Source organism: Pseudochryseolinea flava (assembly GCF_003286915.1).
In the GTDB taxonomy this organism is placed as follows: Bacteria; Bacteroidota; Bacteroidia; order Cytophagales; family Cyclobacteriaceae; genus Ohtaekwangia; species Ohtaekwangia flava.
This window is the reverse complement of the sequence record NZ_QMFY01000017.1, coordinates 1-57671: the sequence shown is the minus strand read 5'-3', so window position 1 is coordinate 57671 and position 57671 is coordinate 1. Positions and strand designations below refer to the sequence as shown.

General features: G+C 43.6%; 43 protein-coding genes and 1 tRNA gene (1 of these 44 running past the window's edge). 12 read left to right on the top strand and 32 right to left on the bottom strand.

Annotation, left to right across the window (positions count from 1 at the left end):
* Positions 1-978 carry the 3' portion of a malate:quinone oxidoreductase gene (locus tag DQQ10_RS23505; protein ID WP_112749388.1) on the top strand. Its footprint begins 534 nt before the window's first position, so 978 of the gene's 1512 nt are visible here — the last part of the coding sequence; its start codon lies beyond the left edge, outside the window; its stop codon occupies positions 976-978.
* A gap of 212 nt (positions 979-1190) precedes the next feature.
* Here DQQ10_RS23505 and DQQ10_RS23500 read toward each other — a convergent pair whose 3' ends face one another.
* Genes DQQ10_RS23500 through DQQ10_RS23485 form a run of 4 tightly spaced genes read right to left on the bottom strand, consistent with a single transcriptional unit; the run spans position 1191 to position 7555 of the window.
* The gene (locus DQQ10_RS23500; RefSeq protein WP_112749387.1) at positions 1191-4349 is read right to left on the bottom strand and encodes an efflux RND transporter permease subunit; all 3159 of its coding nucleotides are present in this window, start codon (positions 4347-4349) and stop codon (positions 1191-1193) included.
* Positions 4350-4377: 28 nt separating this feature from the next.
* Positions 4378-5520 (bottom strand): efflux RND transporter periplasmic adaptor subunit, encoded by a 1143-nt coding sequence (locus DQQ10_RS23495; RefSeq protein ID WP_112749386.1) that lies wholly within the window; start codon positions 5518-5520, stop codon positions 4378-4380.
* 23 nt (positions 5521-5543) lie between these two features.
* A complete protein-coding gene (locus DQQ10_RS23490; protein WP_112749385.1) occupies positions 5544-6884 on the bottom strand; it encodes a TolC family protein in 1341 nt (446 codons plus the stop codon).
* 38 nt (positions 6885-6922) lie between these two features.
* Positions 6923-7555: a TetR/AcrR family transcriptional regulator gene (locus tag DQQ10_RS23485; RefSeq protein ID WP_112749384.1), complete on the bottom strand. Its 633-nt coding sequence runs from the start codon at positions 7553-7555 to the stop codon at positions 6923-6925.
* A 306-nt stretch (positions 7556-7861) separates the two neighbouring features.
* Here DQQ10_RS23485 and DQQ10_RS23480 point away from each other — a divergent pair, with 306 nt between their 5' ends.
* Positions 7862-9874 carry a sensor histidine kinase gene (locus DQQ10_RS23480; RefSeq protein ID WP_112749383.1) on the top strand — a complete coding sequence of 671 codons (2013 nt, stop codon included), beginning with the start codon at positions 7862-7864 and terminating at the stop codon, positions 9872-9874.
* 69 nt (positions 9875-9943) lie between these two features.
* Positions 9944-12580 carry a glycoside hydrolase family 78 protein gene (locus tag DQQ10_RS23475; RefSeq protein ID WP_221409780.1) on the top strand — a complete coding sequence of 879 codons (2637 nt, stop codon included), beginning with the start codon at positions 9944-9946 and terminating at the stop codon, positions 12578-12580.
* A 4-nt stretch (positions 12581-12584) separates the two neighbouring features.
* On the opposite strand, the gene DQQ10_RS23470 is transcribed toward DQQ10_RS23475, so the two are convergent.
* Genes DQQ10_RS23470 through DQQ10_RS23460 form a run of 3 tightly spaced genes read right to left on the bottom strand, consistent with a single transcriptional unit; the run spans position 12585 to position 14644 of the window.
* Positions 12585-13592 carry a bestrophin family protein gene (locus DQQ10_RS23470; protein ID WP_112749382.1) on the bottom strand — a complete coding sequence of 336 codons (1008 nt, stop codon included), beginning with the start codon at positions 13590-13592 and terminating at the stop codon, positions 12585-12587.
* 42 nt (positions 13593-13634) lie between these two features.
* Positions 13635-14264 (bottom strand): class I SAM-dependent methyltransferase, encoded by a 630-nt coding sequence (locus DQQ10_RS23465; protein WP_112749381.1) that lies wholly within the window; start codon positions 14262-14264, stop codon positions 13635-13637.
* Positions 14265-14284: 20 nt separating this feature from the next.
* On the bottom strand, positions 14285-14644 hold the full coding sequence (locus DQQ10_RS23460; protein WP_112749380.1) for a winged helix-turn-helix transcriptional regulator: 360 nt from the start codon (positions 14642-14644) through the stop codon (positions 14285-14287).
* 118 nt (positions 14645-14762) lie between these two features.
* On the opposite strand from DQQ10_RS23460, the gene DQQ10_RS23455 reads away from it, so the two are divergent.
* Positions 14763-15647 (top strand): NmrA family NAD(P)-binding protein, encoded by an 885-nt coding sequence (locus tag DQQ10_RS23455; protein ID WP_112749379.1) that lies wholly within the window; start codon positions 14763-14765, stop codon positions 15645-15647.
* 96 nt (positions 15648-15743) lie between these two features.
* On the opposite strand, the gene DQQ10_RS23450 is transcribed toward DQQ10_RS23455, so the two are convergent.
* The 3 genes from DQQ10_RS23450 to DQQ10_RS23440 all read right to left on the bottom strand — a co-directional run bounded on the left by DQQ10_RS23450 (position 15744) and on the right by DQQ10_RS23440 (position 19488).
* A complete protein-coding gene (locus DQQ10_RS23450) occupies positions 15744-16871 on the bottom strand; it encodes a lactonase family protein (protein ID WP_245970521.1) in 1128 nt (375 codons plus the stop codon).
* Between the two features lie 197 nt (positions 16872-17068).
* Positions 17069-17749 carry a hypothetical protein gene (locus DQQ10_RS23445; RefSeq protein ID WP_133259744.1) on the bottom strand — a complete coding sequence of 227 codons (681 nt, stop codon included), beginning with the start codon at positions 17747-17749 and terminating at the stop codon, positions 17069-17071.
* 179 nt (positions 17750-17928) lie between these two features.
* A complete protein-coding gene (locus tag DQQ10_RS23440; RefSeq protein WP_112749376.1) occupies positions 17929-19488 on the bottom strand; it encodes an FAD-binding oxidoreductase in 1560 nt (519 codons plus the stop codon).
* 105 nt (positions 19489-19593) lie between these two features.
* On the opposite strand from DQQ10_RS23440, the gene DQQ10_RS23435 reads away from it, so the two are divergent.
* On the top strand, positions 19594-21492 hold the full coding sequence (locus DQQ10_RS23435; RefSeq protein WP_112749375.1) for a sensor histidine kinase: 1899 nt from the start codon (positions 19594-19596) through the stop codon (positions 21490-21492).
* Positions 21493-21542: 50 nt separating this feature from the next.
* Here the strand turns inward: DQQ10_RS23435 and DQQ10_RS23430 are convergent, their stop codons facing one another.
* From DQQ10_RS23430 to DQQ10_RS23405, 6 genes are all read right to left on the bottom strand, one after another.
* The gene (locus tag DQQ10_RS23430; protein ID WP_165824081.1) at positions 21543-22706 is read right to left on the bottom strand and encodes a NosD domain-containing protein; all 1164 of its coding nucleotides are present in this window, start codon (positions 22704-22706) and stop codon (positions 21543-21545) included.
* Between the two features lie 192 nt (positions 22707-22898).
* Positions 22899-24656: an exo-alpha-sialidase gene (locus tag DQQ10_RS23425; RefSeq protein ID WP_165824079.1), complete on the bottom strand. Its 1758-nt coding sequence runs from the start codon at positions 24654-24656 to the stop codon at positions 22899-22901.
* A gap of 84 nt (positions 24657-24740) precedes the next feature.
* A complete protein-coding gene (locus DQQ10_RS23420; protein WP_112749373.1) occupies positions 24741-26273 on the bottom strand; it encodes a RagB/SusD family nutrient uptake outer membrane protein in 1533 nt (510 codons plus the stop codon).
* Between the two features lie 18 nt (positions 26274-26291).
* Entirely contained in the window at positions 26292-29660 is a 3369-nt protein-coding gene (locus DQQ10_RS23415) for a TonB-dependent receptor (protein ID WP_112749372.1), read from the bottom strand.
* 149 nt (positions 29661-29809) lie between these two features.
* Positions 29810-30877 carry a FecR family protein gene (locus tag DQQ10_RS23410; protein ID WP_112749371.1) on the bottom strand — a complete coding sequence of 356 codons (1068 nt, stop codon included), beginning with the start codon at positions 30875-30877 and terminating at the stop codon, positions 29810-29812.
* Positions 30878-30972: 95 nt separating this feature from the next.
* On the bottom strand, positions 30973-31611 hold the full coding sequence (locus DQQ10_RS23405) for an RNA polymerase sigma factor (protein ID WP_165824077.1): 639 nt from the start codon (positions 31609-31611) through the stop codon (positions 30973-30975).
* A gap of 248 nt (positions 31612-31859) precedes the next feature.
* On the opposite strand from DQQ10_RS23405, the gene DQQ10_RS23400 reads away from it, so the two are divergent.
* The gene (locus DQQ10_RS23400) at positions 31860-34736 is read left to right on the top strand and encodes a CARDB domain-containing protein (RefSeq protein ID WP_165824075.1); all 2877 of its coding nucleotides are present in this window, start codon (positions 31860-31862) and stop codon (positions 34734-34736) included.
* Positions 34737-34790: 54 nt separating this feature from the next.
* Here DQQ10_RS23400 and DQQ10_RS23395 read toward each other — a convergent pair whose 3' ends face one another.
* The 4 genes from DQQ10_RS23395 to DQQ10_RS23380 are packed head-to-tail and all read right to left on the bottom strand — an operon-like array spanning position 34791 to position 40957.
* A complete protein-coding gene (locus DQQ10_RS23395) occupies positions 34791-37829 on the bottom strand; it encodes an efflux RND transporter permease subunit (RefSeq protein WP_112749368.1) in 3039 nt (1012 codons plus the stop codon).
* Between the two features lie 6 nt (positions 37830-37835).
* A complete protein-coding gene (locus tag DQQ10_RS23390; protein ID WP_112749367.1) occupies positions 37836-38903 on the bottom strand; it encodes an efflux RND transporter periplasmic adaptor subunit in 1068 nt (355 codons plus the stop codon).
* A gap of 17 nt (positions 38904-38920) precedes the next feature.
* Positions 38921-40285 (bottom strand): TolC family protein, encoded by a 1365-nt coding sequence (locus DQQ10_RS23385; protein WP_112749366.1) that lies wholly within the window; start codon positions 40283-40285, stop codon positions 38921-38923.
* Positions 40286-40327: 42 nt separating this feature from the next.
* Positions 40328-40957, bottom strand: coding sequence for a TetR/AcrR family transcriptional regulator (locus DQQ10_RS23380; protein WP_112749365.1), 630 nt, complete (start codon positions 40955-40957; stop codon positions 40328-40330).
* 111 nt (positions 40958-41068) lie between these two features.
* On the opposite strand from DQQ10_RS23380, the gene DQQ10_RS23375 reads away from it, so the two are divergent.
* Positions 41069-41857, top strand: coding sequence for a rhamnogalacturonan acetylesterase (locus tag DQQ10_RS23375; protein WP_245970519.1), 789 nt, complete (start codon positions 41069-41071; stop codon positions 41855-41857).
* 2 nt (positions 41858-41859) lie between these two features.
* On the opposite strand, the gene DQQ10_RS23370 is transcribed toward DQQ10_RS23375, so the two are convergent.
* Entirely contained in the window at positions 41860-42894 is a 1035-nt protein-coding gene (locus DQQ10_RS23370) for a ferredoxin--NADP reductase (RefSeq protein WP_112749364.1), read from the bottom strand.
* Between the two features lie 104 nt (positions 42895-42998).
* Here DQQ10_RS23370 and DQQ10_RS23365 point away from each other — a divergent pair, with 104 nt between their 5' ends.
* Entirely contained in the window at positions 42999-43532 is a 534-nt protein-coding gene (locus DQQ10_RS23365) for an OmpH family outer membrane protein (RefSeq protein WP_112749363.1), read from the top strand.
* A gap of 228 nt (positions 43533-43760) precedes the next feature.
* Here DQQ10_RS23365 and DQQ10_RS23360 read toward each other — a convergent pair whose 3' ends face one another.
* From DQQ10_RS23360 to DQQ10_RS23335, 6 genes are all read right to left on the bottom strand, one after another.
* On the bottom strand, positions 43761-44408 hold the full coding sequence (locus tag DQQ10_RS23360; protein WP_112749362.1) for a response regulator: 648 nt from the start codon (positions 44406-44408) through the stop codon (positions 43761-43763).
* The gene (locus DQQ10_RS23355) at positions 44398-45192 is read right to left on the bottom strand and encodes a sensor histidine kinase (RefSeq protein ID WP_112749361.1); all 795 of its coding nucleotides are present in this window, start codon (positions 45190-45192) and stop codon (positions 44398-44400) included. Before DQQ10_RS23355 ends, DQQ10_RS23360 begins: the two co-directional genes overlap by 11 nt.
* A 15-nt stretch (positions 45193-45207) precedes the next feature.
* The gene (locus DQQ10_RS23350) at positions 45208-45765 is read right to left on the bottom strand and encodes a hypothetical protein (protein WP_133259743.1); all 558 of its coding nucleotides are present in this window, start codon (positions 45763-45765) and stop codon (positions 45208-45210) included.
* Positions 45766-45889: 124 nt separating this feature from the next.
* The gene (locus DQQ10_RS23345; protein ID WP_133259742.1) at positions 45890-46477 is read right to left on the bottom strand and encodes a hypothetical protein; all 588 of its coding nucleotides are present in this window, start codon (positions 46475-46477) and stop codon (positions 45890-45892) included.
* A gap of 218 nt (positions 46478-46695) precedes the next feature.
* Entirely contained in the window at positions 46696-47181 is a 486-nt protein-coding gene (locus DQQ10_RS23340) for a DUF937 domain-containing protein (RefSeq protein WP_112749358.1), read from the bottom strand.
* A gap of 27 nt (positions 47182-47208) precedes the next feature.
* Entirely contained in the window at positions 47209-47568 is a 360-nt protein-coding gene (locus DQQ10_RS23335) for a response regulator (protein ID WP_133259741.1), read from the bottom strand.
* Between the two features lie 209 nt (positions 47569-47777).
* On the opposite strand from DQQ10_RS23335, the gene DQQ10_RS23330 reads away from it, so the two are divergent.
* Positions 47778-48716 carry an RHS repeat domain-containing protein gene (locus tag DQQ10_RS23330; RefSeq protein WP_112749356.1) on the top strand — a complete coding sequence of 313 codons (939 nt, stop codon included), beginning with the start codon at positions 47778-47780 and terminating at the stop codon, positions 48714-48716.
* 5 nt (positions 48717-48721) lie between these two features.
* On the opposite strand, the gene DQQ10_RS23325 is transcribed toward DQQ10_RS23330, so the two are convergent.
* The 4 genes from DQQ10_RS23325 to DQQ10_RS23310 all read right to left on the bottom strand — a co-directional run bounded on the left by DQQ10_RS23325 (position 48722) and on the right by DQQ10_RS23310 (position 53278).
* The gene (locus DQQ10_RS23325) at positions 48722-49936 is read right to left on the bottom strand and encodes a glycosyl hydrolase family 18 protein (RefSeq protein WP_112749355.1); all 1215 of its coding nucleotides are present in this window, start codon (positions 49934-49936) and stop codon (positions 48722-48724) included.
* 226 nt (positions 49937-50162) lie between these two features.
* Positions 50163-50930, bottom strand: coding sequence for a TIGR03915 family putative DNA repair protein (locus tag DQQ10_RS23320; protein WP_112749354.1), 768 nt, complete (start codon positions 50928-50930; stop codon positions 50163-50165).
* On the bottom strand, positions 50927-52180 hold the full coding sequence (locus tag DQQ10_RS23315) for a putative DNA modification/repair radical SAM protein (RefSeq protein ID WP_112749353.1): 1254 nt from the start codon (positions 52178-52180) through the stop codon (positions 50927-50929). Before DQQ10_RS23315 ends, DQQ10_RS23320 begins: the two co-directional genes overlap by 4 nt.
* A 75-nt stretch (positions 52181-52255) precedes the next feature.
* On the bottom strand, positions 52256-53278 hold the full coding sequence (locus DQQ10_RS23310) for an LLM class flavin-dependent oxidoreductase (protein ID WP_112749352.1): 1023 nt from the start codon (positions 53276-53278) through the stop codon (positions 52256-52258).
* Between the two features lie 165 nt (positions 53279-53443).
* On the opposite strand from DQQ10_RS23310, the gene map reads away from it, so the two are divergent.
* The 3 genes from map (at position 53444) to DQQ10_RS23295 (ending at position 56067) form a co-directional block, all read left to right on the top strand.
* Positions 53444-54205, top strand: a complete 762-nt coding sequence (map, locus tag DQQ10_RS23305; RefSeq protein WP_112749351.1) for a type I methionyl aminopeptidase — start codon at positions 53444-53446, stop codon at positions 54203-54205.
* Positions 54206-54295: 90 nt separating this feature from the next.
* Positions 54296-55840: a M61 family metallopeptidase gene (locus DQQ10_RS23300; protein WP_112749350.1), complete on the top strand. Its 1545-nt coding sequence runs from the start codon at positions 54296-54298 to the stop codon at positions 55838-55840.
* Between the two features lie 154 nt (positions 55841-55994).
* Positions 55995-56067: transfer RNA gene (locus tag DQQ10_RS23295), tRNA-Thr, on the top strand.
* A 256-nt stretch (positions 56068-56323) separates the two neighbouring features.
* On the opposite strand, the gene bla is transcribed toward DQQ10_RS23295, so the two are convergent.
* Positions 56324-57238, bottom strand: coding sequence for a class A beta-lactamase, subclass A2 (bla, locus tag DQQ10_RS23290; protein WP_112749349.1), 915 nt, complete (start codon positions 57236-57238; stop codon positions 56324-56326).
* Positions 57239-57671 lie beyond the last annotated feature (433 nt).

The window sequence follows — 57671 nt, the reverse complement described above, 5'->3', positions numbered from 1 at the left end:
ATTGGTACAGATGTTAATTTCGGATCGCTCACGCAAAGCATGTTTAGTAGCTTACAAAAGAAAAGCGACGTTCAACTTCACTTCAATCACGAAGTGAGAAAATTGAAACAGAACGAGGACGGATCCTGGATCGTGAAAGTGAAGAACCGCGCGACAGGAGATAAACGAAAAATAAAAGCCAAGTTTGTATTTGTCGGTGCGGGAGGTGGTTCTCTTCGACTGCTCGAAAAATCTGGTATCCCAGAAGGGCGCGGCTACGGTGGATTCCCGGTAAGCGGTCAGTGGTTGAAGTGCGTTAATCCCGAAGTGATTAAGCGTCATCACGCGAAAGTCTATGGCAAGGCATCTGTTGGTGCACCGCCGATGTCTGTGCCGCATTTGGACACCCGTATTATCAACAACGAGCAAGAATTGCTTTTCGGACCTTATGCAGGTTTTTCAACGAAATTCTTGAAGGAAGGATCGTACCTCGATCTTTTCAAGTCTATTAAATATGACAATCTGGTACCCATGATCGCTGCGGGTTTGGATAATATTCCATTGACACGTTATCTGATTAATCAGGTTAGACAATCCCCTGAGGATCGTTTGGAAGCACTGCGCGACTTTATACCGGATGCAAAACTCGAAGACTGGAAATTAGAAATTGCAGGACAGCGCGTTCAAGTAATCAAAAAAGATAAAGAGCACGTGGGCGTATTGGAATTTGGTACAGAGGTAATCGCAGCCAAAGACGGGTCGATAGCGGCGTTGCTTGGCGCTTCCCCTGGAGCATCAACTGCTGTATCAATCATGTTAACGCTTCTTGAGAAATGCTTCAGCAAAGACTTGGCTTCTCCCGAATGGCAATCGAAACTTAAAAAGATGATTCCCTCATTCGGTCAGTCGTTATCGAAGAATGAGGACTTGCTGGACCAAGTCAGAACAACGACAAACGAAGTGTTGGGATTACAAACTCCAACGCTGACACATCATTAATTTCAGTTGATCAGAGAATCCAGAAGCACCTGTCTTGAGGTGCTTTTTTTATGTCAATGCTCCTCCTACCTACACCTGGTGTGAAAGCCACAAATTGTATTTCTTTCATTTGCTGACCAACACGTGAAGTAAACTCCCATTCAAAATGCTGTTCATAAAAAAGCCCCATCAAAAATTGACGGGGCTTTAACCTGTAAACCTAAAAACTATCTTTATGATTCTTCTGGATAAGCTGGCTCTACAGTCTTTGGCTTATTGCGATATGCTATTTTCGTGATCAATACAAACAGTACCGGTACCACGAAGATGGCAAGCGAACTTGCTGCGACCATGCCTCCGGCTACAGTCCAGCCGATTGTCTTACGAGCCTCAGCACCAGCACCAACAGAGAATGCCAACGGCATTACACCGAGAATGAATGCCAGCGAAGTCATGATGATTGGACGCAAACGAAGTTGAACAGCTTCCAATGTAGCCGGAACAATTTCCATCCCTTTGTCCACACGCTCTTTCGCAAACTCGACAATCAAAATCGCGTTCTTTGCTGCGAGACCAATTAACGTGATCAACCCGATCTGTGCGTAAATATTGTTCGTCAGATTCGGTAATAAAGTCAATGTCAAGATTGAACCGAAGGCACCGATCGGTACGGCAAACAATACGGAGAACGGTACCGACCAGCTCTCATACAACGCAGCGAGGAACAAGAACACGAAGACGACAGAGACGGCAAATATCAACCCAGTACTGTTACCGGCTTTGATCTCTTCACGGCTCATACCGCCGAACTCGTAGCCATAACCTACTGGTAAGGTCTGAGCAGCCACTTCTTTCAACGCTTCAATGGCTTGCCCGCTACTATACCCTGGTTTTGCTTCGCCGATGATTTCAGCAGAACGATAGATATTATAGTGAGAAACAACAGCGGGTGTTTCGATTAGTTTCGATGTTACCAAAGCACTCAACGGAACCATGTTGCCCGTACTGTTACGAACGAAGTATCGACCAATATCATTGATATCTTTTCTGAACGCAGTATCCGCTTGAGAAACCACGCGGAAATTTCGTCCGTAGATATTAAAATCGTTGATGTAGCTACTACCTAAATAGGTCGACAAGGTACTGTAAGCATCAGACACCGATACACCGAGCTTCTTCGCTTTCTCTTTATCGAGTTCAACTTGATAACTTGGGGTTGTTGCCGAGAAGAACGAAAACGCCATAGCAATTTCGGGACGTTGATTTGCCGCTCCCAAAAACTTACGCATGACACCTTCAAACTGCTTAATGTTATCTGTGCTCGTTGTTTGCTGCAGTTCAAATGTAAATCCGGATGATTGTCCTAAGCCAGGAATAGCAGGGGGAGCGATCGCACGAATGCGGGCTTCCTTAATATCCGCTGTACGCATTTGAATCTCCTTCATTACGGCGGTTACGCTTTCTGTTTCAAGATCGCGGTCATTCCAGTGCTTGAGATTAACGAACACAGTGCCAACGTTCGATTTATTTGAGAATGTAAGAATATTCAACCCAGCAAGTCCCCCAACAACACCAACAGCAGGAATTGACTGAATACGTTTTTGAATCTCAAGTTGCATTTCAATATTACGCTTGATCGAAGTGCCTTCGGGCATTTCATAAGAGACATACATGCGCTTCTCGTCTTCTGTCGGAATAAAACCAGTGGGTTTCGTCTTAAACATATATCCCAAACCAACAAAGAGACACACCATCATCACCAATACGTAAGGTGTAGCTTTAATCCATCCTGCAACGCCTTTGGTATATGAATTTGTCACTTTGCCAAACCAGCCGTTGAACTTATCGAAGAACTTATCGAGGAAATTTTTCTTACGGTTTTCGTCATGCGGTTTCAGCAAGAGCATACTCAATGCAGGTGTTAACGACAATGCAACGAACGCCGAAATCATTACTGACACGGCGATTGTGATCGCGAATTGTTGATAAAGTTTGCCAACGATACCAGGCACAAAACCTACAGGAACGAACACCGCCGCAAGAATCAATGCGATTGCAATTACTGGCGCAGAAATTTCTTTCATCGCTCTGATTGTCGCTTCTTTCGCGGAAAGCTTGTAGTGATCCATGTTGTGTTGAATGGCCTCCACTACCACAATCGCATCATCCACCACTATACCAATCGCCAATACGAACGCAAATAGCGTTAATGTGTTAATGGTGAATCCGAACGGTATGAAGAATATGAATGTACCGATCAACGATACCGGAATGGCCAACACAGGGATCAATGTAGCACGCCAGTTTTGAAGGAATAAAAATACTACCAATACCACAAGTGCAAGAGCTTCAACCAATGTGTGAATCACTTCTTCGATAGAAATTTCCACTACGGATGTTGTCTCCAGCGGCACGAGATAATCTAAATCCTTTGGAAAACTTTGCTTTAATTCGCCAAGCGCTTTCGTTACACCTTGGTTTGTCTCCAAGGCATTGGCGCCAGGAGCAAGATACAAGAGCATAAAAGCAGAGGGCTTGCCCATAACAAATGGGTTGTTACCATAATTAAACTTCGCTAATTCAACGCGTGCAATATCTTTCAGATAAACCATGTTGCCTTGTGCTGGATTTGTACGCACAACAATGTTCTCGAAATCTGCGACTTGGTTAATGCGGCTATTCGTCAGTACGTTATATTCAAACGCTTGTAAACGAGGTTGCGGACTTCCACCGACGGAACCCGCGGCAATCTGCAAGTTCTGTTCCGCTAAAGCCGCATTCACTTCTTGCGTCGAGATACCCATACTCGCCATCTTCTCCGGATTCAACCAGATCCGCATACCGAAATCATCACCTACCGTCACAATATCACCTACACCCTTCACGCGGAGTAGCGCATCTTTCAAGTAGATGTTGGCATAGTTTCCGAGGAAAGTTGCATCGTGCGTTCCATTGGGTGAGTACAATGCGAGCGCAAGAAAGATACTTGGATTCCGCTTTCTCACCGTTAACCCCAACCGCTTTACGATTTCAGGAAGCGATGGTTCTGCAACACTCACACGGTTTTGTACATCGAGCGTGGCGATGTTGATATCCGTTCCAATATCGAATGTCACGGTAATGCTACTCACACCACTGGCGGTACTGTTACTTGACATGTACGACATCCCTGGCGTTCCGTTGACTTGTGCTTCAATCGCCGTCGTCGTTGTTTGTTCAACGGTTTGCGCATCCGCACCAATGTATGTTCCTTGCACGCTCACCGTTGGCGGTGTGATGTCGGGATACTGTGAGATCGGCAGTGTGCTCATGGCGATCACTCCGACCAACACAATCACAATCGACACAACGATAGACGTGACAGGTCTTCTTATAAAAACATCTGCAATCATTGCTTTCTATTAAATATGGAATTGTTCACTATTTTTTGTTCGCTACAGGAGCTGGAGCACTTGCATTTGGAGCCGCAATATTGATGGGCGTTCCCTCACGAAGATTTTGAATTCCCTCTGTAATGATTACATCACCTTCTGAGAGTCCTTCTTTGATGATGATATTCTTACCGACAGCTTTTCCTAACTTCACTTTCACTTGCGTTGCTTTCGCGCTATCGGCAACGTATACAAAGAACTCTCCAAGCTGCTCGTTAATGGCTTTATACGGAATCACAACCGATTTGCTCACCTTCGATTCCACGATCAAGGTTCCACTCATACCGGACCGTAACACGCGGTCAGGATTTGAGAATGTAAGTCTTACCTTGATTGTACCTGTCTGTGGATCGACAGCACGATCAATGATGCTGATCTTGCCAGGGTGCGGATACACCGATTCGCCGAAAGAGACTTTGAACGTTGAATCATTCTTTACCGTCATGTTTTTCGCCTGAAGATCTGAGAAACGGTAAAGCTCTTTTTGATCGATCACGATATCAACCGCGATTGGGTCGTCGGAAGAAATTGTATTTAATAAGGTTTGCCCTGGAGAAACAGATGCCCCGAGACGCACCGCAGAAATGCCAATCGTACCATCGAATGGTGCAACGATAGTGGTATACCGCACATTGGTTTGTACAGCGCGCACGGATGCTTTTGCCGCCTCAACCTGTTTTACCGCCGCCGCATAAGTTGCTTCTGCGTTGTCAACTTGCTGTTTCGCGATCGCATCTTTCTTATCGAGCTCACGATAACGCTCTACGTCGCGTTTTGCACGCTCAAGGTTTGCCTCTTGAACCGCCAACCCTGCAACGGCCTGGCTATACGATGCTTCAGACTGCTGTGGATCTATAGAATAGAGCTTCTGCCCTTTCTTTACTTGTGATCCTTCTGTAAAATGAATTCCTGTAATGTATCCAGATACTTGCGGGCGAAGTTCTACTTCTTGTACACCGCGCACGATAGCAGGATACTCGTCATAATAAGCAGCATCGGCTGTTGATACAGTTTGTACGCTCACGTTTACCGGTGGCGGTGCTTGCATCCCTTGTTGCTTTCCTCCACAAGCGCCCAAGGCAATCGCTACAGCCACAGCTAAAAAAACGGATGGGATATATTTCAATGACATAAATGTGTATTGTTTCTAAATAATTAATAATTGATTTGTCCAAGCGCACGAAGCACATCCATCTTGCTTGTCAGCACTAAGTTCAGCGCATTGAAATAATTGATACGCGCTGTACGAAGATCTGTTTCCGCAACAGTTACATCTAAGTAGGTTCTCACACCATTGCGATATTGAAGATTGATCACATCGTAAACCTCTTGTGCGAGCACGACATTTTCTTTTTGGACGACATAGGTTTTCAAATTGCTTTTGTAATCTGTTAAAGCCTTCGTGTAGGTTGCATCGAGCGTGTTCTGTAGATTTTCAAGTCCCACGTCTACCCTTCTTAACGTGAGCTTTTGCTCTTTGATCTTCGCGACTCGTTTGCCACCTTGAAAAATTGGCAACGTCAATTTCGCTCCTACAAATGAGTTGGGGTAACTTGTATTATAAAGTTCTCCTAAGTTATCATTGAGATAGTTCAAATTGTAGGCACCGAATGCGCTAGCCGATGGTAGGAAAGCCCATTGACTATAGCGCACATTAGCTTTCTGAAGCTCGCGTTGTGTAAACATGATCTTGTAATCAATATGCTGCGCGTAGTTCAACTGCTGAAGCGTATCAATATTGATCTCACTTTCCATTTGCGCAGTATCATATTGCAGCGTGAACGTCTTATCTGCAGGGTAGCCAATTAAGGCTTTGAGATACTGCTGCTCATACACCAGTCGTTCTTGTGTTGTCTTGAGTGAAGCTTCAGAATTATGAAGTAGGATTGTCGCGCGTTTGTAATCCGTTTTATCGGCAACGCCGGTTTGGTAACGCGAATAGGCATCCTTTAAACTTTGCTTAAGACGTACAATCGACTCTTCATTCACTTTGATTTGCTGCGCGGTGGCCAACAATCCATAGAATGCTTTCGTCACTGATACGACTACTTCTATTTTGGTGCTCACTACACTTTGCTCTGCTTGAATTCTCACTTTCGAAGCAGTTTTACTTGCGAGTAAGACATCGCGGTTGAAAATAGTTTGCGTCGCTTCTACCTGCGCCAGGGAGGTATTAAACAAACCGACCGTAATCACATTGTCACCGAAAGCAGTTACGGGACGATCGATTGTTCTTTGATACTGATAATTGAAGTTGATTTGCGGATACCAATCCGCAAGCTTCCCTTTGATCACTTTTTCAGTGATCTCTTGATCGAGCTGTGATTGTCTTACCGAAGGACGATGCTGAAGGGCGTAGGTCACTACATCATTCAACGTCGCCGACTGCAGCGTGCTGTCATTTCCTGTTGCTTGTGCAAAACTTATTGCCGGAATCGCGAGCAATAACAAAAGCATCAAGAACGATGTTTCTCTTTTGATTAAAGTCAATTGCATTGGTTAGAGTAAAAAAGTTAATGAGTTAAAATGCTAAACTAGTTTCCGTTCTTCTCGTAGATCTTCGGCATGTCTTCATTAAAGATGGATGCATAAATCACATTCTTCCTTTCGTGTAAGAACTTCTGGTACGCGGCATCGGTCATTCCATGAATGGTTTGCAAAACAGATTTTGCCAACAACGGGTAGTTACACATCGCCACGAGGTTAACCATGAAGTGCTCGGCAGAAATAGGCGCGATCGCACCCTTTTTAATTTCTGCTTCTAGTCCTTCGCGAATAAGATCACTAGACTTTACATTGTCCTTCGCACAAAATGATTTGATTTTGTCAGGATTGCGTGCGGTTTCACTGATAATGAAATTATCGAGGTATGGATAATTTAACCCCCAATCCACAACGGCGTCAATAAACCGCGCAATCTTCTCACGAAAGGAAAGATCTGATACTAAAAATGCTCTCGTTCTCGCCTTTTTCTCTTGCAGCGTTTCCTCCAATAACAAATCCAGCATGAGATCACGTGAGCGGAAATAATAATGAATAAGCGCACGGTTCACCCCGGCTTCATCCGCGATCTGTTGCGTCGTAGCATTCAATAATCCTTTTTGAAAAAACAGGATTTTAGCCTTTTCCTTGATCAAAAGCTCGGTTTGGACGCCGTCGTTACCCATTATCTTTTTTGTTTAACAATTTTGTTAACGCAAAGTAACAGCGGAAAGATTCAACTTTCCTAGCCAAATCCTCCAAATAATTGCCGCGTGCTTACTGCAATCGTTGTAATCGTAAAGAAGTAAACTCTCCCGTGCCTCGTGCGTGGCCCGAAGCACTCCCTCCATCACAATTTCCAACTGGTTTCCCCCCCCGGCAAAATCACTTTCACAATCTGACAGTCAAAACTTTAGGAGCCAAATTAATTGCACACAGTCAACCTCCAATTGCGTCAAAAAAGCTATTTTTAAGATTCCCTGACACTCCGGATGATGCGTCAAATCCTAAACCTGCCAATCGCTGTTGTAACAGTGCTGACGCTATTGATCAGTACGGAACGGGTTTCTGGGCAAGCACAATGCGCGCTAACGGATTCAGCCAAAATCTACAGGCTGGATGCTTTCGCAACCGTATTTATAGATTCTACCAATACACTATCGATTGACGACGTATCATCGCCGTCTTTCCAACAAAAATTTACACCGAGCCGAAACGACTTAACGTTCGGGTACACGAAAGCAAACATTTGGTTGAAGGTCACGACTGTCGCCACACACCCTGAGCGGGACTGGTATCTTGAAATTCCTGCACCTTTTCTTGAGTACGTTGATTTCTATCAACACGAAAACAAGGTTCTTAAACATCACGCCGCTGGATACTATCGTCCCCAGGCTATTCGCATCGTTCCGCATACGGGCCATGTCATTCCCTTACAATTCGGCACGGACTCACTGAGCGTGGTGTACATCAAGATTGGTGGACTTAGTCCAAAAACGTTTCCGCTTTACGCGATGGAGAAGGAAGTATTCATTCAGAAGACACGGTGGGAAGACATTGGCTATGGCGTATTCTTTGGAATATTGGTCGTCATGTTTTTCTACAACCTCTTACTCTACCTAACCTTAAAGCAACAGAATTATTTACTCTACATCTGCACAATAGTTTGTACGTTCCTCATTTTCGCAGCCGCCTCGGGATATGGCGGAAAATTCCTCTGGCCAGAAAACCCAAACGTTAACTTCTATGCAGGAAGAATGAGCATGGGGCTACTGATAAGTTTCCTTGCAATCTTCACCATCCGTTTCCTTGAAGTGCGACAATATTCGAGAGTGATGTACTATGTGTTAGTATCCTTAGTTCCGCTCGCGATCATCGCCACGGTGTTGGTAGCAACTCGTATCATGCCGTCCGCAGGAAACAACCTCATTTCTCTCGCAACCATATGCTTCATGACGACAGGTACAGTGTGTCGCATAAAAGGGAATCGCATTGCAACGTATTTTATCGCAGCATGGACCATTTACTTTTTTGGTGGCCTCTTACTCACTTTGCGAAATAGCGGTGTACTGGAATTCAATTTTTGGACGACGCACTTCGTCGAGATTGGCGCCGCCATGGAAACAATGATCATCGCGTTTGCACTCGGTGATCGCTATCGTCGCTACAAACAAGAGAAAGAAGAAGCACAAGCGCTAGCCTTAAAACTTCAACAGCAGACCACAGAAATGCTGGAAGCAAAAGTTAAAGAACGCACGGCCCAGCTTTCTAATGCGTACGAAGAACTACACTCTACACTTGAGACGAATAAGCAACAAACAAAAATCATTGAGAACAAAAACGCAGAGCTGGATGCATTCTTCTACCGTATCTCGCACGATCTAAAGGGACCGATTTCGTCTTTGCTCGGACTAGCATTTCTTGCAAAAAGAGAAGTCAAGGATGAACAAGCGTTGGAATATATCGAGCGACAGCATCACCAAGTGGAGCGCCTCAGCCACATCATCACCGGCCTGATAAATCTCACAAAATTAAGTCACGCGGATTTGCAGCGCGAAAAAATCGATTTCCATAAAATGATCGATGAGTGTATCGCCTCATTCAATGCACTTGAAAACTTTGAAGGTTTGAGTTTTAAGAAGGATGTTCAAGAAGGCATTGAATTTCATTCCGAGTGGGCGCTGTTGAATGCCATTTTGCAGAACCTTATTGAGAACGCGATTAAGTACGCAAGTAAAAACGCACCATATGTTAATATCGTGGTTCGCTATGAATATGATTGGCTAAAGATCCAAGTTGAAGATAATGGCCAGGGAATTCCCCATGAACATCAACACAAGATTTTTGAGATGTTCTATCGTGCTACGCAAAATGCAAATGGTACAGGCCTTGGCTTATATATCATGAAACGCTCCGTCGACAGACTTAAAGGTACGATCGATATCAAGAGCGAAGTAGGTGTGGGATCTACGTTCACCGTAATGCTCCCCGCCATCCGCATTTAACCACCGCTCACAATTGCAGTTGCATTCAATGACTGGAAGCTGTATTATTAAAACACAGCCAGAAAATCTATGATGCTAAAATCTATCTTCGTTGCTTTATTTTGTTTCATCAACATCGTTGCTCAATCGCAAGTAGTCGCACTTCGCTGCGAACATCTTGAACGTCCCATAGGCATTGACAATCCTTCGCCACGCCTTTCATGGAAACTATCAGACGCAAGAAACGGCGCACGGCAACTAGCCTACGCAATTCAAGTCAGTACAGATTCTCTCGCCGTTGCTGCCAACAATGGCAATGTCTGGTCATCCGGACGAATCGAATCCGATGACGTGTTGATCGCTTACAATGGTAAAAAACTTAGCGCATTTACGAGATATTATTGGCGCGTCACCGTGTGGAATGAACTTGGCAAGGAAGCGACATCGGATATCTCGCATTTCGAGACAGCTTTCATTCATGGTGCGACTTGGAAAGGAACGTGGATATCAGATTCGAAAGGTGAAGATGAAGCGGCGGCTCCATACTTTAGGAAGACGTTTAATGTCAATAAAAAAATCAAAACAGCACGCGCTTACATCGCTGTCGGTGGGTTATACGAACTGTATGTTAATGGAAAAAAGGTTGGTGACGAATTACTCACTCCTGCCTACACCCGATTTGACAGACGCACACTTTATTTGACACACGACGTTACCAACATTCTTCAGCAAGACCGGAATGCGATTGGAGTCTTGTTGGGGAACGGCTGGTACAACCATCAACCGCTTGCCGTGTGGGATTTTCATCGCGCACCGTGGCGAGCACGGCCAACCTTTTGTCTTGATCTACGCATTGAGTACGACGATGGAAGTGTGGAGACAATAACCTCTGGGACAGATTGGAAAACGTCAAACGGTGGACTAACATTTAACGCGATTTATGTTGGCGAACACTACGACGCAACACAAGAACAACCTGGATGGAACACGGTTTCATTTGATGATTCGCAATGGAAAAATGCGTCACCCCGCCAAGCACCATCACAGGAGATTGTAGCGCAAGTCATGCATGGAATTAAGGCTGTCGAAGAAATCAAACCAAAGACATTAAAAAAAATAAACGACACCACTTACCTATATGATCTTGGAAAAAATATTGCAGGCGTTACATCGATTAAACTTCGGGCCAGCAGTGGTACCGTTGTAAGGCTTAAACACGGTGAACGTCTTAATTCAGAAGGGCGTGTCGACATGTCGAATATTGACATCTTTCATAAATCAAATAACCGACATACGCCATTTCAAACAGATATCTATACCGCACGTGGAAGTGGAGAAGAGACATTTAAGGCACGCTTCAATTACAAAGGATTTCAGTTCATCGAAGTGACGTCGTCAAAACCAATATCGTTGACGATTGATGATGTGACGGGCTTCTTTATGCACAGCGCAGTTCCGGTGATTGGAAAAATATCGACATCTAATGAGCTGATTAATAAATTGTGGGCAGCCACGAACAACTCCTACCGCTCCAACTTGTATGGCTACCCCACGGATTGTCCGCAACGCGAAAAGAACGGTTGGACCGGCGATGCACACATTGCCATTGAGACGGGTTTGTTCAACTTTGACGGCATCACCGTGTATGAAAAGTGGCTGGCAGATCATCGCGACGAACAACAACCTAATGGCGTATTGCCTGCGATCATTCCCACTGGTGGTTGGGGCTACACCTGGGCCAACGGACCGGACTGGACAAGTACGATCGCCATGATTCCTTGGAATGTTTATCGCTTCACTGGCGACGCAAAAATTCTTCTCGACAACTATGAGAACATCAAACGATATGTTGATCACATCGATGAGCTATATCCGACGGGGCTTACAACGTGGGGGCTAGGCGACTGGGTTCCTGTGCACTCAAAAGCGCCCTTGGAATTAACATCATCGATATACTACTACGTCGATGTAGACATTCTGGCAAAAGCTGCAGCCCTGTTTAATAAGCAAGAAGATCAAAAACATTACTCAGCGCTGTCAACGAAGATCAAAAATGCAATCAATCTAAAATATTTGAATACAGCCACAGGGATGTATGGCGCGGGTTTGCAAACAGAATTAAGCGCACCGCTATGTTGGAATATTGTTCCTGAATCACTTCGCGCAAAAGTTGCGGCAAACCTAGCATCCCGTGTTGCAACAGATCACTATCACTTCGATGTTGGTATTCTTGGCGCAAGGGCAATCCTCAACGCACTGAGTGAAAATGGATATCCTGACGTTGCATACAAACTAGCCTCGCAAAATACATATCCTTCCTTTGGATGGTGGATCGTAAATGGTGCGACAACACTTTATGAAAACTGGAAGATCGATTCAAAGAACGATATCAGTCTAAACCACATTATGTTTGGTGATATCGGCGGGTGGCTTTACCGTGCCCTTGGAGGAATGCAACCCACACACGAGGAACCTGGATTCAAGAAAATCATTCTCACTCCATTTTTTCCGGATGAACTAACCTCATTTGAAAGTGAACATGAATCTCCATACGGTAAAATAATATCACGTTGGAAAAGAACGAAAACGAGTGTAACGTGGGATGTCACCATTCCGGCAAATACCACTGCTGCTGTCACAATACCTTCAACATATAAAATGGATCGCCAACCAGGAACGTTTACACTGACGTCAGGGAAGCATACTTTTTTGTTACGGAAGAAGTGAGTTTTCAGAATAAGACATTATACTCTGGTTTCATTCTTTCAGGAAGATCTTTTTCGTCGAGCATGTCACGAAGGTCAATTTCTATATTGCGGACGATGCTGTATATGGGCACATCGTTAATCAATCCTTCAAATGGATTTTCGCTATAGTCTCCTGTATACTCCATCAACGAAAACACCCACGACACGATGAGATTAAAAGGGATCAATAGCCAAATCATCCCGTCACCGACTTTCTCGAATTCTTTAATCATCCCGAAGGGCAACATCCACGTAAAGATGATGATGAAAATCGCACTTGATGTGGAGTACTGTCGCGGCAGCGGTGAATTCTTGATACGCTCGCTCCTGCCCTGCTCATTGTACAATTCACCAATCAGTTTTTGAAGTTCGACGTGACGGAAGTCGTCTATATGTCCCTTTTTATTTAGCAACGCAATGTGCTGCGATTGACGATCGAGAAGTTGCGCCGCACAATTCTTCTTAGTCTTCACCCATGCTAGTTCCTCTTGGCTCAGGTAACGTGCCAGGTCCGTATTCAAATCAGAGAAATCAATTCGTTTCTCAAAGAACTTACGTTGCCGCTCTGAAGATTTGTAGCTGTGCTCCCATATTGTACGCGTGCGCATAGCATGTTTCAAAGCGTGTAGCCATGCGATATGTCGGTAAATAATCGTGTTGATTTCTTGCGCTACGATGGCCTCATCGGCATTACTTGTCGCACGTATAAAGGCCCTTGTTGCCGCGCCAAAACTTCTACTGGTATTAACGATCCCTCCCCAGATTTTTCGCGCTTCCCATCCCCGATCATAAGACTGGTTATTTTTAAAACCAACATAAAATGCCGTTGCAGTACCAATCAACGAAACCGGAAGCCATGGAATTGCAACCCAGTGCCAGCCCAAGTAATGATAGCTTAACAAAGCAATCGTTCCTGTAAGCAACGACCACAATATCATACGCCATGAAATGTAGTAAAGGATGCCGGAACTGAAGTAGCGTTTAACGTACATGAGTTTAAATTAAACTCAATATACTTTGAATTACGTTGATTGCTACTTTGGTTTTCGAAAAACAATTGTCAGCACACGTGGAAGATGAACAGCGTCATCATCAAACCATTCTTGGAGTGATTCACAAATGAAACCAGCTTTAACGGCCGCATTGAAATAGTCAGAGACATGATGAGTGAAACAATCCAACACACGAGTCTCTCCCGATGCTGTTTCAAAGCGCGCTTTACTTCCGGCGTATTGTTTAAATGGGTGAAGTTCACCCAAATATAAATAACCACCAGGGTTCAACGTGTTGTATGCATTCTTAAAAATCGTTGAAAGATCAGGGATGTGTTCAAGCACAAGACTAAACGAAATTAGATCAACCTGTCGATCCAAAAATGTCCAAGCATGCATAAGATCGGCTTGCTTGAATTCAACCTTTTCGCTTTTAATTTTTTCTTTCGCTTGCGCTAGCATCGCTGCCGAAAAATCTACGGATAGCACATGTTCTGCACGGTCCACAAAAAAAGACGTATTCTTACCAGTGCCGCATCCTGCTTCTAAGACAGATCTAAAAGAAAGGGCTCCGAGCATGTCACGCAAAGCGACACCTTCTAGATCACGTGTTTTATTCATTACAGTATCGTAGGCACTAGCCCATGCGTTGTAATCTTCTGCAACTTGCATTATCAAAAAGTCTAATTGGATTATACGTGTAGTTGGTCAACACTCGCTTCTTCGCGGGGAATCAAGAATTCCATCCCAAAATCGCGCAACCGTTCAATCACGGGTGTTAATGAATTTCCCTTCGCGGTCAGAAAATATTCCACGCGCGGCGGAATCTCTGCATATATTTTTCGTTCGATGATGCCATCATTTTCAAGTTCACGTAACTGCGTTGTGAGCATCTGTTTACTGATATTTTTGAGCATCATTCCCATCTTTCCAAAGCGGTTGATGTCGTTGCTGATAAGGTAAATAATCAGCAGTTTCCACTTGCCACCAATCACCTCCATGGTCGCCGTCACTGGGCAATGGAGCAGATTCTTCATGATCGTCTTTTCCATAACTATTTGTTAATCAATATTAGTCTGAAATAAATGACTACATCAGTAATTTATAACTACCAACAAAATAAAGACTTTGCCCGTAATCTTGCAACATCAAACACAAAACAAAAGACAAATGAAAACTTATGTCATTACAGGCTCAATCGGCCATATCAGTAAACCAGTTGTAGAAGCATTGGTGAAAGCAGGAAATAAAGTACGCGTGGTGACGAGCAACCACGATCGCGTGAAAGACATAGAATCCCTTGGCGCTTCGGCAGTGGTAGGATCCGTATTTGATGCTGCATTTGTGAGCACTGCGTTTAAAGGTGCAGACGTGATTTACACCATGATACCACCAATATGGCAGACTACAAATTGGCGCGCTTCACAAAATGAGGTTGCTAAGAACTATGCCGACGCTATACGCGAAAATAAAATCGCTTATGTTGTGAACCTTAGCAGCGTTGGTGCGCACGCGGGCAACGGTGTCGGACCTGTTGATGGACTGTATGACTTTGAACAACTCCTCAACAAAATTTCCGGGTTGAATGTTAAACATCTTCGCCCGTCTTATTTCTACTACAATCTGTTGAACCAAATCGGCCTTGTGAAACAAGCTGGTATACTCGGCGGTAATTTTGGCGATGGCGAAAAAGTTTTCCTCGTGCATACGCGAGATATTGCAGCCGCTGCGCTTGAAGAACTCACAACATTAAAATTCTCGGGCGCTTCCGTTCGTTACATCTTTGGAGATGAACGCTCCGGAAAAGAAATTGCAAGTGTACTGGGTAAAGCCATTGGTCGCGAAGTCAATTGGGTCGTATTCTCTGATGAAGAACAGAAGCAAGGTCTTCTTCAAGCAGGGGTCCCAGAAATACATGCGCAGGCCTACACTGAAATGGGCAAAGCTATTCGTGATGGTTTGATGCAAGGCGACGCGCGCAAGCATAAACCAACATTAAGCCCAACAAAACTGGAAGATTTTGCGACTGAATTCGCACAAGCCTATGCTGGTTAAACAAACCGGTTAGAGCGCTATACTAACTGATTCGATGATTTGTCAAGCTGATGTCTCTTTTCCTAGGTGGATTGGCATCGGCTTGATCAATTTTCATTACTGGTTGATTTTCAAAAATTGCAAGCACACTGGAGAAGGAACCTTCACTTCAAACCCCGTTGATCGCAGCTTGCCAGTTTTTGCATCTTGTTTGAAAATCACAACATTATCCGTGTCCTGATTGGCCACAAGCAGATGTTGGCCACTGGGCGTAAACACAAAATTACGAGGCGTTTTTCCTGCCGAAGATTGAGTTCCGACATACTTCAATTTCCCATGAAGACCAATTGCAAAAATCGACAGTGCATCAAGTCCACGTTGTGATTGATATACATATTTACCTTTCGGATCAACGCGAATATCAGCGCTGGAATTTTTATCCTTATACGATGCAGGTATGGCACGCAGTGTATCCTGAAGAATCGTTGCACTAGACGTGAGGGGTTGATAACTAAAACTTGCAATCGTGGATGTCAACTCCTCGGCGAGGTAAACATTCTTTCCATTCATGCTGAACGTAAGATGTCGTGGTCCTGCACCGGGAGCAACCGATAATTCGGGTTGATCTGCCGGTATTATTCTCCCATTGACTAAGTCAAGTTTGTATTTGTAAATTTTGTCAGCGCCGAGATCTGTCACCAGTAAAAACTTATTATCGGGCGATGGTATCGCACAATGAACATGCGACTGCTTACCATTATAACTATACTTTTTGCTATCCGTTACTTCTCCCAAAGAGCCATCGGATAACAAGCGATACACTACCAAGTTGCCTTCGTGATAGTTCGACACAAACGCAAATTTACCCGTACGATCGACGCTGATATGACACGGCCCTTTACCAAATGCCGACACATGGTTAATCAGCGTTAGCTTACCTGTTTTTTGGTCAATTTGATAGGCCGATACTGAGCCAACTTCACTATGCGTTTGGTCAACGGCCATGCGATTCACAGCATAAAGAAATTTTCCATTCGGATGAACCGTCAGGAAGCTCGGGCTATCACGATCGTTGATCGTTTGAAGCAGCGTTAGCTTTGCTTTTATAGGATCGTATTTGAAAACATAGATACCTTGACTTTCGCGAACAGCCATCGTACCTACATACAAGATCTCTTTACGCTTCTGCGCAAAGGACAAGTGAGTAAAGAAAAATATCAGGGTCGTTAATAACGCCTGCGTCACGCGCGTGCTACATCGATTAGCGCACATACAGTTTAGATTGGGATAGGGTCGCAACATACAAAATAGCAAGTAGCTTTTGCAGATTGCATTTAGCTTTTGAAGGTCGATGTTAGTTTTTAGCAATGAACGTAGGATTCTACCTCTCAAATTTAAGATCCCACGTGTGCCCAACCATCGAAAAGCTGAATGCAAAGTGTCTAATTGTAATTCAAATAGTAGTGCAGTGACAAGTTCCCCTCCCTGACTTCAAGCTCAGGGTTACTGCGAAGCGTAAATATACGCTCACGTTCTGCCCGTGGTGTAGTGTGTAAGGTTTGCGTGTTCAATTCCACCACTGTCGAACGATAACGATCATCTGGATACACGAAGGAGCCATTATCACCGATAACATCTACGGCGATAAAGCCGTACTTCGACATAATTGGCTTCGTGTGTTGATGCGGGAATCCGAAGATGTAATTGATTCCGAGTCGAGGAGATGCGCTCACGCCAGCGCGTAATAGAATTCCCGGGAGCCCCATGCCTGCATATCCATCTTTTACCCACCATCCACATCCTTCTGCAAGACCAAGGGGTCTTAAGTTTTCTACTAAATCTCTGAACTCCGATGAGATCTTTGTCAGCGCTTCCGACATTGGAATTGGTTTAGCATCAGACTCACGATCGAGTCTCATTCCGGCAACCATTTCACCACTGTTTACATCTTCGGCTATAAACATGTACGTGTTGGGATCGGATTGCCAAGCCTGCTTCGCCGACGTAACTCCCGTCACACCAAATGCACGAAGCACTTCTTTCTGTTCTTGTGCAAATTGTTGCGCTACTCCAGGATGATCCACCGATCGCAGCATCCTAATTGTAAATTTTCTGTTGTTCATACTTTGTTGGGCTCCATATGAAAGGCGCGCGAAAGTATAAATCTCCAGATTATCGGTCAATAGCACAGATGAATCAACATAAATCACCGACGAACGACATAAACCGGAAAAATCCGTCTCCTGAGCGTGCAATCGGATGCACAAACTGCTTTGCGCAGGTAAAAAAATCTCGAAAAAATTTACAATAAGTAATGTCCCGGAGCTAAGATGTCACACGGATCGAATGCGCTTTTCAATGTTTTCATCAATCTGCGTATATCCCTACCGTGGTTTTTCATCAACGACATCGACTGCACACCTAGGCGATATGGACTATATCCTTTTGCACTGAGCACGCGCATGATCTCATCATGACAATCCATTGCTCTCTTATCTTCTCCTGCAATTTCGCGATCGTAGCATAGGGCACCCGTTATATCAAGTGTTCGTTCAGAAATAAACAGAAATCCCAAATTGAGTTCGAAGCCATATTTGCGACTCACTTTCTCGCAAACGTTAATCGTCATTTGTGCTGCTGTGCTTGTCATCGGAATCGCAGGGCAATACCATATCACTCCTGCTTTGTCTTGATGTAAATCATTCACTTTTACATCTGCGGATTTTCTCCAATAGGTCATGTTGATTGCTGCCTCGGATACATTTCCTCTCAACAACGTTTTGTTGAACATAAAATCCATCTGCTGTTTCGATTGTACATCCGCATGTTCATACGTTGTATCGATCAGTGCTTGATCGTAGAAAATTAAACGATCCACGAGGCCTCCAATTCGTTCTTTGATCAGCGCCTGATCCGCCATGGCATGTGCCTCACTCGGGGGAAACAATCCGCCAAGTCCTATCCATTTCCCTATCATGAGTTTCTGTCGCATGGCACGCCGCGTCTTTTCTGACAAAGGCGTTTTTTCTGCCGCAGGAAATCTTTCTCCAAACGAAATCATTCTCATATCATTGAACACACGCAACGATGATTGCAAACCCTCAAGCCCAAGTTGCCGCCACACGTCGATAACTTTGCCCAATCTTTTCTCATCATCAACATGAAATATAAACGACGTAAAGTGTTGAGGCTTCGCGCGTAGCCATAGCGTTAGACGGGTGATAATCCCCAAATTCGACTGTGTGAATAGACCATCTAAGTAAGGTCCCACACCCCACTTGGCCAGTGGTGCTAACGCTGAATCCTTAAAGTCGCCGAAGCCGGTGTTAATTACCTTACCATTGGGTAATACAACTTCCAATGCACACACAAAATTAAATCGGTCTGCATACATGGCCATGCCGTGACCACGTTCGGCAGTATTGCCCACAATGGTAGCATCAGGTGTGCTCCCAATCGTATCGAGCATCAATGAGGATTTCTTACGCATTAAAAAGTCAACGGCCGCACGAAATGTTACGCCAGGTTGTACCGTAATGTATCCCATCTTTTCATCGTAGCCAGTGATCTTTTTCATGAGCGACAGATCAATGAGTACACCATCTCGCTCAGGAACTTTAGAACCTAACCCCCAATTTTTTCCACCGCTTACCGGATATATCGGGATTGAATACTTTGCCGCGATTTTCACAATAGCAGCAACTTCTTTCGTGCTCCTGGGTTTTAGCACGGCCAACACGCGTTGATGTGTATCGAACGTGGCTGTGCTTTCCTTATCAAGGAAACTTTCATCAACCACTACCCGTTTCGAAGTCAGCAACTTCGTCCATGCGCGTAATGCGACACTTAATTTTTCACTCATTTACACCATGATTAATTTTCCATTTCTACCAAAAACCATACACAAGGGTTTCATTGTAAACTTGAATTTCTTAATATTCAGTTTGAACCGATTAAAAAGCCCCTCATGAGTGATACTGTAGCGCTCTCTTTCAGGCACCTCTCTGATCTGTCGGAAGAGTTGCATTTGATTTTGGGCAAAGAAAAAGAAATTCTTTTTGCGAATAAGGCGTTAAAGCTTCGCATCGAAAATATTCATTCGACCAACGACTTATATCAAAGCCTTGGCATCACAGAAAGCTATTCGGTTGCAGCTGTTGAGGAATGCCTCACGACTGGGAACGTTTTGGAAATCCTCGTTGAACTACCCAATGAAAGCGCTACAATACATTGGAAAATTGTCGCCTCTGCAGACACGCTGACCTTTATCGGAAAAGATCTTGGTAATAAACGTGTATCCGAAGGAGATAAATTTGCTGAGGCACTCAAAGAAATTCAACTCAATCAAACTGACAAAAATTACTCGGGCAGGTTGACTGACATTCAACGTGTACTCGCCGAGGAGGTAGACAAATTCAAACTCATCTCCGAAAATGTAAGCGATATTGTATGCTTACATGAACCACACGAAGCACGATATCTGTATGTTAGCCCCTCGTGCAAAGATGTGACCGGATACATTCCAACGGAAATGGAAGGAAGGTCACCTTATGACTTCTTTCATCCCGATATGATTAAGGCTTTGGAGGAAGATCATCGTCGAAGAGAAGCTGGAGAAATTCCTGACGGACCTTCAGGGCCGCCACCTAAAATGGTATACCTTTTCAAAACCAAGGACCGCGGCTTTCGATGGATGGAATCTCACTCGAGACCTATCTTCGACAGGAATGGAAATGTGATACTCATTTTAAGTACATCGCGTGATGTACACGAACGCGAAGAAGCCGAAGCTGAAAAGCAACGCTTCTACAATTACTATCGCACCTTAGGTAACAACATTCCAAACGGTGCTGTGTTTATGATCGATCGCGAATATAATTACATTATCGCCGAAGGAACAGAATTCGAAAAGCTCGGAAGGACCAGTAGCTACTACGTTGGTAAAAATGCGAAAGACCTTTATTCCCCAGAAAGGTTTAAACGTCTCTCCTATTACTTTGAAAAACTTTTCGCCGGCGAAAGCGTTGCTTTTGATTGGGAGTTCAACAACCAAGACTATATTTTTCTCGGCAAACCGTGTATTGAAAAAGATGGAACCATTCCCACCGCTATTCTACTTACCCAAAATGTTACCGAGAGTAAAATACAAGCTGCAAAATTAAAACGGACGCTGCACGAATTGGAAGCCACCAATTTTGAGCTCGACAGTTTCGTCTATCGTACTTCGCATGACCTTCGTTCACCACTAGCCTCCATTTTAGGATTGGTGGAAATCATGTTAAAAGAGGATGACCTTGCGAATATACAAGCTTGCACTTTACGTATTCGCGAGAGTGTTAGACGTCTAGACAATACCATTAGCTCAATCTTGGACTACTCGCGCAACGGAAAGCTTGACATCAAGGAGAGTGAAGTATTCATACAAGACATCTGGCAACAAAGTGTCGAATCTCATCAAAATATGCCGCAAGCAGAAGGAATGACCTTCGAAGTAACCGGCGACACGGATCTTCCAGTCATGATCGACACTTTTAGATTGAGTGTCATCTTCAATAATCTGATCTCAAACGCAATCAAATATTGCGACCCCCGTAAAGACGAGCGATATGTGAAACTTACTGTGCGTCGTTCTGTAAACGGACTTCAATTGGTCGTCAAGGACAATGGCCAAGGTGTTCCGAAAGAACATTTGTCGCGTGTGTTCAATATGTTTTACCGCGCAAGTGACCAATCGCAGGGTGCGGGACTTGGATTGTATATCGTAAAACAGGCTGTTGACAAGCTGGGTGGCGTTATCTTCTTAGATAGCGAAGAAAGAATGGGTGCAACATTCTCTATTACGCTACCCATCTTGAAAAAAGATTAAAAAAAGGTGCTGACCTTTCGATCAACACCTCGTAACCCAGAATTCTTACTTTATTCCTTGATGAACTTTTTCGTTAACGTGCTGCCATCTGTCTTTTTTAATTTCAACACGTAAAATCCTTTTGGCATCGACGACATATTGAGCGTCATGCTTGGAGCATTGTCTGCTTTCTGATGAAATAACAATAGACCCGCGTTGCCAAATAGAATTGCTTCTTTGACGCCACTCGTATTGCTGATGCGCAAATCGTTTCCAACCGGATTCGGATATAATTCAATTGCATCGTCCTCTGCAACCTCTACATTTTCTTCGCTGTGTGTTGCCGTTCTGAAGTTTCTAGAGCACTGCACACCATTCGGATTTCCTACACAGTTATTGTTCCAAAATCCGAAATTCGTGATTGGCTGAACAGTGCGATGCATCACAGCGCATTCCTGATTGTAACTAATATTAGGATTATCGTAGACGCGCATGCCGTCAATACCGCAGCATAGATTATTCTGCAAAGTAATACCAGACATTCCGTTGAAGTCGATCGTATTGTTATAGATCCAAGCGCCATTGGATGCGTCTACACCAATTCCGCCGACGCCACGGTGCGGCAAATTATTTCGATGAATCCAATTATTAAAAACACGATTATTGTGGGTAGCACCGTCAATGGTGAGTCCTTCCGCTCCATTCTCATACATCTGGCAATCGCGTACAACGCCTTCGCTATGCGCCCACTGTGAAATGCCCACCATGTGATTATAAAAAGCCTTGCAGCCTTGAATGGTGTTGTGGTGACATTCATGGAGCAATAAACCACTGTTACCACTGTTCCGAAAGGTAGAATTCAAAATCAAATTGTAATCGCCAAAAACCCGCGCACATGGTTCAGGACGATTCCCGCCGTCGATATAAAGATTGTCGATCGTGATGTTATTTCCTGACACGTCTATGCATGAAACATTGCCGGACTTGCGAATGACGTTACCATTTTCACCGCGAACGATGATGCCATTTTTATTGACGTTCACCGTGCCACTCAAAAAATGATCGCCAGCGCGCACAATAATGATGTCACCACTGACAGATTCGTTCACCAAATTCTGAAACGCAACCGTCTGATCAGACGAACCTGCTGCTAAATAACGTGTCACCGCGTAACTCGAAACCGATGACCAAAACATAAACGCCACCATCCCTGCTGCTGATAATAATGTTTTCATAAGAGAAAGGTTTAAGGTTTATAGTATTAAACTCACGATCACAATTGCAATCGTTTTCTAATTATCAAAGACATCATCATGATCAATCTCATCGATATTCGGAAACTATTTTTTCTTACGCAGATGCAGTCAACATAGACATAGTGATACCGTGAAAGATTCCTCCTTCGAATCCTTCATCTCAAAAAAATATTATTTCAATATTAATGTCGACCAGGAATACGCAGCATTGTTAACGTTACCTTGAAGAGGCTCCTCGTACACATGTTGCGAACCTGTTACAGATTCGTATAGGCATGCATGAAAGCCGATGCGTTTGTCTAACGATACCTTGCCGCCCAGCTTAGACCAAGGAATTCCAATCTCGCTTTGATAGCCACCTGTCACATTCTTGTTCTTCACCACGATACCACTGCTCTCTTCTTCCTTCCAGGTGGCTGCGGCGCCCTGCTGAAACGAAACAACACCCGACGCCGTAACAGCAAGCGAAAAAATTCCTTGGTCTGGCCCGATGCTTCCTTTATTCATCGGATCAATGTAAAGTCTAAATCCATCCACCAATGATATGTTTGTGCCACCTTTCACATTTTCATCTTCTATCTTCACTGTAAAGTATAGCATCTGATCATCGTAACTGGTGTTTAACATCAAACGCGTATTTCCGAATCCACCGATAAAAGCCTGAGGAGATTTCGTCCACAGATCCTCTTCCGATTCCCCATCAACAGCGAGCGATTGCTTCCGTGCAACCATATTGGGCAGTACAATACCTTTAATGATCCAGACTTCACTCTTATTGCCGAAGGCATTAGTGGATCCTATCGCCCAAATTGTTTTATCATCTGCCACACAAAGTGAATTCCACATGCATGATCTTGTGTTGTCAGTGAAGTAGAACGGTCTACTCTTGCGATTAAAATTCTTTCCACTATCGTCACCAATACACACCACCATATCGCTACGATCCCAAATATTGTCTTTCCTGAATTCATTGCTTTGATACGATAGCACAACTTCATTTGACTTCAGCTGTCGTATGAACGGCGCACCACCATACTTAGCGCCCACCATGCGGTTGAGCTTGTCCATGGGTTGCTCTCGCGAAACGCTTGACGCGAGTACCGGTGCATTCTTCCAACTGTCCTGCAAAGAAGTACGGATAATCATGGGTTTAAATTCCGTTGGAATAATACCATTATCTTCGATGGATAAAATAATTTCATTCCGGTTGTTAAGAATCAATGGCACAGGCATCCCGTCGCGATGGCCAGCCCTAAAGCTTACCTTCTCACCAACGTTCCAAGTATCGCCATTGTCATTCGAACGGAACATGGTAATCTCTTGCTCATTGCTTGACGTGTAAGGTCCTTCATTCGCTATAAAAAGTTGAATCTCACCTGAAGGCAATTGTATTTGCGCAGGCTCCCAACATCCATTCGCAAACTCATGCCCAGCTTCGTAAACTGTTTTCGGCGCCGACCAATCAACACCTCCATTCGTACTACGGCTTACGCGTATACCGAATCGCTTTGAAGGCACTGGTGTGCCGTGAGGTCGCATATTGTAAGAAAGCAAAAGACTCTTGTCGGCGAGTAACAATATCTCTGGAACTGTGGCCGCTATCCCATCATCGCCTACCGCAATCGTAACTGGCGTACTCCATGTAACACCGCCATCTGAACTCGTTGTCTTCTGAATTTTTCCATCATTTTCAAAAACACAAAACAAAGAAGCATCATCAAGCACGATCATTCTAGCATATCCCGAATATCCGGAGGACGACGGGGACAGTTTCTTTAGTGTACGACGATCCCACGCGATACGCACACCGTCGACAGGTGTTTCTGTGGCAAGCGTAATCGGCTTAGGATCCTCTTGACTCTCGCCGTCTTTACAGGCTATAAAAAGCATCGGCGCAAAAAAAAGAGCAATAAGATATCTACGGTTCACAATAAGTAGAGTTAGTATGAAAATTACAAGAAGGATAAAAACTCCGGACGAGGTTATCATCCGGAGCAATGGATCAGAAACTGATTACCATTTTGGGTTTTGCTGTAAGTTAACGTTGATATCGCGTTCGGTTTGCGGAATCGGCAAAAGCTTATCTCTGCCCAACACGAAATTCGCAAAATCCGGATCTCTTAATTCAATCGCGTCAATACCCGCTTGTGAATCGAGATCATCCCAACGACATAAGTCATTCCATCGAACACTTTCTCCTGCAAGCTCAACAACACGTTCGTGCTTGAGTTGATCAAGAAAATCAGCTTTCGACATTCCTGGTTTCACATCAGAAAGTTTCGCCATGCCAACCCGTTCACGCACGCGATCTACATATGGATACGCTTCGGCCGTTCTATTCAATTCGTTCAATAACTCGGCATACATCAGCAGTACATCGGAAAAACGAATTACACGATAGTTGATCGGTGAGTGATAATTTTCAAATGACCTCCAATAATCGTTTTGATATTTATGAAACCAAACTTCCTGAGAGTCACCGAATCGCTTTTGAAATGTTTCACCGTATACCATTGTTTCCGTTGGTCCACCTTCATCTGTATAATCAAATAGACATGTTGTCGCCAAGCGCGGGTCACGTGTATCGTCAACAGTATTTTCTTTTAGAAACTCGTCAACAACCCAACGACGACATTGTCCGTCTGACCAACCAATGCCGCGGGGAGCAAAAAATTGAGCACGGTGATTTCCCAAGGTGTGATCAGCAAAATCTTCACCTTCTGTTGGCGGTCCTGCAATTTTATCTGAAAAAGAAATTTCAAACACAGACTCGATGTTGTTCTCACTCGTATGGGTGAAATTATCTGCATAGTTTTCCATGAGGCCGTACAGAGACTTACCGTCACCTTCAACCAAATATTCAAACGCGTCGAGTGCTTGTTGATATTTCTTTTGTTGTAGCAATGCTTTTCCGAGCAATGCGTACGCAGCACCTTTCGTTGGTCTTCCGACATCACCCCCCGTGTAACTTGCTGGTAACACAGCGATCGCATCTCTTAAGTCAGCTTCAATAAGCGCCCAATTTTGCTCGGTTGTGCTATACGGAACAAGCGTTGTTACATCGTTCGGGACAGTGATCTGCGGAACATTTCCCCAGAGATTCACCAAATTGAAATAGAAGAATGCGCGCAAAAATTTCGCTTCACCTAATAAGCGAGCCTTCAATTGTTCGTCCATTTGAATTTCAGGAACAAATTGGAGCACTTGGTTGGCGCGGTAAATCGCACGATAGTGATCATCCCACACCGAACGGAACGTTACAAAATCATAGTTTATTACAATGAACTTTGAAGCATTCGCCAACTCAACCCATGGACTCGCGCTGTAACCTTCATCAGAACGAAGATCGATATCGAAGTAAATCCACCGGGCCATTCCTCCAGGTTTCGAAAACATCGAGTATATGGCCGTAACACCTTGCTGCGCACTTTCCTGCGTAGTCCAAAAATTTTCTGTAGTCTGTCTATTGGGGTTAGGCAGTTCTAGATACTCGTCACACGATGATATCAAGCAACCTAACAATACAAAAGCAAATATTTTTTTCATAGTGGTTACAATCTTGATTTAAAATCCACATTGAAGACCGAGTGAGAATGTTCTGCTCGCTGGATAGTTTCCGGCATCAACAGTACGTTCAAAGAAATTCGTTCCAACAACATCCGGATCAAGTCCTGAATATTTGGTGAACGTCAATAAGTTTTGACCCGACACATAAATACGTGCTGTTTCAAATCCGATTTTCTTCAAAGTTGCCGCGGGTACACTGTAGGAAAGTTCAACATTACGCAAGCGTGTAAAGGAACCGTCTTCAAGCCAACGATCCGTATCGCCGCGCGTATTCATCTGTATTGCTTGATCGCCTTTGTGAACAATGCGCGGAAAATTTGTGTTCGGATTTTCTTCCGTCCATGGCGTTATACCATTACGATAGTTTGAGTTGTCGTCAAAACGATCAATGATACTACCTACTGTGTTGAATACCTTTTGTCCGTACGAACCATAGAACTGGATACCAAGTCCAAAATTCTTATAGCGTGCATTGATGATCAAACCCGCCGTAAGTTTTGGCCAAGGACTTCCGAGATACTGGCGATCATTATTGTCAAGTACGCCGTCGGCAACATTATTCACATAGCGGATATCACCAGGCTGTGAATATGGTTGCGCGCCGTGGGCAAGCACTTCGTCTGGGTTTTGGAAAATTCCATTGGTCTTCAATCCATAATATTCACCTACAGATCGTCCAATTTCTGATCGCGTTAAACCACGCTGAATATAAGTTCGCCCCTCACCAAGATTTCCAAGCTCTAGAATCTCGTTTCTAATGGATGAGAAATTTCCTGTCACATCAAACTTCACAGGATTTTTTTCATTGCGATAAGTCACGGTTAACTCAATCCCTCTATTCTCGAGCGATGCTGCGTTAACCGGAGGATTCCCTGTACCTCCTAAGTAACGGGCAAATGGAACGTCATATGTCAATACATCGCGACTTACGGAAATGAAATATTCTGTGCTCATGGTAATCGCATTATCCAACAAGCTTAAATCAAGTCCGAAATTGGTAATGGAACGGTCTTCCCACTTCACCTCAGGATTTACAAGCCCTGTCTGCGTCGCGCCAAGTAGAATTGGTGAATCACCGAAAACGAATCTTGGGTTCGGGTTGATCGATCCAACGAATTGGTAAGAGCCGATCGTTACGTTTCCAAGTTGTCCGTAGGAGGCGCGGAGTTTCAAATCATTAATCGCTTGTACCTGGAAGAATTTTTCATTGCTAATTCTCCAAGCCAATGCCGCTGAAGGGAAATATCCAACGCGGTTTGTAGGTCCAAATCTTGAGTCTGCATCACGACGCACCGTACCCGATACAAAATAGCGATCAGCATAATTGTAATTGACTCTTCCAAAGAAAGAATAGGAAGCCCATTCTGTTATATTTCCACCAACCGATGTAGGCGTCGCACCTTGATCAAGTACAGGCTGATACGACCCATCCGGAAGCGGCGCGAAACCGGTCTTCAATACACCTGTCATATCATATCTATCTTTTTGGAAATTGAATCCAAGTACAGCGTCGATGTTGTGGTTTTCGCCAATACGCTTGTTGATGTTTATCGTATGTTCCGTTAATGTATTGATTGACTGGCTTCTCGACTCTTGCAAACTTGCTTGTTCAACGGGCTGATTATACGTCCAGCTACCAAGCTCACGGAACGAAGCGAAACGATCGAAGTTTGCCTCCATCGCCAAGTTAAAACGATAACGCATCCAACTCATGATTTCGAGTTCAGCAAAAGCGTTTCCACGCATCCTTACATTTTTTAATCCGCTTTGGACGAGATTATTTAGCGCTACAGGATTTGTTCCAAACGTAGTAGCTTTATCACTTCCATAACCGTATCCACCAGGGTTGTTTGCATCTTTGATTGGAATGACAGGAAGCATGCGCACCATATCAATGAATGGATTGCCTTCCATTCTATCTTCATCGGAACTTACTATCGAAAGATTTTCGCCGATCTTAAACCTTCCCTTCTGTCCTTCTGAATTTACGCGAAAAGATATGCGATCATAGGAAGTACCAATGATGGTTCCATGATTTGTAAAGTAATTGCCAGAAATAAAATACTTCGAAGCTTTACCGCCGCCTGAAAAACTCAGATCGTAATCTTGAACATAACCGACTCTCATCACAGCATCTTGCCAGTCTGTATTGATATCCGGATTAAATTCCGTTGACACACTGGCCATCGGAAGTTCTCCACCATTTTGATAGGCCGTTCTATTGAGATCAGCAAACCTTACATTGTCGGTTAGGTCCCAACGATTAGGAAGACGTTGAATACCGTACTTGGCCGAGAAGTTAACTTGCAGTGGACCTTCCGCTCCTTTTTTAGTGGTGATGATAATAACACCATTCGCGGCACGCGCACCGTAAATGGCAGCAGCAGATGCATCCTTCAAAATTTGGATAGACTCGATGTCATTCGGATTGAAGTCGCGATTGGCAATGGTTGAGGGCAAACCGTCTATTACATAAAAGGGATTGTTGTTCACAAGACTCCCCACACCACGAATCTCGATGATAGATTCTTGGCCAGGGCGACCACCGCTTCTTACGTTCACACCCGTTGCGAGTCCTTGCAACGCTTCCGCTACTGTTGTCGCCGTGATCTTCTTAGCATCATCTACTTTCACAACAGAAACAGCATCGGTCAAATCTTTGCGCTTCACCGTCTGATAACCAATGACGACAACTTCCGCTAACGATTGAATGTCTGGAACAAGAGAAACATCAATGGTTGTTCTTCCCCCAACATTAACCTCCATGGTTTGATAGCCAATGAACGAGAAGACCAATGTCGCATCATCATTTGAAACCGAAATGGAGTAGTCACCATTAGCGTCGGACGTAGTACCGTTGGTGCTGCCCTTTTCGACTACACTTACGCCAGGCAATCCTGCGCCAGTATCGTCGGTTACTTTACCTACAATTGCCGCCACAAACACTTCATCACCTTTGATACTTTCGACGGGTTCAACATCTATTGCTGTGGTGGTTACGCCCGATTTATCCTTTTTTCGCAGAACGATCTGATCGCCTTTAATTTTATAGGCAATGTTGCTGTCCTTAAAGATCAGCTTCATGGTTTCGTCGAGGGACGCTTCATTAATATTGATCGTGACTTTGCGCGACAGGTCGATACTCCGGGACTGATAAAAAAACGTATACCCGCTTTGTTTCTCAACCGAAAGGAGAACTTCTTCAAGTCTCGCATTCGCGAAAGTGAGCGAAATACTATTTTTTCCTGTTGTATCAACGGCGTGAAGCTGAAAAGTGCTGATCGTAATCAATAGGGCTGCCAGCATACTTTTAGTGAATATTCCACTGGGGAAAAGACAAAGCTTTCCCAATGAAGTTTTTTTCATAACTTTGGAATGATTAGTCAGTAATTAATTTTATTGATTTCGCCATGCGCTCACCGAGCGCTGGTTTGAAAACCGGAAGGTGTTCGAGCACTTTTCGGTTTTTTTTTATGAGTATTAGTTGCTCATCGTTGTTTTGATTGGGTTTGGGTTTATTGGTCGCAAAAATTTCCGGTTATAAATACTTCGTTCCCTTCAATCTTGTAATCAAAAGAAGGCCCTGCGTCTTTGAATAATTCAAGGACATCCTCGAGGGTTTTATTATCAATCTTTGCCGAGAACCGACACTCAAGCGCTTGCGTATTATCAACATGAATCGTCACGTCATACCATCGCTCCAGGTCCTGCATAATCACGGCAAAGGTTTCATCCTTGAAACTGATTTGGCCAGTTTTCCATGATGTATACTCGTAGGTGTTAACTTCATTTTCTAGCGTCACCTGCTTCGATGATTTCGAGTACACGGCCTGTTGATTTGGCAAAAGCAAAATATCTTCCTGATTGTCGTCTGTGCTTAGTGCGATCTTTCCATGAACCAATGTTGCCTCAATTGTCGCATCTGTTTTGAAAGCACGAACATTGAACGCGGTTCCCAATACCTTCACGGCCACCCCTGATGTATTGACAATAAAAGGTTTCTGTTTGTCTTCCGTCACGTCGAAAAATGCTTCCCCGTCGAGAAATACCTCTCGTGTCTCACCCTTGCCGAAGCTCCGATCGTAAGCAATTCTTGAATCCGCATTTAACCAAACTTTAGTACCATCACTCAAGGTAATCATCGTACGTTTGCCCTTCACCGTTTTTAGAACTTGATGCTCTGCCTTCGAGAAGGCCGTATCGATAACGCGATCAGCGGCCCCATTTTGTGACAACAGAAAAATGCTTCCCGATACCGCAAGAATCAAAACAGAAGCCGCAACTTTAAACCATCCTCCACGCCAAAATGAAATCGTATCCTTCGTTTCCACCATGTCTGGTTCAAGGATAGCCAAGTCGATACTGCTTTTCATTTTAATAATCGATGCGTCCTCGGGCGTTGCGTCAGAAAAGTTCATCAATAAAATGAACTGTCTAGCCTCGTCAATGAACACAGCGCGATCGGGGTGATTTTTCAAAAACTCTTTCCAAAATCTATCCGACGACGCATCAGGATCTTTCACCCAATGGATAAAATCCTGATCATTGATAAAATCCGCAACGTTATACTCTTGATATTTCATGCCCAGTAACGAAACCTTACTTATTACTACAAAGGCATCAAGCACCAGAATCTAATACCTGGGATCAAAAAAAATTAAAAAAAAATTGATAGGCTTTAAAAGAAGAGGTTTTTGGACGGATTCAACCCTGCGCGCAACGATTCTACGGCCCGACTTATTAGATTATAGCATGAAGTGATATCGATACCCATCGTGTCGGCAATTTCTTGCGACGAAAGCTTTTGATAGAATTTTAGATAGATCGCTTCTCGTTGTCTGTTGCTCAGTTTCTCAAGCGCGTTCGACAAATGTTGAAACCGCTCTTGCGAAAATTGATCCTGAATCAACTGTTGCTCTACAGAAAACTCGACGGCAAAAGGATAATCATTCTCAGAAACGTTTTTCTTGATAAACTTAGCCTCACCTGCGAGCTTGCGCAACAAGCTCCGACGAAGTGATTTGAAGAGATAAAATTTAATGGAATCTGTCTCGCCTAACGATTCACGCCGACGCCACAAGTCGATAAATAAATCCTGGATACAATCTTGTACCAATGCCTTATCTTTTGTGATCTTGTCGCCATAAGCATACAGCACTTTTACATAGGAATTGAATATAAAATTGAAAGCTTCCTTGTTTCCAGATTTAAACGACGTCCACGTAATCACATCGCGTTCACGCTGCGAAATCCCAGGACCGAAAAGAATTGGGTCGTGCTTTTTTACTGTCGTAGAATGATCAGAGGCCGATAGCACCAGCGTTAGGTTTAGGTTGTTGATGACAATTATAGAAAATTAAAACTGCCATGCAAACGGTTGCAACGCGTATACCTTGAAAAAACGTTGCCGGCACCAAGGCAGATAATAGTCAAATTGACAAGTATCGATTGTTGAAACTCCCTCCTTGTCGGGATATGCTTACGCTTTTGAGAAAAGTTGATCCGAGAATTAAGCCGCCCCATGCACTCAAAAAATTCTGTATCTTTATCGACATAACCCCAGTTATGAAAAAAGTAACACCAGTACTCCTACTGCTCCTATGCATTTCTGCATCCATCTTCGCGCAAGACTTTCAAATTCTTAATGTACAAAGCCCGCTCATTTTCGATCAATACCCGCCAGCACAATTTTCTTTTGACATTACCAATAGCGGTATCGTTGCGGTCACTGAGAATACCTTGGTGACGGCAAAACTTTCTACAGACAACGCTGTGGGAGATGACATCTATCTTGGATCGGTCCTTATATCGCCCTTAAGTTCAAATCAAAGCAAATCATATAGCATTAGTTCTGATGGTGGACTAATGATGCCCCCAGGATCGTACTTTCTATTACTCACCGCCGACAATAATAAAACCGTCGAGGAGACCGATGAGACTAACAATATATTTACAATTCCAGGTTTTGTGATCAATACAGCAAGCATCGACTACCAGGTAACACAACTTTCTGCTCCGCCAAAAATCGCGAAGTTCGATGCCTTTGCACCGACCTACGAAGTGAAAAACTTTGGAACATTTAACACGACTGGAAGTTATTACACGACATTTTACATCAGTAGCGACAATATTTTAGACGCGGGAGATACAAAACTCGAAAGCTTTTATAAGAATTTTAATGGAGAGAATACTATTCAGGGTGACGCTTGGAACCTCGTTCAGATTCCCAACATCGCTACAGGGCACTATTATTTGATCGGGAAAGCTGACGTCGACCCACAGGGGAATTCGCTCTTTGATGAGACTGATGAGAATAACAATACGCGCGCGACGTCAATAGAAATTATTGAAAGCGATATAGACCTTGACATTAGCAACAGTATTATACATGCAGCATATGTTGACATCACTGGAATGGCACACATCGAAATTCGTTACGATATCAGTAACACCGGTACCACAGGTACGATTAACTATCTTTATGACGTGTATGTTTCGGAAGATAATCAGTTCGACGCTAGCGATGTTAAAATTTCCAGTTATATCGCCCGCCACAATTCCTATTATATAGCGGGTAATGGAACCAGTAGTCACTCCGTTATGGCATATCTCGATGAATTCGGACACTGGCCAAACGTACCAGGAACGAAGTATGTCATCCTCGCCTTAAACCAGGATCATGCAATTACAGAAACGGACTACACCGATAACATGGCCGTAGCATCTTCGACGATCGATATCCCGGTTCGAAATCCTATCATTCGATTTGATGACTTGAAATTAAAAGATACGTATGATAATCGTGACAGGTCATATGATATTGAAGTGACCTTCAAAAACGTTGGCACGAACGGACAAACCTCAGATGTTTACTACCTTGCGATCTACGACGCTGTTAGTCAACAGCAGGTATCGGAGACCAGCCATTTTGAATTCCTAATGCTCAATGCTGGTGAAACTAAAACAGTTTCTTGGACACATAACCTTGAACAGCCACTCCCCGAGGGAAGTTACAACGTTGTTGTACGGGATAGCTATAATTCCACGCAGGCCACAACATCCCTCACGATCCTGCAGTCTCCTTCAGCACTAATGGGGGTTGTTAAAGGAGAAGATGGCACGGTTCTATCGAAAGGGAAATTGTTCTTATATCAAAAACAGCATGATGGCAAAATTGCCTTTATCGAAAAGATCGACCCTTACCAGGGAGAAACTTTTAATTTCGGAATTGATACGCATGCTCATACACTGTATTTTATCCCGGATCCAACACTGTTTCCAGACTACGTTCCAACAGTATATGGTAAAACAGTCGACTTGAGATCAACGTCGTTCTTCACACAGAGCGACGATACCGAAATCGTGTTTGAAGTCTTGAAGCTACAGCCACTACCTGCGGGCACAAAAGTGATCAGTGGTAATGTGCAAGAACAAAATCCCGCTGGCCGACGTGGCACGAACACGATACAGTCTATTGCAGTAATTAACATCTCCTTGCTTAATGAAAATCAACAAATCGTTGGCACAACAGAAACAGATGCTAATGGTAATTTTGAATTTACAAATCTTCCGGAAGGCGTTTACCAAGTTGTGATCGGCGGCGCAACTGAATCTTCGTTATCCACGACTACACTCGACGTGGACCTTACACAAAACAACGTTGAGATCATTGTAACGGATCTATTGGGTGATGTACAAGAAACTGTAAAACTCAAACCTACCATCACATTCGAAAATTTTGACGTTGCCACATATGGCGATGATCCTGTTCAAATTGTGGCCTCATCGGATGCGCCCGTGACGCTTTCCTATGTGAGTACGAATACTGCGGTTGCCATCATTGAAAACGGCTATATAAATATTGTGGGGGCTGGCACTACTGAAATAAAAGCAATCAGTGAAGGCAACGACACCTACGCGCACGTAGTAAGTATACAAACGCTCACCATCAATAAAGCAGCGCAAAGCATCGCGTTCACACCTTTCGAGGAAATAACAGCGCCCGATGATATCGAATTGAGCGCTACATCAAGTTCTGGATTGGATGTTTTATATTCTAGTAATCACCCAGAAATCGCTTCAATCCAAGGAAATGTGGTGAAGATCCATAGTGCCGGCGTGGTAGAAATCACAGCATCACAAATTGGTAATGAAAATTACCTGGCCGCTGCCGATGTAAAACAAACATTAGTCGTATCAATCCTTGACGTCGAAGGTGTACTTGCCAGCGTTACTGTTTATCCGAATCCATCAAACGGAAAATTGACAATCAGTCGTGAGAGCGGTCAAATGATTTTTTCGATTACCAACCTGCTTGGAAAAAGGGAAATGGTCACTGTCAACGAAAATATATTAGACATCACTTCTTTATCACCAGGATTGTATTTGCTAACAGTGCAAGAAGGAACATCGAAGAAGATCATTAAGATCATTAGGAATTAAAAATAAAGCCCATCACGGTTCATTTGAACGGCGATGGGCTTACCCTTTTTGTTTCTATTCTATCTTCGGTGGAATAAGTTTATAAACCACAGGCGTAACGATTCGCGACAATATTGTTGAACTAATAAGCCCGCCAATCAATACGATTGCCAACGGTGCAATCAGTGGATTTGTTGATAACGCAATCGGCAACAAACCTCCTATGGCCGTAAGCGATGTCAATACGATCGGAAGAAACCGAACTTCACCGGCTTCGCGAATGGCCTCGTCAACACTTTTCCCTTCCATTCGAAGTTGATTGGTAAAATCAACGAGCAAGATTGAGTTCTTAACTTCCACACCGGCTAGTGCAATCAAGCCAATGATCGCCACAAACGACAGGGGATTTCCTGTAACCAGCAATGCTAACACTGCGCCAACTATTCCGAGCGGTATTACACTTAGCACGATGAGCATACTTTTGAATGTTTTGAACATCAATACCAGTACCGCGACAAACATAAACACAGTCACAATGATGATGATCCCTAACCCACCAAATGATTCGTTACTCGCTTCGACATCGCCGCCCATCATGTAGGTGTATCCTGCTGGCAACTTAAAATTATCCATACGCGCAATCACATCTGCAATAACTTTATCGTTGAGATATCCCTTCTGCACAAACGCAGAGATCGACACCATTCTAATTTTGTTATAGTGGTCAATGCTCAACGGCGATGTTTCCATTTTGAGTGAGGCAATTTGCGCCAACGGCACAGGCGCCCCAACCGAGGTGTTTACGAAAAGGTTATCGAAAGAAGCTAACGTTGCGCGTTCACCTTTTGGCGTCGTTAAGTGAACATCATAATCCTCTCCTGCTGCATCCGAAAAATTTCCCATCTCCAGTCCTGCAACGGCAAGACGAATCGTTTTATCGATGTCTACGGTGTTAATCCCGGTCATCCGCGCTTTATCTTGATTGATGACAACACGAATGTCACTCTTCAAATTACTGACTGGGTTATTAACGTAAAGTGTTCCGTTAGTCTGTTTTAAAAGGTTTTCAATTTCACCAGCGTATGCCCGAAGTGTATCAAGATTATCACCAAACAACCTCACCTCAACGGGAGCAACAATCGGTGGACCTTGCTCGAAATTCTTTACTTCGATTTTAGCGCCAGGATAATTTTTAAACTGTTCTCGTAGCGAATTGATGATCGCAAGCTTACGCTCGGGCGTTGTGTTGTCGGCCAATTGAACGAAAGTCTGAGCGAAGTCTGTTCGTTCATTTTCCTGAATTACGTTGTAATACACACGTGGATTTCCTTTACCAACATTGGTGGCGTAGAAGGAAACTTCGGGAATGTCTGCTAGTATCTTTTCGACGTCGTGTGCTACTTCATCTGTCTTATCCAAATTTGTTTGAAGTGGTGTAATCGTATTGATGATAAACTGCGGCTTCTCAGACGCCGGAAACAATGCGAAACCAATCACTGGAAAAAGTTGTAATGACCCTACAAAAATGAGCCCCGCGACGACGGTTGTAATGATCGGATGTTTCAACGCACGATCAAGGAACTTGGAATAACTCCCGTGAATGACACGTTGCAAGACTTCCATGAACACATTGCCTTTTGATTTGCCATGGTCCTTTAGTAATCTGCTCGATAGAAATGGAATCACCGTAAGCGACACCAACATCGACGCAAGTACTGACATGATTACCGCCAATGGCAATCCGCGAATAAAATCACCTGCACCCTCTGGCAGAAACACAAGCGGCATAAATGCTATGATGAGTGTGACCGTACATCCCACAACCGCCAACCCAATTTGTTTTGTCGCTTTCAGCGTCGCATCGAGACGTGAATGTCCTTCGCGCATCCATCGTTCGATATTCTCCACCACAACAATGCTGTCATCCACAAGAAGGCCTAGTGCAACCACGAGGCCCACAATACTCAATTGATTTAAACTTATCCCAAAGAGATTCAGCAATACCAGCCCAATTGCCAACGACAACGGAATTGAAATCATCACAATGGCAGCGGCACGGAATCCCAGCGGCAGCAACGTGATGGCTACTAGTAAAATCGCTATTAGAAAATCCTTGCCCAAACCGGCTAATCTCCCATTGACATTATCTGCCTGATCGAAATGATGAACCATGTCGATGTTCGCCGGCAGTCGTTCTTTGAAACTGGTCAACACGGGTTGATAAACCTTTTGCGTATTCGTAATGTTCAGTCCCGACTTTTGCGCTGCAACAACGAATACACAACGATGTCCATTGAGTCGTGTAATGTGTTTCGTTTCATCAAATGTGATGTTTGCATCGGCAACATCTTTTAACAAAATATTCTTGCCGTTTAAAGAGTAGACGATTGTATTATGGATCTCGTTAACATCTTTATAGTTACCACTTGTTTTTATACTGAAGGACTTTGAACCGGCCACAACACTACCACCCGGAATATTGGCCATTTCACTTTGAATAGAACCAATGATCGCATTCAATGGAATTTTCATCTGGGCAATCTTTTCAAGACGCAGCTCTATTTTTACAATTTGTTCTGGTAAACCTTGTATCTCAACATTCTTGAGCATTGTAATTTTTTCAAGCTCATCTTTTAACGCTTCTGCATGAAATTTCAACTTACTACGCGATGCATTCTCCGACACAAGTGCGATCTGTACGATGTTTACATCCGAGGGCTGGAATTTTTGTATCTCTACACTGAAAATGTCTTGCGGCAATGCAGCTCGAAGGCTATTCACTTCGCGGACAAGCTCTTGATATTTATCATCGGGGTCGCTTTCATATTTGTATTCCACACGAAATACTGCTAACCCGTCGCTTATTGTGGTTTTGATTCTCTTCATATCTTCCAACTCGTGAATCTTTTCTTCCACAGGGTCGACAACAAGCTCTTCCATATCTTCAGGGCTCGTACCTGGATATACGACGACGATGGCAAATTGTGGTGCCTCAATTTCTGGGTCTTCGCTGCGGGGCATCGTAAACAACGTTGTCACACCAACAGCGACGGCCATGAGAAACATGATCAGTGTAAACTGATAGTTCTTAACTGCGTATGATGAAATTTTCATGGTTTGTTATTTTACAACGGTGATAGCAGACTGATCCGTTAAATATGCACTACCCGTTACGATCAACGCTTCGCCGCCCTCAAGTCCTTTGCTAATGTGAACACTACTGCCATCGAATGACGATATGGATACAGCTTTTTTAACGGCTGTTTTTTGGTCCGTCGTTACAAACACAAAGCCAACATTACCGTTGGCATCAAGCACAGCTTCATAAGGAATCTTCCATGTGTCCTCTCCTTCTCCGATGTTGATCAAGGCCATCGCAAACATTCCTGTCGCAAACTTCACGCCCTCGTCTTCGATTTTAAATTCAACCGTGAATGCGCCCGTCTGCGAATCGGATGTTTCTGATTTATGGGTCACTTGGGCATTGAACGTCCGTTCCGGAAAAGCGTCAAATTGAACGGTTGCCTTTTGCTTTACTTGTATTACGGCCCATTGCTTATCGCTTACACCTACTTTTAAAATCCATTGCCCTTTCGCTGCGCCATTTGTCTTAAGAATAGGATCACCAACACCAACCACTTGACCTGCATTCACAAATTTCTTCAGCACAAATCCATCTGCAAGGGCGTGAATCGATGAAAAATTCTTGTTAAACAACGCCGCATCCAATTGCTCCTTCGCGATGTTTCGCGCGGTTTCCGTATTTTCGAATTGCTCAAGGGTGATCACACTATCGCGATACAACTTTCCCATCCGCCCAAAATCGCGCTGTGCTTTTTCATAAGCCAATCGCGCCTGCGATACTTGTGCCTCGATCTCCGTTAAATCCAACGTTGCCAACACCTGGCCTTTCTTCACGCGGTCGCCTTCCTTCACCAATACTTTTTCCACAACACCTCCTGTTTTAAAGGCGAGAACAGCTTCATCATCTGTCGATACTTGTCCTGAAAGTTTGAATGACGTTATACCCGTTGCTTTCGACGGTTGAATAATCTTTACCGGAATTGGCTCATTCGCTTTGGGAATTGTATTCGTTTTGCCTTGGCTTTCCGTGCACGCTTGAATGACCACTGCCGCCGCAATAGCCACAACTACGCCCAACATTAATTTCATCGTATTTTTTTTCATAGTACAAGAGGTTTCGATTATAGTTTGAATTGATATGAAGCATTCTCGCGTTCGAGTCGTGCTGAGGCTGTCAACACGTCAAGTTGCCGAAGATTGGTTTGCAGGGCCGATTCTGTGAGTTGATTTCGCGCATCTAAATATTCTATCAGCGAATTGATTCCCTCACGATATCCTTTCTCAATCAGATTGAAATAACTCTGTGATGCTTTGAGCTGCACTTCGGATGCGCTGAAGTTTTCGAGCATTACTTGAAAATCGTTTTGAGCAACACGCCTAGAAAGATCCAACTCCTGTGATGTATAATTCAACTGATATTCCGTTTTCTGAATTTCATATCGACTGTTACGAATACTATACTGATTTCTAAAACCGTTGAAAATCGGCACAGACAATTGAACACCGAATAAGTAGTATCGTGAGTCATTGTTGAACTCCCAATCTGACGCCTGTGAACCAAGATCAACAAATGCACTTACCTTTGGCAAACGACTAAGTTTATTGAGCTGCAGTGATGCATGATTAATTTCTTGCACAGCCTTGATCATCGATATTTCTTCCCGCGTGCTCTCCGCGTTTTCTGACACAGGAACGCCAACAGCGCTCATATCAAGCGTCGTATTTATTGGTGCATTTAAGTCGGCATTCAATAAAAAGTTAAAATATCGTTGGGCATTCGTTGCGTTGTTCTTCGCACTGTTCAACCCGGCCTTCACTCTTTCTACCTCACTCTTCGAACGCAACACCTGAGCATGCACAGCTTTTCCGTTTCTTTGCAGTGACTCATTCAGCTCAAGATTTTTATGAACAAGCACCAAAGCGCTCTCATAAATCCGAATCGCTTCTTTTGCCGACAGCAGATTGTAGTAGGCTAATTTGATGTCCATCACCAATTGGCGTTTGTATCGCTCCAACTCATACGTCTCAAGAACAACCTTCTGCTGATGTATACTTTTATTTACATGCAGATCGGTATTGACTAACGGCAACGATGTTCGAACACGCGCGTCATAAAAATTTTTGGGAAAGAAGTTCTGATTAACGTTCTCAACAGTTGGAAAATCATCACTGCTTGTCATTTGATTAAGCGTGGTATACACCGGATTCAGGAGGTCACCAATCGGCAAGGCAATACTCCGGCCGCCGTCGCCGCTAGTATAGTCTGTCAGGAAGTTGATTGAGGGAAGAAATTGACTCCGCGCCGATTTCAGCGCGAGCTCCGCCTGATGCAACGTGATCCGCTTTTGCTGAACTACTAGGTTGCTTCGGATCCCTTGTTCAATGTATTGGTCGAGCTCGTTTTGTCCTCGTACTTCGTTGAACAAGATGCACAACAGGCCTAACGAAAGACCTAAAATGCGAATAATGAGGGGGTTAGTTTTCATTGATTATAAAGTTTACACTGTTAAGTCTATAAGCAAAAAAATTTATTGTGGCTTGCTATGCATTCTTTCCAAAATTTCTTGAATCACGCCGGTTGCCTTGTTGGCGAGATCTTCTTGGTTCAACGCCGACACCACGGAACAACGGTTACGGATTTCTAGCGAACAGATTCCATGCACCATAGACCAAAGCGTAAAGGCGACTACTTCAGCATCCATTCCGTGGAAATATCCCCTTTGAATACATTCTCCAACCGTTCCGATTAGAAACTCAAACGCTCGTTTTCCTTCCTCCCATTCACCCGCTTCCTTTTCCACCGACTTCATCGGCGAATTGATGATAAACATGAGGTCGTAAAACTCCCCATTCTCCTTAGCAAAATTGATATAAGCCTTCATTACCGCTTTCAATCGTTCAAAAGGATCCGACACGTGTGCCAACGGCCGGAAGTACTGATTCAGAAGAACGAAACCCTCTGTATGAAGCGCATGAAAAATGTCGTCCTTGTCCTTGAAATATAGATAGATCGTTGTTGGAGAATATTCAATCTTCTCAGCAATGTTCCGAATCGACGTTTCCTCAAAACCCTTCTCCATAAATAAAGCTTTCGCAGCTTGAAGAATCTTTCCCTTCAGCTCTTCTTTCTGTCGTTCCTTCCTCGCAGTGATACTCATTGCTTTCGAAAATATGTTAATTAACGGTGTTAAGTTAATTACTGTTTTGCGAATGCACAAACAATGCCGAAAAATTTCACTACACCTTGTGTTTGCTTCAATCTAAAAAGAATGATTATAATTAAGCAATCGATTGCGCATATGGTAACAAAATTCACTCCCTATCTTATTGCTTTGCTTGCTTTACTGATGACAGCCTCCGTTCCATCTCCACGGCCGATTACCGTTTACCTTATCGGCGATTCCACCATCGCTAACAAACTCACCAGCGCTTACCCTGAGACCGGCTGGGGAATGCCTTTCAAGTTCTTTTTTGATTCAACCGTAACGGTCGACAACCGCGCAAAAAACGGGAGAAGTACGCGCACTTTCCTTTCTGAAAATCTTTGGCAACCCGTCGCCGATGCTTTGAAAGAAGGCGACTATGTATTCATCCAGTTTGGTCATAATGACGAATCAAAAGAGAAAGTCGATCGATACACTGCACCCGACGCTTACAAACAGAATCTCGTGCGATTCATTACTGAAACGAGGGCGCGGAAAGCAACACCAATATTATTGACACCCGTGTCGCGTAGGAAGTTTGTCGACGGCAAAGTCATTGAAACACATCCAGCATATTCGCCTTTAGTAATCGAAGTAGCAAAATCGCAAGGGGTTTCACTCATCGATCTTGATGCAAAAAGTCGAGAACTGTACCAGTCATTTGGTGAAGAATCTTCCAAACTACTGTTTCTTCATTTGAAGCCCGGAGAACATCCAAATTATCCAGATGGAAAGGAAGACAATACACATTTTAGTGAGCTTGGTGCACGCAAAATTGCCCAGATCATACTTGCAGAAATTAAGGCGCAAAAGTTGGCGCTTGCTGAACGGATAACCAAGCCTGTAAAAAAATAGGACTACGCGTCGTAGTCGATAGTCACATCGCCCGCCACTGCATAGCCCGTACAAGTTAGCACTCTACCCTTTTGCAGTTCTCGCTCAACGAGTACTTCATTGTATGACATCCACACGCGACCGCTGCTGCAAGTGGCCGCGCAGGTACCACACTTTCCTGCTTCACAACTGTAAGGTAATATTAGGCCTTCGCGTTTCGCCGCTACCAAAATTGTTTCCGGATATTGTGCTGTGAATTTGTACCGCTTTCCATTTTGAATGAGCGTGACGTAATGCGCATCTGTATCGGGTGGCAACTCTCTTACATTAACTTTTGTCGTATCAAAAATTTCTTTACGAATGTTGGCTGAAGGAATTCCCGTCGTTAACAACGTGATGGTAGCCATTTGCATGTAGTCTTTGGGACCGCACAGATAAAATAACGCACTGGACTTCTCGATGTTCACATGCTGTTTGACAAAGTCGGTAAGGAAAATTTTCGTTAACCGCGCTTGAAGCAGGTTCTTTGAATTACTATTCAGCCACGTCACATGAAAGCGAGAAGGAAAATCGCGTTTCAGAGATTGAAGCGCGCTCTTGAAAACAATTGTTTCCTCACTTTTATTACTATACAATAAATAGATTGTGTTAGAAGTTTGATGCAACAACGTTTTGATCATAGGGAGCACCGGTGTAATACCACTTCCCGCGGCCAGAAAGAAAAACTGTTGATGTGATTCTACAGGTTTAGGTAGCAAGAAAAAACCGGACACGCCAATCGACTGCAATGTATCGCCGACCTTACAGGTGTCGAATAAAAACCTTGAAAAGGCACCATTGTCAATGCGCTTGACGGTAATCGTCAAGGGCTCGCCTAAAAATGAAGCAGAGGAGATTGAATACGAACGCCGCGCATCTACCGTCGCAGAAAAAACTAACGTTAAAAATTGTCCAGGTTCATAGGTAACGTCATGATTCCCCACCGGCTTTAGTACAAATGACTTTGTATCAAAGGCTTCAGTAGTTATTGCTGTCACCAGCAGCGAGATCAATTCCATATGCGGCAATCAAAATTCAAGTGTAGTCAATAAGTGTTTGAATTTAAAATAGACGACGATCAACTTTTTTCTACTACGCTACATCTCAAGAGCAAATCTGACCTATGAAAAAACTAATCGTATTGATTGCATTATCGATACCGTTTCATCTTGCTGCGCAGACTCAAAAAATCGGTCATGCCGATTGGGTATACATCTTCAGTAAAATGCCAGAGATGAAGGAAATCCAATCTGTGCTCAAAACACACGAAGCGCAATTAACAGGGCAACTCGAGACAAAAAAAAGAGATTGGGACACGAAGTACAAAGCGTTTCAATCATTACCATCAACAACGCCTGAGACGATCAAAAAAGATAAGCAAGATGAATTAGCTTTTCTAGAAGAGAACATGCGCAAGTTCCACGTAGAAGCACAACAATATCTTCAGAAAAAAGAATCTGAATTAATGGCGCCGGTATTCGATAAGGTAGGAAAAGCTATTGAGGCCGTTGCAAAAGAAAATGGGTTTGCATACATCATCAATCCGCAAGTAACAGGTGGCGGTGATGTTCTCCTTTTCGCCGACGAGCAATATAACATTTCAAATCTGGTGCTCCGGAAAATGGGGATTACACCAGTGCTTACCCAGCCAGAATGAAAAAAGGTGTCTGCTCAGGACACCTTTTATACCAAAACCAAACCTAACTATATAGACGATGAAAAAACTTTTTGCAATCGAAGAAGCTTGCTTACGCCTTGCTTTAATGATTCAAAGTTAACATCGATGTGAGGTTTAGAACAGAGGAAAAACGTCCTAGATATCACAGGAAAAACACCCCATAAAAAAGGGGAAACGGTAGTCGTTCGCTAATCCGATCAAGACAGATTATTCGATGATATAGATCTTATTCTTGATTGCAAAAACCGCTAGTCCAACGCGGCTTTTTATCTGCAGTTTTTCAAAAAGGGTTTCACGGTAACCGTCGATCGTCTTCGGACTGAGAAACATTTCACCCGCAATCTCTTTGTATGTTTTCTCCGTGCATACCAGTTTCAAAAACTCAATTTCTCTTTCTTTCAACTGTATCGGCGCTTGCTCTGTTTTGTGAAGTGAACTCAACACAGTATTCGTAATCCGTTCCGAATGATAAAATCCTTTTTCGACGATGTCCTTAAAGGCTTCCTGAAGAATGACAGGGTTGATATCCTTTAACAAATAGCCCTTTGCGCCAGCGCGTAACATACTGATAATTGTATTTTCATCGTCGTCCATCGATAACGCAAGCACGTTAATTTCAGGACAGTTCTTCGTGAGCCATTGTGTGGTTTCAATACCATTCATCACGGGCATATTGATATCGATCAGCGCAATGTCCGGGCGTACTGGCGAGGCTTTAAGTTGTTTTATAAATTCGTCACCATTTTTTACGGTATAAAGCACTTTGTAATTCTCGAATGTATTGAGCAATGTTTGCAGCGCCTGTGCAAACAATGAATGGTCGTCAACAATAACTATCGAGTAGCTATTCTTCATGGGAGGAGGTTTTTGTTTTTTGTTCTCTAAAGGTATAACAAAGAATTAAATTCACGCCTTCATTTGGCGCCGTGCGGATACTATATGTAGCCCCAGCCATTAAAGCGCGACTTTTCATATTGATCAGTCCCGACGTTACCTGTGTTTTTTCCGGGTCGAACCCAACGCCATTATCACGAGCTGCAACTTCAAGCCGATCCGCGAAAAATTCGATTATCACCGTGAGTTCTGTGGCTTTCGAATGGCGTACCACGTTGGAAAAGAATTCCTGAAGAATACGGAAGATGATGATCTCGTCGCGCCCATCGATCGGAACTACATTGCCCTTTACAGACAATGAAGCCTTTAGAAAATTAAGACGGTTAAATCGCTCCAGCTCATAACCGACCGACTTTACCAACCCCAGGTTACTGACCACTTCATGATTAAGCGTTTTAGACAACAGGCGGATTTCGTGAAGGCTGTCGCCGATTAGATTTCCAATTTCTGACAGCGCTTGCTTGTGCTCTTCCGGGAGTTTACGTTGCAGAATACTCAGTTGCATCTTTGCCGTCGATAGTATTTGCCCGACGTTGTCGTGAAGTTCCCAACCTATATTCTTGAAACTTTGCTCTTGTATTTCCATCTGCGACTTAGCAATCTCTTGTTCGATTTTTTGCTCCGCAGAATGACGATCAATGATGTAGTTATTCTTCTTCGTCTGAAAAATTACAAAGAATATAATGATGATAACCACCAAAATAATTAACGTAAAAGTAGCTACTAAAATAACCTCTCTTTCCATCGTACACGTCCGTCGCTATTGTTTTAATCCTTCCACCTGCGGTCTACTAATAATAAACCCAAGCGTAAAGCAACTGTACATCACCAAGTTCAAAGTGAAAAACATAATCGCTAACGCGTCGTTGCTTAGAAAATCGGGAAGCAAGTTAATGCTTAGCACGAATGGGATAATGCCAGTATAGAACACGAATAATCCGATGCTAATCCAGAACATCAGATAATTTTTAAAGTAGAGAATCTTTTCTGTATTGAGAATTTCGACCAAGAACAGTGCAATGGTCATCATCAACAAAATTGCGCCCAAGGTGAACGTGTAGGAGGCGAACGCGGCTGTGACGCTAAGTTTTTGAATCCAAAGGAAATTGACGACGACGGCTACCACAAACATTACTAGAAACGTCAGCACCCATTGTCGGTAGCGTGGAATGGTAATAATCGAATAGTATAAAAAGAAGTAATAGGCGTATTGAAGGGAAGTGAGAACGTTATAGATGTAATTGTTCTGAAGACGAGCTTCGGTATATTGTTTCAACGTCCCGATTGCAAATTCAACCAGGACGATGAACCAAAGCATATACACAAAGTATTTCAAGTTGGAGTTGGAATATTTTCGATAGAAAATTATTCCTGCAATTGCCGTAACGAGTTCCAAATATTTAATCCACCCCAACAAATTCATCTCACATTTCCCTCACGATTTAATCCCGGCAATTCGGTTTACACATCTCTCCCATGTTAGCAACCGAGCTTGTCGTCTCTGTTGCCGTCGATGTCAACTTATAGATCGACGTGCCGTTAGCAGCACGATCTTTTCCAGTGGTGATAATCTCATGGATCGGTTTCGGCACGCCATTTTCTACATGTAATGGGTCGAATGCGATGTGTGCTTGTTTCTTCTCATCGTAGTATGTCGGCACGTAAATAAAAGTTTGATAGTCGGCCTGGATACCATACTTGATGGAGTCCGCAGGATAGGCAACATAGTACATTCGGAGGCCTGATATTTTCATGTTCACCTTCTTCGCCTCTTGTTCCAAAAATCCGATATAACCTTTATAAAAGTCCACAGAGTGCCATCCATAGCGCGCATCTTCCTTGCCAACACTTGCATTTAAAGCTTCATATCTTTTCTGGTAAGCACCGTACATAGCAGTAGCTTGCTCGAGTGTGATTGTCTCTTTAGGTTTTTCATATACAATACCAGCGTCGCCGTCTCCGCCCTTCGGCTTTTGACAACCCACGGCAAATGCCACCATAATGACCAACAACACTGTTGTTTTACGCATAACTGAGATAATTTTCATAATGAGGGGATCTTTGATTTAATCCCAAACTAGAGAGAAATGGGCGGGCGATCAAAGGGGATTTTCCCGGGCACCATCGAATGCGCTACAGCATCAAACGTTTTTTCCAACTTCAAACGTGCGGTGGGCTAAAAAAGAAACGGACATGAAGATCGCTTTAAAATCTCCATGTCCGCCTGTTCGCGCGTGCTATCCAAGCACTATCCGCCAAACATCTTGCCCAGACCGCCGAGCATATCCTTAGCCTTGTCTGAATTCAGAATACTCCCCACATCAAAGTTGCTATTACCTGTAAAATTCTTCATGACGTCTTGAAGATCAAAATCATTGTCGTTCGGATTGTTCGTCTTATTCACAAACTGATTCATCACTGTAGGAATAAGACTTGCGGCAATACTTTGCGCCTGCTGTTGTGATACACCAAACTTAGACGCAAGACTTCCCGCCACTTTCGCGATGAGTTGCGTCACCATTGGATTGTTCGTCAACGAAGATTGTTGTCCCCCTTTAAACATCGATACCACATCTTGGATGTTACCTTGTGATACCTGTCCCTTAAGACCATCGAAAATCTGGGTCGCCACATCTTTAATGGCAGCATTGTTGTGCTGATTAGGAACCGCATCGTTCTGAACAATTGCTTTCCCTGCGTTCTGCTCCACGAGCTTAATCAGTTGATCTAGCATAGTCTATTATTTTTGTTTGTCTATAAATTACTTCTTCGCCACTTTGCGCACAGTTCTAATAAGGTCGTCTGGTTTTACAGGTTTCTTAATGAATGCATCCACACCCTGTTGAAAAGCCAGTGCGATAATTTCCTCTTCGCCGTCAGCAGAAAGCATGATAATGGGTGTCGCTTTCTTCTGCTTTTCTCGAATGAACGATACAAGCTCGTCGCCAGAATGAAAGGGCATGTGAATATCCGTGATCACTATATCAAAATCGAATTCTTTCAATTTGCGAAGTCCCTCCTCCCCATCTTTTGCCGTGAAGACGATCAAGTTTTCACTTTCAAGCTTCTTTTGAATGATCCGCAAACAAGCAATATCGTCGTCGCAAACTAAGGCTTTCATCGGCGCAGGATTAAGGGGAATGTCTGCTAAGTTAAAAATTGCCGCCACTTAAAATACGGGGTATCCAGTTATTTTATTTCTATTGCAATCCATTGATTTACAATTTATTCAGGCTAATGTACCGAGAAACAAAAAAAACTGATTTTAACTGTGACTCTTCCGCGGTTCATGGACTATTATTGCAAATCAAATTGAAATAGCACCAAGCGATGTCCTCCAAAAAGCAACTCTTTGTCCTTCCCTTTTTTCTACTCATCATTGTCTTCGCTTGCAAGCAAACTGTTGAAATAAAGACAAAACCCAACCCGTCGCTTCAATTAAATTGGAAAACGCTAAACTTGTCTGGCAAGCCAACGCAGATTATCGAAACGAATTATAAACAGTTTGTACCTGATTCGATGATTGAGGACGTAGTGACGCGCGAGAACTTCACATTTGATGAATTGGGGAACCTTATTTCACGCGAAACCTTTGGTGAAGGGCAAAAGTCTGCTTTCTCTCACCGCTATGAATATGACGCATACGGTAATACCATCAAGGTATCGTCCAATGACGCACGCGGGAGGCTAACAAACATATCGGAGAATATCCTCGATTCAATCGGAAATGCAATCGCTGTCAAGAATACAAACTACGATGGTAAACTTGTAAATCATATTGCTTACAAATACGATGGTCATGGCAACGTGATTGAGCGAAAACAAGAGGAACCGCCAATTGCCGTGATCTACAAACGCAAATATGCCTACGACGAAAAAGGTCGCTGTATTTTAAAAGAGGATGTGACCGGAGGGAAACATCAGGTGAAAGAAGAAATCCAATACGACGACGCATTGCATACGGTAACGACAACGCGTTTTATTGATGGCGTTCTTGATAACACAACCATTGAACAATATGACGACCGTCAGCAGTTAATATCGCATACCACCGAATACAAAAGTTATAAACACGGTCGAACAATGCAATACGACAAAGCTGGTAATCTGCTGGCATATATCCGTCACGCAAATGACAAGATCGATTCTGTGTTTAGCTACAAAGTTGCATACACCTACGACAAGGTTGGCAATTGGATTACGCGCACCAAATCTAACTTGGACGGGACGCCGCGAACATCGTTGCAGCGCGACATTTCTTATCAATAATTGGCTTATCGTTTAACGACCTTCTTCACAACACTGCGCGCACCTTTCGTGAGCTTGAGCACATACATTCCGGCGGGTAGTGCAGACACATCCCATTGATCGATGCTCTTTTGAACGCTGGGGAAAATCCGACCAGTAGTATCAGCAATGCTAAACTGGGCACCATTGAAATAACGATCATGCACGCGAATACTCACGACTGATTCCATCGGATTCGGAAAAACGGTGAACGCATCATCAATGGATTCAGCCACCCGCGTTGGTGTGTACACGGTATTATAAATGTTTCGCAGCAATGATTTACTATCACTCGTCGGTCTATCTTGCGCGAGTTGCCAAATCATAATTCCACCGTAACCTTCGTCAATTACGTACTGTGTTTTTTTGGTAATGGTAGGAACCCCGTTGTAATAAATTGTATTACCCGAAGCGTCTCTATTTTGTGCTTCGCTTCCAAATCGTGTTAATATCTGAGCATATGACACACCTTCATTTGCATCTGCGCCAAAGCCGTATCCGTAGAATGGCACACCAAGAATAGCTTTCTCTTTTTGAAGCCCCTTATGTGTTACCCACCAATTCAAACTTGTTACTGCAAACTCATAACTAGCATGCTGTCCGGGCGCGGAAGGATTCCACGGCCCCGTTGAATCGTATGCCATGATGTTTAGAAAATCAAAAAGCTGAACTGTTTCCGAAGCAACCATGTCGCCATTGTTCAGGTGTGATAACGCCGCAGTCATCAATTTTCCGGCTGGCAATGATTGCTTAAGGTCGGCGACAAACTTTCCATAGTCTCCATTGATGGCTGGGCCTTCCAAATCAAGATCGATCCCATCGAGGTCATGATCATTAAGGTATTGCACAATTTTGCTGACAAAGCTTGCTCGGTGATTATCGTCAATCAATGTAAAGTAGCGCGCACGCATCGTGGCATCCAGCGACGAGCCTCCTCCACAAATAGAAACCAGCACCTTAACATGATTGGCTTTAGCTTTTGTAACAAAAGAGGCATTGTTTGTATTGAACGATAAATTTCCGTTGATGTCAGGGTTTTCAAACGCAAGATTCAAATGCGTAATTTTCGACCAATCGATCGCGTTGGCATCACCACTTGTATAACTGTACCCGACGATCTTAAACTGCGCCGTCAGCGTTGATGTACATAAACAAAAAAGGAAAGTCACGAACAGGGAATGAATCAAAACAAGCGTACGCATCAGTGTTAAAGTATAAGTCAAGTATGGCGCTAGGAATTTTCCAGGCGACGGCGAAGATTTACATTATCTCTTGGCTACTCAAACTTTCGTGGGCTACATACGAACCTACCACGGTTTCCACGGGGGCTACAGAATACTTTGATATCGACGATTCAAACAAATACCGCACGATTGACAGCCTACGACCGAATTTATGTTGTCGTGTTATCATAAAACGAGCATGATGTTACACCCCTGCAGTCTTTTCTGTCAGATCAGCCCAATAGCGCTTGGGAACGTGGCGCAAGTGAAGCTTTATATTTCGGCGCTCCTGGATATTTACATGATCAAAATAACTCCGCCACAATGTTTGATACGCGACCTCCTCCTCATGCACAGTTGTTGAGAGCGAGGTGTCTGCGGTGGATTTTTCAATTATCACGTCAGAAACAAGGCGCGTTTGTGGATCGTGGTGAATTCCATAGTCGCGGTCGCGATCGTAAATCAACCAATGCTGATCTGCATAACGGTCCTGGAAATGCGATGCAACAAGCGGAAGCACATTGAAGTCAGGTGAAATAAAAGCACAATACAAATCGTCTTGCAGTCTTATGAAACGCACAAATGCTTCCATACGATGCTTCTCGCGGTGAACACTGTGTGCTGTTTGTGACACCATATTCACAACAGAATTGGCAAAATTTTTCTCTATCGTGGAATTGTTTTGAAATGCATACCGAACATACGCTAGCAACGTGTCTTCGATACCGGGAAGTCCCGATAGGAAAGCGTAGTAAAATTCTCGCCTTGCATGATTGCTTACCTTCTTACACAACCCTTCCCATACACGCTGCGCTTTCAACTTGTCTGTCATAACCGTTTCAGGGCTATCAAACATTGTAGCCTGGTACCGCTCCTTAGTGTCGATGCTGCAGTCATACATCTTGTATTCAAACGCAATAAAGATCGCCGTCAACAAGCCGTTAAAACTTCCGTCGTAAAGCAGTGTAGTCATTGGAATAAGGAAGTTTGCGATGAGAATGAAGTTCCAAATTTGCTCTGCGTAAGAATGTGTGCACGAAGCTTTCGTGCGTCAACCTCTTTAGGCATTGCCGACGATTGACAAATCACAAAATGTTTCGCTCTGTTGAAAGCGACGCCGATCTTCCGAAGGTGTTCCCATCCTAACTTTTGAAAGTTTCGAGCTGCGACTATTTTCTTAGCTGAATTCAGTCCGATGCCTGGAACACGTAAAATCATTTCGTATGGTGCCGTATTAACATCCACTGGAAATTGATCTAGGTTGCGAAGCGCCCAACTCAGCTTCGGATCGATATCAAGATCAAGATTCGGATTTTTCGGATCTACCAACTCCTTTACGGAGAATTGATAAAAACGTGTAAGCCAATCCGCTTGATACAATCTGTTCTCTCGAATTACCGGCACGGGCGTACCAAGTACGGGAAGTCTGTTGTCATTACTGATCGGTACGTAACCCGAATAATAAACACGCTTAAGCTGATAATTTTTATACAACGAGTCAGCAATCGACATCACCTGCAGGTCGTTCTCCGGACTCGCGCCGACCACCATCTGCGTGCTTTGTCCTGCGGGTGCGAAGTTGGGCGTGCTTTTGATGATCTTTTTGTCAGACGCCAAGGCACGGATGTTTTCACTGACAAACGCCATTGGCTTCATAATATCAACGTGCGATTTCTCCGGCGCTAATGTTTTGAGACTGGTCTCTGTAGGCAATTCGATGTTAACACTTAGTCTGTCAGCATACAGCGCTGCTTCGTGCGTGAGTTCTTCTGAACATCCGGGAATAGTTTTGAGATGTATGTAGCCGTTAAAGCGCTCCGCGGTTCGCAACCGTTTGGCTACACGCACGAGGCGCTCCATTGTGAGATCAGCATCCTTAAAAATGCCAGAACTCAAGAAAAGCCCCTCAATGTAATTTCGCCTGTAAAAATTGATTGTCAAGCTTACGACTTCATCAACCGTGAAACCTGCTCGTGGTATATCGTTACTTCTTCGCGAGATGCAGTAGGCGCAATCGTAAATGCAATGGTTAGTCAATAAAATTTTCAAAAGCGAAACACAGCGACCATCCTCTGTATAGCTGTGACATATGCCTACGCCCGTGCTGTTACCCAGACCGTTGCTTTTATTCGCACGCTTACTGCCGCTTGAAGAACATGAGACGTCATAACGTGCCGCCTCTGCTAAAATCTCCAACTTTTCCTGAATCGGATCCCACTGCATCAACTATTATTTTTGGTTAACACAGATCAAATATAACTAATAATATTAGTTACTAAAATTCAGAATACTTTATCATCATATTTCTACAACTTCAGTCTTAAACAAAGATGCCGTGCGTTCGAGTGACGATTTCTTCTTGTCAAAATCATATATATGTGTCGCCACCATCAATTCATTCACATGTGTATTCTCGACAAACGAGGTGAGTTCTGTCTGCAATGTATCAAGGCTTCCCACAAAAGAATAGTATAGCATTTGTTTTACCGCAGCATGCTCTTCAAGCGACCACCGTCTTTCCATATCAGCAACAGGGGGCGGCAAGGGCTTCCTGTTATTTCTTACCATCCCTAATACTAACTGCTGAAAAGATGATGCTAAAAATTCAGCCTCTTCATCGGTCTCCGCAGCGATGATATTCACGCAGGCCATCGCATACGGTTTATCAAGGTATTGTGAGGGCTGAAAGTTAGTATGATAAAGTTGCAGCGCTGGGAAAAGTTGTGCGGGGGCAAAATGTGATGCAAACGCAAAAGGTAAGCCCAGCTTCGCCGCGAGTTGTGCACTAAATGTACTCGAACCCAAAAGCCACACTGGCACATGGGTACCGACGCCTGGAATTGCTTTCACTTTTCCTTGCTTGTCAGGGGAACCAAAATACTGTAACAGCTCTGCCACATCGTTCGGAAACGAATCCACGTCGCCGTTCAAATTCCGACGCAACGCATATGCCGTGGCTTGATCTGTGCCCGGCGCGCGACCTAACCCAAGGTCTATACGCCCTGGGTAAAGTGATTCCAGCGTTCCAAATTGCTCAGCGATGATGAGGGGTGCATGGTTGGGCAACATAATTCCCCCCGACCCAACACGGATACTTGAGGTGCCCTGCGCAATATGCCCGATAAGCACACTCGTCGCTGAAGAGGCCACACTTTCCATATTGTGATGTTCCGCAAACCAATAGCGCTTGTAGCCGAGCTGTTCAGCATGCTGTGCAAAAGCTAAACTTCTTTTAAATGCATCTCCTGCGGAACGATCGCCCTGGACGATGCCAGCCAAATCGAGCACAGAAACCGGTATATCTTTTAGATTTATCGCCATACAAAAATATATCGAATTATTTCGATGGATACGTAACAGCCGAGGCCACTGGTTAGTTCGGCATTCATAAATTATTTAATGAATGCTGACATCTCACCGTCCAGCCAAATCATTTTGTATTTCTTACCATAAGCCCTTAATTTGAGCGCGATAACATGAACAATTATGTCAATTACAAAGGCGTATGAATTGGTAGGCATGAAGGCGATCAGTGATGTTGTTGCCAACACACTTCGGGAAATGATTGCACATGCAAAGCCTGGAATGACTACAAAGGAGCTCGATAATTTTGGCGGCGAAAAAATGATGCAAAGTGGCGCACGCTCTGCTCCCAACCTTACGTACAATTTTCCTGGACACACTTGTATTAGCGTTAACAGCAGTTTCGCTCACGGCATTCCGTCAGACAAGGTTATCCTCCAAGAAGGAGACCTCATCAACATCGACGTATCTGCAGAACTTAACGGCTATTGGTCTGATAACGGATGTTCATTTGTACTTGGTAGAGATGTTCACGGCCACCAAAAACTTATCGACACGTCGAAAGACATTCTTCGCAAAGCACTTATGGCCATTCGTGATGAGGTACGCATTTCGGATGTCGGAGGACTCATCGAAGATGAAGCGCGCCGCGCCGGTTATCGTGTGATCCGAAATCTTACCGGCCATGGCATCGGCAGAAGCTTGCACGAAGCGCCAAAAGAAATCGCCAATTATCGCAACAATCAATATAAAGCGAAGTTCAAAGCCAATAGTATTGTCGCTGTGGAAACGTTCATCGCCACCAAATCAACCATGGCTAACACACAACGCGATGGCTGGACATTGGTTGGAAACAAAGGTGGATTTGTCGCGCAGCATGAACACACCCTGATGGTTACGAAAAACGCTCCCGAAATTCTTACACTCGCTAACGGCATCGTTTAAAATTCCGAGCGTATCATAGCGGATTAGCCGAACGTTGTACGATCTTAACTCAGCGTGCATAATTCAACAATCCGGCGCTAACTTACTTTCATGAAAATCATCACGCTCACAGCAGCGATACTACTATGCGCGAGTATGGCGCATGTATCCGCACAAGTACACAATTCGACGGATTCCATCAACGTCAACCTTCACGACGACCACGCTTGTCAATGTGTTGACGTTACGATCTCGATTACAAATATACGCGGCGACACACTTTCGCTCCTCTTGCCGCGATGGTCTCCAGGGTATTATCAAATCATGGATTATCCGAACAATGTTTTTGACTTCGCTCCCACCGGTAGCCATAATCGTGCATTGACCTGGCGAAAACAATATCCTAACGTTTGGAAAATTGCAAGCAAAAATAACTCAACTGTTATCGTTCGATACCGCGTAAAGTCGTCGGACAAGTTCGTCGCCAGAACTACCGTCACGCCAGATTTCACGTACCTCGTGCCAACAAGCCTAATCATGCATCCTGAAAGGCAAATCGAAACACCTATTCTACTCACTGTAACGTCCGACAAGAAAAACAAAACGATCGCCACGGGATTAAAGAAAGTAACAAATCAACAGCACAAGTTGGCAGCTACTGACTTCGATAACCTTTACGATTGCCCTATTCTCATCGGCGATATTGAAACACTGCAAACATTCACCGTTAAAAATGTACCCCACATCTTCCAAGGGTATAAGCTTGGAAATTTTGATCGCGATACGTTCACGGCAAATCTTCAAAAGATCGTCGAAACCGCAGTAAGTATTATCGACGACATTCCTTACAAACAGTATACTTTTTTGGGCATCGGCCCCGGCCAAGGCGGAATCGAACACAGCAATTCAACAACGGTCGCATTCGATGGCAACGCTATGGCTACACGCGAGAGTCAGCTACGGATGTATTCCTTCCTTGCGCATGAGTACTTCCATCATTATAACGTCAAGCGAATCAGGCCGATAGAACTCGGACCTTTTGACTACAGTCATGAAAACAGAACGAAACAACTCTGGATTTCTGAAGGAATTACAGTGTATTATGACCATTTGATCTTAGCGCGTGCCGGTCTCTCAACCGCCGACGAATTGTTGAAAAGCTTTAGTGCACTGATCAACCATTATGAATCAGGCACAGGAAAAAATTTCCAGACACTCGCAGACGCAAGTTATCATACATGGTCCGACGGTCCTTTTGGTCGACAAGGTGACGCTGTAAACAAAACAATCTCAGTGTATGAAAAAGGAACAATTGTAGCGCTACTCCTTGACCTGCGTATTCGTACAGAAACTGCAGGTCGCAAATCTCTTGACGATGTAATGAAGACTGTCTATTACGAATATTACAAGAAACATGGACGTGGGTTCACAGAAGAAGAGTTCAGGAAAGTTTGTGAACACATCACCAAAAGTAAGCTGACGGATTTCTTCGATTACATTTACACCCTCACGCCTATTGATTACACGAAATACTTTACTGCCGCGGGACTTGACTTTAAAGAGAACAAAGATGGCAAAGGAAGATCCCTTTCATTCACTGTAAATTCCACGAAGCAACAAGCGAAGATTCTCGCAACATGGCTGAAAAACGATTGATACATCCTTGAATAGCGCTTTTTGCGAAAAAAAACTCAAGAATTATCGCATATTTTTGCATCCACTATTTGCGAAAATCCATTCTTAACTTATTTTTGCAACCTCTTTGAACAACACCACTGCAAAGTGGGGTCGAAAGAAGAGAAAAAGGAAAGCCTCCTTAGCTCAGCTGGTAGAGCAACTGACTTGTAATCAGTAGGTCGCTGGTTCGATTCCGGCAGGGGGCTCTTGATACAAAGGCATCTACAAACGTGGATGCCTTTTCTTATTTAAAACGTTGTGTTTAGTTAGTTGACTACCTGTCTTCAGGGTTAATCGTTATCCGTTAATAGTAATGCGCTGAACGGATATTCTTATCTATTTCAAGCCGGCTCAAAATGCCGTGATGAGCACACCTCCGATTTAGGTGCGTACCCTTTCCCTTTCTTTCTCATTTTGCAGTAAATTTCGCTGGTCCTAACGTGAGAAGCGCGGGCATCTTCTCTAATTTTCCGTCCCAGTGTAAAAGTCATATGTTGCTTTTGCAATGTCTGCGATAATTTTCTCGTTTGTGGCAGAATCTTCTTTCGACTCGCTTACAAAAACACTGATAATAAAATATTCACCAGTCGGTAAGAAAACGATTCCTATGTTGTTCAATGCAGCAGTAATTCCCGTTTCTTTGTTTATCCCCGACGAACCTGTTTTGTGAGCAACAATGGTTCCTGCAGGCAATTGTCCCTTGATCCGCATTTTGCCAGTTGTTGTTTCCCTATTTGTTTTCCAAAAAAAATCATAACTACTTTTTGAAAGTAAGTTGCTTCTATTTTCATAAAATAATCTAAGCGTTTCACTTGCTGCTTTCGGGGTAGTCCAGTTTTGAAACATATTTTCCCACTTCGCCTGCATGTCTTCTTCGTTGAAAGTGATTTGTATATCATTGATGCCACTTCTTTTAATATAGGCTTCCACCGTTTTAGGTGTTCCAATAAGGCGTATTAATGCGTCGCACGCGGTGTTGTCACTAATGGATACAGAATATTGAATTAGCTTTTCAATCGTAAACGTTCCTCCATTAGGATTTTCATCTCTAAGGGGACTATAAATACTACTTGGTAAAAGTTCGTCCTTACTAATCTCAATTTTCTGATCTAAAGAAAGCTTTCCTTTGTCGATTTCCGACAATACGGCTAATGCTATATGAAACTTAAATACGCTTTGCATAGGAAATCGCCTATCTCCGTGTATTGAAAGTGTGTCTTTTCCATTGGTGCCAATTATAGACACACCCACTACAGCGCTTTTGTTAGATAATATTTTCTTGATGCTATTTTTTAGGCGATCGGTATTGTTGGATTGTGCGCTACATGTTGTTGCCAGTAAAAAAAGTAAAACTGTTAACTGAAAAATTCTATTCATTTCCGATCTTATGTTTTAAGGTGTCATTAAAAATTGTCACAAAAAACGAATATATGTAATTACTTTCGCATCGATGGTAGCTTACTTATTTGTTCGTGATTTTTGATCAGCTTAATGTAACTCAATTTATATCAAGGATCTGATCAGGTGTTGATTCCGCTCAATTGCGATTAATTTACATTTATAATTTTTTGGAATAGTAAAATTAAATGAAGACTCACTCCGCAAATCTGATATTGTTAGCCATTACTGCATTGATGATGGCAAGTATATTTTTCCCAATGATGTCGGATTATTATTGGGATACCGTAAGCTTCCCCTGAGTAGCTACACTCAAAATTAATAATTGTCGTGATAATTGCCTTGTTGGAATGTTGGATACTCGGTGTCGGCTTGTGCGGCAGGGAGTATTCCACATTTCAACAGGAACGCC

Excerpts from the sequence above, each read along its gene's own strand:
- DQQ10_RS23460 (WP_112749380.1), bottom strand. The coding sequence starts at position 14,644 with ATGGAAAAGACGATCATGAAGAATCTGCTCCATTGCCCAGTGACGGCG.
- DQQ10_RS23315 (WP_112749353.1), bottom strand. The coding sequence starts at position 52,180 with ATGCAGTGGGATCCGATTCAGGAAAAGTTGGAGATTTTAGCAGAGGCG.
- map (WP_112749351.1), top strand. The coding sequence starts at position 53,444 with ATGTCAATTACAAAGGCGTATGAATTGGTAGGCATGAAGGCGATCAGT.
- DQQ10_RS23400 (WP_165824075.1), top strand. The coding sequence starts at position 31,860 with ATGAAAAAAGTAACACCAGTACTCCTACTGCTCCTATGCATTTCTGCA.
- bla (WP_112749349.1), bottom strand. The coding sequence starts at position 57,238 with ATGAATAGAATTTTTCAGTTAACAGTTTTACTTTTTTTACTGGCAACA.
- DQQ10_RS23470 (WP_112749382.1), bottom strand. The coding sequence starts at position 13,592 with ATGTACGTTAAACGCTACTTCAGTTCCGGCATCCTTTACTACATTTCA.
- DQQ10_RS23335 (WP_133259741.1), bottom strand. The coding sequence starts at position 47,568 with ATGAAAGCCTTAGTTTGCGACGACGATATTGCTTGTTTGCGGATCATT.
- DQQ10_RS23370 (WP_112749364.1), bottom strand. The coding sequence starts at position 42,894 with ATGGAATTGATCTCGCTGCTGGTGACAGCAATAACTACTGAAGCCTTT.
- DQQ10_RS23330 (WP_112749356.1), top strand. The coding sequence starts at position 47,778 with ATGTCCTCCAAAAAGCAACTCTTTGTCCTTCCCTTTTTTCTACTCATC.
- DQQ10_RS23485 (WP_112749384.1), bottom strand. The coding sequence starts at position 7,555 with ATGGGTAACGACGGCGTCCAAACCGAGCTTTTGATCAAGGAAAAGGCT.
- DQQ10_RS23300 (WP_112749350.1), top strand. The coding sequence starts at position 54,296 with ATGAAAATCATCACGCTCACAGCAGCGATACTACTATGCGCGAGTATG.
- DQQ10_RS23355 (WP_112749361.1), bottom strand. The coding sequence starts at position 45,192 with ATGGAAAGAGAGGTTATTTTAGTAGCTACTTTTACGTTAATTATTTTG.
- DQQ10_RS23340 (WP_112749358.1), bottom strand. The coding sequence starts at position 47,181 with ATGCTAGATCAACTGATTAAGCTCGTGGAGCAGAACGCAGGGAAAGCA.
- DQQ10_RS23455 (WP_112749379.1), top strand. The coding sequence starts at position 14,763 with ATGAAAACTTATGTCATTACAGGCTCAATCGGCCATATCAGTAAACCA.
- DQQ10_RS23500 (WP_112749387.1), bottom strand. The coding sequence starts at position 4,349 with ATGATTGCAGATGTTTTTATAAGAAGACCTGTCACGTCTATCGTTGTG.
- DQQ10_RS23435 (WP_112749375.1), top strand. The coding sequence starts at position 19,594 with ATGAGTGATACTGTAGCGCTCTCTTTCAGGCACCTCTCTGATCTGTCG.
- DQQ10_RS23465 (WP_112749381.1), bottom strand. The coding sequence starts at position 14,264 with ATGCAAGTTGCAGAAGATTACAACGCATGGGCTAGTGCCTACGATACT.
- DQQ10_RS23495 (WP_112749386.1), bottom strand. The coding sequence starts at position 5,520 with ATGTCATTGAAATATATCCCATCCGTTTTTTTAGCTGTGGCTGTAGCG.
- DQQ10_RS23365 (WP_112749363.1), top strand. The coding sequence starts at position 42,999 with ATGAAAAAACTAATCGTATTGATTGCATTATCGATACCGTTTCATCTT.
- DQQ10_RS23320 (WP_112749354.1), bottom strand. The coding sequence starts at position 50,930 with ATGACTACACTGCTTTACGACGGAAGTTTTAACGGCTTGTTGACGGCG.
- DQQ10_RS23440 (WP_112749376.1), bottom strand. The coding sequence starts at position 19,488 with ATGAGTGAAAAATTAAGTGTCGCATTACGCGCATGGACGAAGTTGCTG.
- DQQ10_RS23345 (WP_133259742.1), bottom strand. The coding sequence starts at position 46,477 with ATGCGTAAAACAACAGTGTTGTTGGTCATTATGGTGGCATTTGCCGTG.
- DQQ10_RS23375 (WP_245970519.1), top strand. The coding sequence starts at position 41,069 with ATGATTATAATTAAGCAATCGATTGCGCATATGGTAACAAAATTCACT.
- DQQ10_RS23415 (WP_112749372.1), bottom strand. The coding sequence starts at position 29,660 with ATGAAAAAAACTTCATTGGGAAAGCTTTGTCTTTTCCCCAGTGGAATA.
- DQQ10_RS23420 (WP_112749373.1), bottom strand. The coding sequence starts at position 26,273 with ATGAAAAAAATATTTGCTTTTGTATTGTTAGGTTGCTTGATATCATCG.
- DQQ10_RS23380 (WP_112749365.1), bottom strand. The coding sequence starts at position 40,957 with ATGAGTATCACTGCGAGGAAGGAACGACAGAAAGAAGAGCTGAAGGGA.
- DQQ10_RS23350 (WP_133259743.1), bottom strand. The coding sequence starts at position 45,765 with ATGCTTTGGTTCATCGTCCTGGTTGAATTTGCAATCGGGACGTTGAAA.
- DQQ10_RS23490 (WP_112749385.1), bottom strand. The coding sequence starts at position 6,884 with ATGCAATTGACTTTAATCAAAAGAGAAACATCGTTCTTGATGCTTTTG.
- DQQ10_RS23325 (WP_112749355.1), bottom strand. The coding sequence starts at position 49,936 with ATGCGTACGCTTGTTTTGATTCATTCCCTGTTCGTGACTTTCCTTTTT.
- DQQ10_RS23385 (WP_112749366.1), bottom strand. The coding sequence starts at position 40,285 with ATGAAAACTAACCCCCTCATTATTCGCATTTTAGGTCTTTCGTTAGGC.
- DQQ10_RS23410 (WP_112749371.1), bottom strand. The coding sequence starts at position 30,877 with ATGAAATATCAAGAGTATAACGTTGCGGATTTTATCAATGATCAGGAT.
- DQQ10_RS23390 (WP_112749367.1), bottom strand. The coding sequence starts at position 38,903 with ATGAAAAAAAATACGATGAAATTAATGTTGGGCGTAGTTGTGGCTATT.
- DQQ10_RS23475 (WP_221409780.1), top strand. The coding sequence starts at position 9,944 with ATGATGCTAAAATCTATCTTCGTTGCTTTATTTTGTTTCATCAACATC.
- DQQ10_RS23430 (WP_165824081.1), bottom strand. The coding sequence starts at position 22,706 with ATGAAAACATTATTATCAGCAGCAGGGATGGTGGCGTTTATGTTTTGG.
- DQQ10_RS23360 (WP_112749362.1), bottom strand. The coding sequence starts at position 44,408 with ATGAAGAATAGCTACTCGATAGTTATTGTTGACGACCATTCATTGTTT.
- DQQ10_RS23395 (WP_112749368.1), bottom strand. The coding sequence starts at position 37,829 with ATGAAAATTTCATCATACGCAGTTAAGAACTATCAGTTTACACTGATC.
- DQQ10_RS23480 (WP_112749383.1), top strand. The coding sequence starts at position 7,862 with ATGATGCGTCAAATCCTAAACCTGCCAATCGCTGTTGTAACAGTGCTG.
- DQQ10_RS23445 (WP_133259744.1), bottom strand. The coding sequence starts at position 17,749 with ATGAACAACAGAAAATTTACAATTAGGATGCTGCGATCGGTGGATCAT.
- DQQ10_RS23310 (WP_112749352.1), bottom strand. The coding sequence starts at position 53,278 with ATGGCGATAAATCTAAAAGATATACCGGTTTCTGTGCTCGATTTGGCT.